The sequence below is a fragment of the Jezberella montanilacus genome (genome assembly GCF_003003055.1).
Classification (GTDB): domain Bacteria; phylum Pseudomonadota; class Gammaproteobacteria; order Burkholderiales; family Burkholderiaceae_B; genus Zwartia; species Zwartia montanilacus.
This window is the reverse complement of the sequence record NZ_PVTV01000016.1, coordinates 1-57671: the sequence shown is the minus strand read 5'-3', so window position 1 is coordinate 57671 and position 57671 is coordinate 1. Positions and strand designations below refer to the sequence as shown.

Annotated in this window: 55 protein-coding genes and 2 tRNA genes (1 of these 57 running past the window's edge); 16 read left to right on the top strand and 41 right to left on the bottom strand. The window is 51.8% G+C overall.

Annotated elements, in window-relative coordinates:
* A protein-coding gene (locus BCM14_RS12405) for a prepilin peptidase (RefSeq protein WP_106228361.1) crosses the window boundary here: on the bottom strand, positions 1–274 show its beginning. Its footprint begins 440 nt before the window's first position; the window shows 274 of its 714 coding nt (coding positions 1–274); the start codon lies at positions 272–274; the stop codon falls past the left edge of the window.
* A 39-nt stretch (positions 275–313) separates the two neighbouring features.
* Between BCM14_RS12405 and BCM14_RS12400 the strand changes: the two genes are divergently transcribed.
* Entirely contained in the window at positions 314–1138 is an 825-nt protein-coding gene (locus tag BCM14_RS12400; RefSeq protein WP_106228360.1) for a copper resistance protein NlpE N-terminal domain-containing protein, read from the top strand.
* Here the strand turns inward: BCM14_RS12400 and BCM14_RS12395 are convergent.
* The 4 genes from BCM14_RS12395 to BCM14_RS12380 all read right to left on the bottom strand — a co-directional run bounded on the left by BCM14_RS12395 (position 1135) and on the right by BCM14_RS12380 (position 3483).
* Entirely contained in the window at positions 1135–1422 is a 288-nt protein-coding gene (locus BCM14_RS12395; RefSeq protein WP_106228359.1) for a response regulator transcription factor, read from the bottom strand. The genes BCM14_RS12400 and BCM14_RS12395 overlap by 4 nt on opposite strands.
* Before the next feature lie 101 nt (positions 1423–1523).
* Complete coding sequence (gene panC / locus BCM14_RS12390) at positions 1524–2378, bottom strand: pantoate--beta-alanine ligase (RefSeq protein ID WP_106228499.1); 855 nt, start codon at positions 2376–2378, stop codon at positions 1524–1526.
* A gap of 19 nt (positions 2379–2397) precedes the next feature.
* A complete protein-coding gene (locus BCM14_RS12385; RefSeq protein WP_106228358.1) occupies positions 2398–3279 on the bottom strand; it encodes a segregation and condensation protein A in 882 nt (293 codons plus the stop codon).
* Positions 3280–3294: 15 nt separating this feature from the next.
* Positions 3295–3483 carry a DUF3460 family protein gene (locus tag BCM14_RS12380; protein ID WP_106228357.1) on the bottom strand — a complete coding sequence of 63 codons (189 nt, stop codon included), beginning with the start codon at positions 3481–3483 and terminating at the stop codon, positions 3295–3297.
* 69 nt (positions 3484–3552) lie between these two features.
* On the opposite strand from BCM14_RS12380, the gene BCM14_RS12375 reads away from it, so the two are divergent.
* Positions 3553–4998 (top strand): DHA2 family efflux MFS transporter permease subunit, encoded by a 1446-nt coding sequence (locus tag BCM14_RS12375; RefSeq protein WP_106228356.1) that lies wholly within the window; start codon positions 3553–3555, stop codon positions 4996–4998.
* Here BCM14_RS12375 and BCM14_RS12370 read toward each other — a convergent pair.
* The 5 genes from BCM14_RS12370 to BCM14_RS12350 are packed head-to-tail and all read right to left on the bottom strand — an operon-like array spanning position 4995 to position 10139.
* Positions 4995–6014 (bottom strand): Bug family tripartite tricarboxylate transporter substrate binding protein, encoded by a 1020-nt coding sequence (locus tag BCM14_RS12370; protein WP_106228355.1) that lies wholly within the window; start codon positions 6012–6014, stop codon positions 4995–4997. The genes BCM14_RS12375 and BCM14_RS12370 overlap by 4 nt on opposite strands.
* Positions 6014–6754 (bottom strand): amino acid ABC transporter ATP-binding protein, encoded by a 741-nt coding sequence (locus tag BCM14_RS12365; protein WP_106228354.1) that lies wholly within the window; start codon positions 6752–6754, stop codon positions 6014–6016. Before BCM14_RS12365 ends, BCM14_RS12370 begins: the two co-directional genes overlap by 1 nt.
* A gap of 14 nt (positions 6755–6768) precedes the next feature.
* Positions 6769–7866: an amino acid ABC transporter permease gene (locus BCM14_RS12360; RefSeq protein ID WP_375318489.1), complete on the bottom strand. Its 1098-nt coding sequence runs from the start codon at positions 7864–7866 to the stop codon at positions 6769–6771.
* Positions 7867–7877: 11 nt separating this feature from the next.
* Complete coding sequence (locus tag BCM14_RS12355) at positions 7878–9065, bottom strand: amino acid ABC transporter permease (RefSeq protein ID WP_106228352.1); 1188 nt, start codon at positions 9063–9065, stop codon at positions 7878–7880.
* Positions 9066–9122: 57 nt separating this feature from the next.
* Positions 9123–10139: an amino acid ABC transporter substrate-binding protein gene (locus BCM14_RS12350; RefSeq protein WP_106228351.1), complete on the bottom strand. Its 1017-nt coding sequence runs from the start codon at positions 10137–10139 to the stop codon at positions 9123–9125.
* 179 nt (positions 10140–10318) lie between these two features.
* On the opposite strand from BCM14_RS12350, the gene BCM14_RS12345 reads away from it, so the two are divergent.
* Positions 10319–10996: a cell division ATP-binding protein FtsE gene (locus tag BCM14_RS12345; RefSeq protein WP_106228350.1), complete on the top strand. Its 678-nt coding sequence runs from the start codon at positions 10319–10321 to the stop codon at positions 10994–10996.
* Positions 10993–11901, top strand: coding sequence for a cell division protein FtsX (locus tag BCM14_RS12340; RefSeq protein ID WP_106228349.1), 909 nt, complete (start codon positions 10993–10995; stop codon positions 11899–11901). The genes BCM14_RS12345 and BCM14_RS12340 overlap by 4 nt, the downstream gene beginning before the upstream one ends.
* 31 nt (positions 11902–11932) lie before the next feature.
* On the opposite strand, the gene BCM14_RS12335 is transcribed toward BCM14_RS12340, so the two are convergent.
* A complete protein-coding gene (locus tag BCM14_RS12335; protein ID WP_106228348.1) occupies positions 11933–15514 on the bottom strand; it encodes an indolepyruvate ferredoxin oxidoreductase family protein in 3582 nt (1193 codons plus the stop codon).
* A 77-nt stretch (positions 15515–15591) separates the two neighbouring features.
* On the opposite strand from BCM14_RS12335, the gene mutY reads away from it, so the two are divergent.
* On the top strand, positions 15592–16659 hold the full coding sequence (gene mutY, locus BCM14_RS12330) for an A/G-specific adenine glycosylase (protein ID WP_375318488.1): 1068 nt from the start codon (positions 15592–15594) through the stop codon (positions 16657–16659).
* Here mutY and rodA read toward each other — a convergent pair.
* The 5 genes from rodA to BCM14_RS12305 all read right to left on the bottom strand — a co-directional run bounded on the left by rodA (position 16649) and on the right by BCM14_RS12305 (position 22305).
* A complete protein-coding gene (rodA, locus tag BCM14_RS12325; RefSeq protein WP_106228347.1) occupies positions 16649–17785 on the bottom strand; it encodes a rod shape-determining protein RodA in 1137 nt (378 codons plus the stop codon). The genes mutY and rodA overlap by 11 nt on opposite strands.
* Entirely contained in the window at positions 17782–19632 is a 1851-nt protein-coding gene (gene mrdA / locus BCM14_RS12320) for a penicillin-binding protein 2 (protein WP_259673626.1), read from the bottom strand. Before mrdA ends, rodA begins: the two co-directional genes overlap by 4 nt.
* A 54-nt stretch (positions 19633–19686) precedes the next feature.
* The gene (gene mreD, locus BCM14_RS12315) at positions 19687–20193 is read right to left on the bottom strand and encodes a rod shape-determining protein MreD (RefSeq protein ID WP_259673598.1); all 507 of its coding nucleotides are present in this window, start codon (positions 20191–20193) and stop codon (positions 19687–19689) included.
* A gap of 55 nt (positions 20194–20248) precedes the next feature.
* Positions 20249–21196: a rod shape-determining protein MreC gene (gene mreC / locus BCM14_RS12310; protein WP_106228344.1), complete on the bottom strand. Its 948-nt coding sequence runs from the start codon at positions 21194–21196 to the stop codon at positions 20249–20251.
* Between the two features lie 65 nt (positions 21197–21261).
* Positions 21262–22305, bottom strand: coding sequence for a rod shape-determining protein (locus BCM14_RS12305; RefSeq protein ID WP_106228343.1), 1044 nt, complete (start codon positions 22303–22305; stop codon positions 21262–21264).
* A gap of 211 nt (positions 22306–22516) precedes the next feature.
* Here BCM14_RS12305 and gatC point away from each other — a divergent pair, with 211 nt between their 5' ends.
* From gatC to gatB, 3 genes are read left to right on the top strand one after another with little or no spacing between them, the layout of a single operon-like run.
* The gene (gene gatC, locus BCM14_RS12300; protein ID WP_106228342.1) at positions 22517–22825 is read left to right on the top strand and encodes an Asp-tRNA(Asn)/Glu-tRNA(Gln) amidotransferase subunit GatC; all 309 of its coding nucleotides are present in this window, start codon (positions 22517–22519) and stop codon (positions 22823–22825) included.
* 2 nt (positions 22826–22827) lie between these two features.
* A complete protein-coding gene (gene gatA / locus BCM14_RS12295; protein ID WP_106228341.1) occupies positions 22828–24363 on the top strand; it encodes an Asp-tRNA(Asn)/Glu-tRNA(Gln) amidotransferase subunit GatA in 1536 nt (511 codons plus the stop codon).
* Entirely contained in the window at positions 24360–25823 is a 1464-nt protein-coding gene (gene gatB / locus BCM14_RS12290) for an Asp-tRNA(Asn)/Glu-tRNA(Gln) amidotransferase subunit GatB (RefSeq protein ID WP_106228340.1), read from the top strand. Before gatA ends, gatB begins: the two co-directional genes overlap by 4 nt.
* 33 nt (positions 25824–25856) lie before the next feature.
* Here the strand turns inward: gatB and pyrE are convergent, their stop codons facing one another.
* A complete protein-coding gene (gene pyrE / locus BCM14_RS12285; RefSeq protein ID WP_106228339.1) occupies positions 25857–26534 on the bottom strand; it encodes an orotate phosphoribosyltransferase in 678 nt (225 codons plus the stop codon).
* 54 nt (positions 26535–26588) lie between these two features.
* Between pyrE and BCM14_RS12280 the strand changes: the two genes are divergently transcribed.
* On the top strand, positions 26589–27383 hold the full coding sequence (locus tag BCM14_RS12280; protein WP_106228338.1) for an exodeoxyribonuclease III: 795 nt from the start codon (positions 26589–26591) through the stop codon (positions 27381–27383).
* Positions 27384–27385: 2 nt separating this feature from the next.
* Here the strand turns inward: BCM14_RS12280 and BCM14_RS12275 are convergent, their stop codons facing one another.
* Genes BCM14_RS12275 through metX form a run of 3 tightly spaced genes read right to left on the bottom strand, consistent with a single transcriptional unit; the run spans position 27386 to position 30436 of the window.
* Complete coding sequence (locus tag BCM14_RS12275) at positions 27386–28663, bottom strand: muropeptide transporter (protein WP_106228337.1); 1278 nt, start codon at positions 28661–28663, stop codon at positions 27386–27388.
* Between the two features lie 4 nt (positions 28664–28667).
* Positions 28668–29276 (bottom strand): methionine biosynthesis protein MetW, encoded by a 609-nt coding sequence (metW, locus tag BCM14_RS12270; protein WP_375318487.1) that lies wholly within the window; start codon positions 29274–29276, stop codon positions 28668–28670.
* Positions 29276–30436: a homoserine O-succinyltransferase MetX gene (gene metX / locus BCM14_RS12265; RefSeq protein WP_106228335.1), complete on the bottom strand. Its 1161-nt coding sequence runs from the start codon at positions 30434–30436 to the stop codon at positions 29276–29278. Before metX ends, metW begins: the two co-directional genes overlap by 1 nt.
* 265 nt (positions 30437–30701) lie before the next feature.
* Here metX and BCM14_RS12260 point away from each other — a divergent pair, with 265 nt between their 5' ends.
* Together BCM14_RS12260 and gshA are read left to right on the top strand one after the other, a co-directional pair.
* The gene (locus BCM14_RS12260) at positions 30702–30908 is read left to right on the top strand and encodes a helix-turn-helix domain-containing protein (RefSeq protein ID WP_106228334.1); all 207 of its coding nucleotides are present in this window, start codon (positions 30702–30704) and stop codon (positions 30906–30908) included.
* An 81-nt stretch (positions 30909–30989) separates the two neighbouring features.
* Positions 30990–32564, top strand: coding sequence for a glutamate--cysteine ligase (gene gshA, locus BCM14_RS12255; protein WP_106228333.1), 1575 nt, complete (start codon positions 30990–30992; stop codon positions 32562–32564).
* Positions 32565–32566: 2 nt separating this feature from the next.
* Here gshA and BCM14_RS12250 read toward each other — a convergent pair.
* A tRNA-Arg gene (locus BCM14_RS12250) sits at positions 32567–32641 on the bottom strand.
* Positions 32642–32761: 120 nt separating this feature from the next.
* Between BCM14_RS12250 and BCM14_RS12245 the strand changes: the two genes are divergently transcribed.
* Complete coding sequence (locus BCM14_RS12245; RefSeq protein WP_106228332.1) at positions 32762–33313, top strand: c-type cytochrome; 552 nt, start codon at positions 32762–32764, stop codon at positions 33311–33313.
* A 27-nt stretch (positions 33314–33340) separates the two neighbouring features.
* Here the strand turns inward: BCM14_RS12245 and BCM14_RS12240 are convergent, their stop codons facing one another.
* The 15 genes from BCM14_RS12240 to BCM14_RS12170 form a co-directional block, all read right to left on the bottom strand.
* Positions 33341–34861 carry a 3-hydroxyacyl-CoA dehydrogenase gene (locus BCM14_RS12240; protein ID WP_106228331.1) on the bottom strand — a complete coding sequence of 507 codons (1521 nt, stop codon included), beginning with the start codon at positions 34859–34861 and terminating at the stop codon, positions 33341–33343.
* A gap of 125 nt (positions 34862–34986) precedes the next feature.
* Positions 34987–37041 carry a UvrD-helicase domain-containing protein gene (locus BCM14_RS12235; protein ID WP_375318483.1) on the bottom strand — a complete coding sequence of 685 codons (2055 nt, stop codon included), beginning with the start codon at positions 37039–37041 and terminating at the stop codon, positions 34987–34989.
* The gene (locus BCM14_RS12230) at positions 37031–39124 is read right to left on the bottom strand and encodes a primosomal protein N' (protein ID WP_106228330.1); all 2094 of its coding nucleotides are present in this window, start codon (positions 39122–39124) and stop codon (positions 37031–37033) included. The genes BCM14_RS12235 and BCM14_RS12230 overlap by 11 nt, the downstream gene beginning before the upstream one ends.
* A gap of 313 nt (positions 39125–39437) precedes the next feature.
* Complete coding sequence (gene hemE, locus BCM14_RS12225; protein WP_106228329.1) at positions 39438–40529, bottom strand: uroporphyrinogen decarboxylase; 1092 nt, start codon at positions 40527–40529, stop codon at positions 39438–39440.
* A gap of 38 nt (positions 40530–40567) precedes the next feature.
* Positions 40568–41356, bottom strand: a complete 789-nt coding sequence (locus BCM14_RS12220) for a helix-turn-helix domain-containing protein (protein WP_106228328.1) — start codon at positions 41354–41356, stop codon at positions 40568–40570.
* A gap of 196 nt (positions 41357–41552) precedes the next feature.
* Positions 41553–41978, bottom strand: coding sequence for a F0F1 ATP synthase subunit epsilon (locus BCM14_RS12215; protein ID WP_106228327.1), 426 nt, complete (start codon positions 41976–41978; stop codon positions 41553–41555).
* Positions 41979–41987: 9 nt separating this feature from the next.
* A complete protein-coding gene (gene atpD / locus BCM14_RS12210; RefSeq protein WP_106228326.1) occupies positions 41988–43388 on the bottom strand; it encodes a F0F1 ATP synthase subunit beta in 1401 nt (466 codons plus the stop codon).
* A 54-nt stretch (positions 43389–43442) separates the two neighbouring features.
* Positions 43443–44348: a F0F1 ATP synthase subunit gamma gene (atpG, locus tag BCM14_RS12205; protein WP_106228325.1), complete on the bottom strand. Its 906-nt coding sequence runs from the start codon at positions 44346–44348 to the stop codon at positions 43443–43445.
* 100 nt (positions 44349–44448) lie between these two features.
* Entirely contained in the window at positions 44449–45990 is a 1542-nt protein-coding gene (gene atpA, locus BCM14_RS12200; RefSeq protein ID WP_106228324.1) for a F0F1 ATP synthase subunit alpha, read from the bottom strand.
* A gap of 30 nt (positions 45991–46020) precedes the next feature.
* On the bottom strand, positions 46021–46572 hold the full coding sequence (locus BCM14_RS12195; RefSeq protein ID WP_106228323.1) for a F0F1 ATP synthase subunit delta: 552 nt from the start codon (positions 46570–46572) through the stop codon (positions 46021–46023).
* A 15-nt stretch (positions 46573–46587) separates the two neighbouring features.
* Positions 46588–47058: a F0F1 ATP synthase subunit B gene (locus BCM14_RS12190; RefSeq protein WP_106228322.1), complete on the bottom strand. Its 471-nt coding sequence runs from the start codon at positions 47056–47058 to the stop codon at positions 46588–46590.
* 137 nt (positions 47059–47195) lie between these two features.
* Entirely contained in the window at positions 47196–47438 is a 243-nt protein-coding gene (atpE, locus tag BCM14_RS12185) for a F0F1 ATP synthase subunit C (RefSeq protein ID WP_106228321.1), read from the bottom strand.
* Positions 47439–47536: 98 nt separating this feature from the next.
* Positions 47537–48418, bottom strand: a complete 882-nt coding sequence (atpB, locus tag BCM14_RS12180; protein ID WP_106228320.1) for a F0F1 ATP synthase subunit A — start codon at positions 48416–48418, stop codon at positions 47537–47539.
* Between the two features lie 90 nt (positions 48419–48508).
* Positions 48509–49003 carry an ATP synthase subunit I gene (locus BCM14_RS12175; RefSeq protein ID WP_106228319.1) on the bottom strand — a complete coding sequence of 165 codons (495 nt, stop codon included), beginning with the start codon at positions 49001–49003 and terminating at the stop codon, positions 48509–48511.
* 108 nt (positions 49004–49111) lie between these two features.
* On the bottom strand, positions 49112–49888 hold the full coding sequence (locus BCM14_RS12170; protein WP_106228318.1) for an enoyl-CoA hydratase: 777 nt from the start codon (positions 49886–49888) through the stop codon (positions 49112–49114).
* Between the two features lie 40 nt (positions 49889–49928).
* On the opposite strand from BCM14_RS12170, the gene BCM14_RS12165 reads away from it, so the two are divergent.
* The 3 genes from BCM14_RS12165 to ttcA are packed head-to-tail and all read left to right on the top strand — an operon-like array spanning position 49929 to position 53726.
* On the top strand, positions 49929–51740 hold the full coding sequence (locus BCM14_RS12165; RefSeq protein WP_375318486.1) for a M61 family metallopeptidase: 1812 nt from the start codon (positions 49929–49931) through the stop codon (positions 51738–51740).
* The gene (gene mnmH, locus BCM14_RS12160; protein ID WP_106228316.1) at positions 51733–52827 is read left to right on the top strand and encodes a tRNA 2-selenouridine(34) synthase MnmH; all 1095 of its coding nucleotides are present in this window, start codon (positions 51733–51735) and stop codon (positions 52825–52827) included. Before BCM14_RS12165 ends, mnmH begins: the two co-directional genes overlap by 8 nt.
* Before the next feature lie 2 nt (positions 52828–52829).
* Entirely contained in the window at positions 52830–53726 is an 897-nt protein-coding gene (gene ttcA / locus BCM14_RS12155; RefSeq protein ID WP_106228315.1) for a tRNA 2-thiocytidine(32) synthetase TtcA, read from the top strand.
* Here the strand turns inward: ttcA and grxD are convergent.
* Genes grxD through hemA form a run of 4 tightly spaced genes read right to left on the bottom strand, consistent with a single transcriptional unit; the run spans position 53716 to position 57281 of the window.
* A complete protein-coding gene (gene grxD / locus BCM14_RS12150) occupies positions 53716–54042 on the bottom strand; it encodes a Grx4 family monothiol glutaredoxin (RefSeq protein ID WP_106228314.1) in 327 nt (108 codons plus the stop codon). The genes ttcA and grxD overlap by 11 nt on opposite strands.
* A gap of 51 nt (positions 54043–54093) precedes the next feature.
* Positions 54094–54909, bottom strand: a complete 816-nt coding sequence (gene prmC, locus BCM14_RS12145; protein WP_106228313.1) for a peptide chain release factor N(5)-glutamine methyltransferase — start codon at positions 54907–54909, stop codon at positions 54094–54096.
* Positions 54909–55991 carry a peptide chain release factor 1 gene (gene prfA / locus BCM14_RS12140; protein WP_106228312.1) on the bottom strand — a complete coding sequence of 361 codons (1083 nt, stop codon included), beginning with the start codon at positions 55989–55991 and terminating at the stop codon, positions 54909–54911. The genes prmC and prfA overlap by 1 nt, the downstream gene beginning before the upstream one ends.
* Before the next feature lie 15 nt (positions 55992–56006).
* A complete protein-coding gene (hemA, locus tag BCM14_RS12135; RefSeq protein ID WP_106228311.1) occupies positions 56007–57281 on the bottom strand; it encodes a glutamyl-tRNA reductase in 1275 nt (424 codons plus the stop codon).
* Between the two features lie 107 nt (positions 57282–57388).
* Between hemA and BCM14_RS12130 the strand changes: the two genes are divergently transcribed.
* Positions 57389–57464: transfer RNA gene (locus BCM14_RS12130), tRNA-Phe, on the top strand.
* Between the two features lie 63 nt (positions 57465–57527).
* On the opposite strand, the gene BCM14_RS12125 is transcribed toward BCM14_RS12130, so the two are convergent.
* Positions 57528–57671: transposase (locus BCM14_RS12125; RefSeq protein ID WP_146129772.1), on the bottom strand; the 144-nt coding region annotated here is incomplete at its 5' end.

The following is a 57671-nucleotide window of genomic DNA, read 5'->3' as shown; positions in this document are numbered from 1 at the left end:
CAACAGCAAGCACTTGAGCCCAAGTCTGGCATATCTGACAAGCACCAAACGTAGTGAGGCAGGTCAGGAAGGCATGTGCCGCGTCATGCGAGCGCTTCACCGCGATGGTCGAGGGAACCGTCAACCGGTGCTCATGCTCACGCCAGCGCTGCTCTAGCCGTGCAACTAAACAATGACTTAGCCAGCAGCCAGACAAGGTCAAGGCTACCAGGCAAAGACTTAAAACAAAGAATCCTGCAACTGAATTCGTGTCAGCGTCGTAGAATAGGGGCATTGGATCAGTCGTTAGTTTTTAAATCAGGGATGTTTGACGATGTCAGAATGGCTTTCGGTAAAAACCAAATCAACCTATACAGGGTCGCTAATATTGCTAGGCTTAGCCAGTTTGGCCCTAACTGGGTGCGCAAATTTCATGGCAACGGGCTTTTACGACCCCCCAAAAGCCAGCTCCGCTACGGATGCAAATGCCATTGCAACCAACGCTTACGCCACCCAGAGTGTGCAGGCGCCCACCCAGTTTCAAATAGATTTGCGTCAGCCGACCGCTGAGAAACCAGCTGCTACCGCGACAACAACTCAGGCTGCAACAGTATCGGCACCACAAGTCTACAAAGCGCCACAAAAAGAGCGCGACGCCGTCGCATCCGTTGCAGTGAGCAGTACTGTCTTAAATGATGCGCCACCCCCTGAGTCCAATAGCAGTGACAAGAACACGCAAGCAGTGATTGCAACGCCCGCCTCACCGCAGTCAGAAGTTGTGCCCGAACCCACCTCATTCTCTGGCACAGTGCCATGCTTCAATCCAAACATGGGGTGCAATGCACAAAAAGTTGTTTTGAGTTTGGCACCCAATGGGCGGTGGCGCTCGCGCACTACTTTTTTGGATCAAGACAAGCAAGCCGGCAAACCAATGACTGAGCAAGGCTGTTGGCGAACCCTTTTGAGCTCACCCATCCGGATTGCCATCCTCTCGTCAACCAACACGGAGCGCGCTCAATTTGCGCTACCGTCTGACAATCTGCTGCGGGTGATTTCGGTAGACGGACAAACACCTAATCTCAACTATTCGTTGTCTCGCCAACCAGATCTTGATCCAATCAAAGAGCTCGATAAGGCCACTGCGCCAAGTTGCAACTAAAATTTGTCGGGCGATTGCTCTGTCAAGTTGGGCTTGAGTGGATTCTGCTGGTCAAGCGCGTCAGGCGGATTGGTGCACAGTTCTCTCGCGAGTTGAACTGCATTGCGAACGCCCATTTTATAGAAAATGCGAGCCCGATGCGCTTCAACGGTTCGCATGGATATGCCAAGATCAATCGCAATGACTTTATTGGATTTGCCTTCAGCGACCGGGGCGATCACATCACGTTCGCGAGCGGTAAGCACCGACCAACCGGCACCCGCAACTTCATCATATCGTTTCATACTGTCTCCGTTTGATGACGGAGTGCAGTCTGGCAGAAGAGGCACCACTCGCAAAGCTGTCAAATCTGACAGGCGGACTAACCCTAGGTACGTATTGACATCTAAACGGTTGCGCTCAGTTCAAGATTATCGATCAGCCGGGTGGTACCCAACTTGGCTGCGGCAAGCACCACAAGTGGCTCACCTGCTTTAATCTGCTCGAGCGTTGGCTTGTGCAAATCACGCTGACGACGAACGGCAATGTAATCAACCTGCCAGCCCCGTCGTGTCAAAAACTCAGTTGTATATTGCTCGAGCGAGGCAAGATCATGTTGCCCGCCGACCAATCGTTGCTGGATATCATTTAATGCGGCGTACAGTTGGGGTGCTTCACTGCGCTCATCTGAGCTTAGGTACATATTGCGGGAGGATAATGCCAGGCCATCCTCGGCACGTACCGTCTCGTGCGCCAACACCTCTACTGGCAACTGAAACTGGCGGCACATATTGCGTACTACCATCAGCTGTTGGTAGTCCTTTTTGCCAAAGACCGCGACGCGCGGACCGACGCAGGCAAATAACTTGAGAACGACCGTACTAACGCCACCAAAAAATCCGGGCCGAATTTCACCTTCGAGGATGTCGCCCAGTTCTTGTGGCGGAGAAACACGATAGTTTTGCGGTTCGGGATAAAGCTCGTTTTCATTTGGAGCAAACAGGACGTAAACATCGCGATTGCGTTCGAGCTTCTCGATATCGTTCTGTAATGTTCTTGGATAACGCTCGAAATCCTCGTTAGGACCGAACTGCAAGCGGTTAACAAAAATACTCGCCACGACCGGATCACCATGCTGACGAGCAAGCTTCATCAATGCCAAATGACCATCGTGCAAATTACCCATCGTGGGCACAAACGACACGCGCAATTGACCTCTCAGTTGATCGCGCAAATCCTCAATCGTATGAACAACCTTCAAAGTACGTCTCTCCGTCGCATCAGTTCTCGCCGCGACTCGTGTAGGCAAGCCTGACATATATGGGCGCGTAAGGCTCAGCCTGAGTAATCTCTAAAAGGGCCTCACGTGATAGTTCGAGCATGGCCAGAAAGTGCACGACCACCACTGCAACAGGTGCGCCTTCTTGTATCCGCTCTAGAAAAAGCTCGCTGAATTCCATGAACCGCGTGTTTGATAAACGCCGCAAAATGTGAGTCATATGATCACGAACCGACAACTGCTCTCTCGTAATATGGTGGTGAGCGTTTAATTTGGCTCGCTTAAGGATATCAATCCAAGCTTGCCGCAAATCGTCGACATTGACCTCTGGCAATATTTTCTCGACCTGCAAGTCGGCGAAGGCCTGCGCTCTTTCAAAATCGCGACCAAGCTGTGGCAAGGCATCAAGCTTTTGCGCGGCTAGTTTCATTTGCTCATATTCAAGCAAGCGCCGGACCAATTCGGCGCGTGGATCATCCACCTCACCGTCACCGTCTGACTTCTTAACCGGTAACAACATGCGCGACTTGATCTCGATCAACATCGCTGCCATCAACAAATACTCCGCGGCAAGTTCAAGGTTGTGAATACGGATTTGCTCAACGTATGACAGGTATTGCTGGGTAACCTCCGCCATCGGGATATCCAGCACATTGAAGTTCTGTTTACGGATCAAATACAGCAGCAGATCCAGCGGCCCTTGAAACGTCTCTAAAAATACCTCCAGTGCATCTGGCGGTATGTAGAGATCCTGAGGCATGGAAAACAGCGGCTCACCATACAGACGAGCCAGCGCGACAGCATCAACCACGTCAGGGGTTGTATCGATCTCTGGCTTAACCAACGCATCCAGACTGTTGTCTGGACCCTGTGCTGTCGTCATCAAGTAATAATCGGTTTAGTCGTTTTGATAAACGTAGGCGTTTTGAGATACCCGCGCTGCTTTATAACCCTCGGCTAGCTCAGCATCTTGAGGTTTATCCCAGAGCCTGGCGCGGCCATCCCGCTGCCGCTGCTCGAGATCCGGGTGGGCGGCTTTGTACGACTGCAAAAATTCGGTGATTTCGGAAGTATAGTTTTTCGACATGATTCGCAGTAATAGACGGGCAAAGGGTTAGACTTAGGTTAGTTTACTGTACAGAACAAAGCTTTTTAGATGCCAGCCTCTAGTAATTCAACAAAAAAAATATCGCCCCCGACTGAAAAGCAAGCGTCTGGCCACCTACTGGCCTTTATCATCGGTTGCGCATTATTTATGCAAATGCTTGATTCAACCGTGGTCGCCACCGCACTGCCTGCGATGGCCCGTGCGCTAGGAACGACTGCGGTGGAGCTGAATGTTGCCATCACGTCTTATTTATTATCCGCCGCGGTATTTGTGCCGATTAGTGGCTGGGCGGCCGACCGGTTCGGTGCCCGCCGTGTTTTTGTTGCGGCGATTGCCTTGTTCACGCTGAGTTCCGTCGGCTGCGCGATGTCCGGCACAGTTATGCAATTGATTGCAGGACGTGTGATGCAAGGCTTGGCTGGGGCCATGATGGTGCCTGTCGGCAGAATCATTCTCTTGCGCACCACCCCCAAAAGGCAATTGCTCAACCTGATGGCGTTCTTGTCGATGCCCGCCCTGCTCGGGCCCATGATGGGACCGCCACTCGGCGGCTTTTTGGTCACGTATGCGTCCTGGCATTGGATTTTTCTCATCAATATTCCCATTGGTATCGCCGGAATTGTGATGATTTTGAGATACGTCAAAGAGTTACCTTTGGATGGCCTACCCCATCGTCTAGATTGGCTGGGGTTTTTATTGAGCTCAATTTGCCTGGCGAGCCTGGTTGGGGGCTTTGAAATGCTTAGCAATGCAGACGCCTCGATCCTCCGGACACTGATTCTTGTGGCAATCGGGGTGGTGTCGGGTTTGGTTTACATCTGGCACGCAAAACGGCACGAAGAACCCATCCTTGATTTGACCTTGATGCGCATCCCAACGTTTCGTGTTGCGATGCTGGCCGGCAACCTATGCCGATTTACAGTCGGCGCGTCGCCATTTTTACTAGCCCTGCTACTACAGGTTGGTTTCGGCATGTCACCCTTATCGGCAGGCTTAATTACCTTCACCGGTGCCATAGGTGCCTTGCTGATGAAATTTGTCGCCCCGCCTATTTTGCAATACTGGGGCTACAGACGAGTACTCGTGGGAAATGCCGTATTAACCGGTGGCGCCTTAATTGCTTGTGCAGCCTTTTCTGCTGATACCCCAAAAAGCTTGATGATTGGTGCCCTACTCATTGGTGGTTTTTTTAGATCGCTACAATTCACAGCCACGAATACCCTGGCCTACGCAGACGTCCCTCAAGCAGGCATGAGTCGTGCCAGCAGCTTCGCCGCGATGGGACAACAACTAGGTATTAGTTTAGGGGTGGGGATCGCCGCTGCCAGCATCAGGATCAGCCTTTTAGTCACAGGCGACAAAACCCTGGCCGCACACGATATCGTGCCTGCGTTTTTTGTCGTAGGCGCTTTTTGCATGCTAGCTGGCTGGTCCTTCACTTCGTTACCCTTAGATGCCGGCAAATCGCTGCAAAACACAACAAAAATATCTTAATTAACTTGCGCACCCGAGATCTTCACAATCTCTTTGTACTTATCACGTTCTTGTTTAACCATCTCTGCGAATTGCGCAGTGGTCAGGCTCATTGCATCTGAACCCATCGTATTGAGCCTTTCTATTACCTCGGGATCGCGTAGCGCTTTTTCGTAAGCGCTGTGTAAGCTTTGAACAATCGGATCAGGCGTGCCTGCAGTGGTGAATACACCGAACCAGGTGCCAATATCGAAAGGTGTCACCCCAGCTTGCTCAACCGTCGGCACGGCTGGCAACATAGCTGAGCGGGCGCTCGTCGTGACCGCCAACGGCAGCACCTTCTCCTCTCGGATTAAAGCGGCCGATGCGGCCAAATTATCGAACATGAAATCCGACTGACCTGACAATAGGGCTAGTTGCGCTGGCGACGCACCTTGGTAAGGAACATGCACCACGTCGATATGCGCTCTTGCCTTGAGCAGCTCACCTGCTAGATGCCCCGCGCTGCCAGAACCCCCAGAGCCGTAATTGAGTTTGCCTGGTTGTTGAACTGCATAACGAATTAAATCCGTTAGCGTCTCAATTTTATTGCGTTGCGCGAAGTCTTTGTTGACCACCAAGACGTTCGGGACTGAAGCGACCAGCGCGACAGGTGCGAAATCTTTCACTGGGTCATAGGGAATATTGGCAAAGAGCCAAGGATTAATTGCGTGAGTAGCGACGGCACCCATCACCAGGGTATAACCATCGGGATTGGCCTTCGCAATCAGATCGGCACCAACGTTACCGCCAGCCCCGGGCTTGTTCTCAACAATAACAGGCTGCCCGAGTGGGCCGCGTATTTTTTCTGCCAGCAGTCGCGCCATGGTGTCGAGTGGCCCGCCAGGAGGATAGGGCACCACCATTCTTAGTGGTTTGACTGGCCACGGCGCATTGCTGGTCGCTTGCGCGCACACCAGTTGTGCGGAGCACGTGGTCGCGAGTAAAACAATCCCGGCACATAAGCGCCTTCGCTTGAGGTGAAACCGTGTAGGCATCAGTGCAGGATTTGGCTGAGAAACAATTTTGTACGTTCGTTTTGCGGATGATCAAAAAACGCGTCCGGCGCATTTTGTTCGATGATTTCGCCTTTATCCATAAAGATGACACGATCAGCCACTTTGCGTGCAAAGCTCATTTCATGGGTAACACACAACATGGTCATACCCGACTCTTGGGCAAGATTGACCATGACATCAAGCACCTCTTTCACCATTTCTGGATCGAGGGCAGACGTCGGTTCATCGAACAACATGATTTTAGGGGCCATGCACAGCGAGCGCGCGATCGCCACACGCTGTTGCTGGCCACCGGATAATTGCCCAGGGTACTTGTTCGCCTGGTCAGGTATCCGAACACGCTCAAGGTACTTCATTGCGTCAGCTTCAGCCTTGGCCTTGGGGGTCTTCAGTACCCAGATCGGTCCAAGCGTCAGATTTTCAAGCACGGTCAAGTGAGGAAACAAATTGAAGTGTTGAAACACCATACCTACGTCACGTCGGATCGCTTCAACATCTTTCAAGTCGTTAGTCATTTCGATCCCTTCGACCACGATGCTGCCTTGCTGATGCTCTTCCAGCCTATTAATGCAACGAATCAGGGTTGACTTACCAGAGCCCGAAGGCCCGCAAATCACAATCCGCTCACCGCGCGTCACTTCAAGATTAACGTTACGCAAAACATGAAACTTGCCATACCACTTGTTGACATCTTTCATGCTAATGATGGCATCGGCCATATTGATCTCCAGACCTATCGTTGATAGCCGGTCGCCAGACGCTTTTCCAGCGCTTGGCTATACCGCGACATCGAGTAACAAAAAATGAAATAAATCGCTGCAATAAATAAATACACTTCAACGCTAAAACCTCGCCATTCTTGGTTAACCAGTGCAGCTTTGGCGGCCAGGGTTAAGTCAAAAATACCAATGATCACAACGAGAGAAGTATCTTTAAACATAGCAATAAAAATACTCACAAGCGGCGGAATCACCACTTTCAAGGCTTGAGGCAAAATAACCAGGCGCATTTGTTGCCAATAACTCAAGCCCAGCGAATCAGCTCCTTCGTACTGCCCTTTGGGGATAGCCTGCAAGCCGGCACGAACGATCTCAGCGATATAGGCAGCCGCAAACAGAATGATGGCGACCTGCGCCCGCAGCAGCTTATCAATTGTCATCCCTGCCGGCAAAAACAACGGTAGCATCACGGAAGCCATAAATAACAGGCTGATGAGGGGCACACCTCGGATCAGTTCAATATAGCCAACACAAAGGGTTTTGATTACAGGCATTTTTGAGCGACGCCCAAGTGCAAGCAATATCCCCAAAGGGAAGGCGAAGACAATACCAAACGTCGCCAACAACAAAGTAACAGGCAAACCACCCCAAAGACTATTTTCGACATAACGCAGACCGACAACACCACCCCACATTAAAATCGCGACGGCAACCAGTACACCCAGCCAGATGGCGCCCAAAAAAGGATGCCAAAATCTGCGCCAGCCACTCAGCGCAATCACACCGATCAATAACAAGGTCGCAAGTAGCGGCCTCCATTGCTCATCATAAGGATAGGTGCTGAACAGCATCAACCGATAGTTCTGAACAACAATAGCCCAACAGGCGCCGCTGGTTTTTCTGCATTCTTGGCCACTCAAGGCGGACACATTTGCGTTAAGAACCGCCCAATCAAAAAAGGCAGGAACGGACAGCACAAGCAGCCAGAGCACCAATAGGGTCAAGACGATATTGAAAGGCGAAGACAATAAATTATTTTTCACCCAAACCCAAGGACCCAAGCTAATGCGGGTCGGTGGCACGGCAGATTGTGTTTCAGCGCGAGTATTCATAGTGCTCATCATCAACGCTCCGTCAACGCGATGCGTTTGTTGTACCAGTTCATAAACACCGAGATTGACAGACTCACGGTGAGGTAGGCGGCCATGATAATCATGATCCCTTCTATCGCCTGACCCGTCTGATTGAGCGTTGTATTGATAATAGAGACGATATCGGGATAACCAATCGCTACCGCTAACGAACTATTCTTGGTGATATTGAGATATTGGCTCGTCATGGGTGGAATGATGACTCTTAGAGCCTGAGGCAATACAACGAGTCTCAGCGACAGGCTGCGCTTCAGTCCCAGCGCATCGGATGCCTCCCATTGACCGTTGCTCACCGATTGAATGCCTGCGCGTACGACTTCAGCGATAAACGCGGCCGTGTAAACGACGAGGCCAACGAGCAATGCCGCGAATTCGGGGGTAAGTGTTAAGCCGCCAGCAAAATTAAAACCCTTCAAGGCGGGCATATCAACGATGATCGATTGCCCGCTAAGCCCCCAGCAAAGTAAGGGTAACGCGAGCACGAGAAGTAAACCAACACGCCAGACCGGGAATATTTGCCCAGTCTGCGCTTGACGGCGGGAAGCCCAGTTATTAATGAGGATCGTGACCAGCATCGCCAGACCAACGCCCACAAACAGCCAGACGAGCCCGTCACCGAGCAAGCCAGGTACCTTAATACCGCGATTAGAGATGAACACACCAGCAATCGGATGCAAGGCTTGTCTTGGGCCTGGCATATTTTCAGAGATGATCGAATACCAGAAAAACATTTGCAGTAGCAAAGGGATGTTTCGGATGATCTCGACATAAATGGCAGCAAGTTTTGCAATGAGCCAGTTTTTCGATAAGCGGGCAACCCCGATCACGGTTCCAAGCAGGGTGGCGAGCACGATGCCAAGGCCAGCCACGACGAGCGTATTCAACAGCCCAACAGCAATTGCACGCAAGTAAGTATCAGCTGGGCCGTAGGAAATGATGGATTCACCAATCGCAAATCCCGCTTCACGGGATAAGAAAGCAAACCCGGTTGAAATGTGGCTAGTCGCTAAGTTGCTTAAGGTGTTGTGAACGAGAAACCAGATACCAGTGGCGAACATCGCAATGGCAATAATCTGAAAAAGAATCGAGCGCAAGACGGGATCGCTCCAGGAAAGCTTTGCTTTCGGGCGTTTCACTGATTGAAGAGGTTGACCGGTCATGAGCAAATTAGCAAAAAAATTGGGGCGGTCAGGCCGCCCCGGTGGATCAAATATTAATTAACGAATTGGCCATGCGTACATGACACCGCCTTTTGTCCACTGCTGATTCAAACCGCGTGGCAACTTAAGCGGGCTACCGGCGCCGACTGTGCGGTCAAAACTTTCGCCATAATTACCAATCTGTTTGACGATGGTGTATGCCCATTTTTCATCAACACCCAAGTTTTTGCCCATGCCCGGTGTGGCGCCGAGAATACGCTGAACATTGGGGTTAGTGCTTTTCAACATGTCGTCAGCATTGGCTGAAGTGATGCCGTACTCTTCTGCTTCGACCCAAGCATTCAGGGACCAGCGAACAATATTGAACCACTGCTCATCACCTTGACGAACCATCGGACCGAGGGGCTCTTTTGAGAAGTCCTCAGGCAAAATAACATAGTCATCAGGATTAGGGAAAGTTGACCGAGTAGATGCCAACCCAGATTTATCTGTCGTGTAAGCATCGCAACGTCCCGCTACGAAAGCGTTAACAACTTCTTCAAGCTTTTCGATCACCACAGGTTTGAAATCAATCTTGTTGGCGCGAAACCAATCAGCCAGATTGAGCTCGGTTGTCGTGCCAGGCTGAACGCAAACCGTGGCGCCGCCGAGTTCTTTAGCGCTTTTAACGTTCAAACTTTTCTTAACAATCACACCCTGGCTATCGTAATACAGCACACCTGCACCTAATAAGCCCAGTGTCGCATCGCGCGTCAAGGTCTGGGTCGTGTTACGGGTCAGCACGTCAATTTCACCAGACTGCAAAGCGGTAAACCGCTGCTGCGCCGTCAGCGGTGTCACTTTAAATTTGCTTGCATCATTAAACATGGTTGCTGCGATCGACCGACACAGATCGATATCAAGACCCTTCCATTCGCCTTTGCTGTCAGCGGCTGAAAAACCCGCGACGCCAGTCGATACCCCACATTGGACAAAACCTTTCTTCTTGACGCTCTCAAAAGTCGCACCTGCTTGAACAACTGATGTACCAGCAACGAGCAGAGCCACCACGGCAGCTAGCTTGAAAACTTTCATTGAATATTCTCCAGAAATAATTGGGTATTTGGGGTGCAAACCCTTACACCAGTTAGCGTACAAGCACGGTTGCGAGATATTAGTCGCGTCCACTATATGAATGTATGAGGGAAATCCCTCGTTTGCAATAGCTATTTCGCGAACGGGCGTTACTATTCGTAAATAGGATTTAGCATGCCATGATCGAATTTCTGCACGTTTTCAAGTCGTACGGCCAAGAGAAAAATATTCTGGCGGACATCACTTTTCAAGTGACCGCCGGAGAATTCGTCTTCGTCGCAGGGCCCTCGGGTGCTGGTAAATCTACGCTATTAAAGCTGATTGCGGGTTTAGAGCCAGCATCCCGCGGCTCCATTCAAGTCAACGGTCAACGCTTGGACAAACTCTCCGCGCGCGCCAAACCCTACCTGCGCCGAGCCGTAGGTGTTATCTTGCAAGACACACATTTGCTTTACGATCGCAGCGCAATTGATAACGTTTTGTTACCTCTCTCGGTCACCGGATTGCCGATGAGCACTGCAAAATCACGCGCCAGAGCCGCGCTCGAGAAAGTGGGGTTGTCTCAAAAAGAACAGGCTAACCCAATCACCCTGTCTGGGGGTGAACAACAGCGCTTGGCGATTGCCCGCGCCATTGTCAACCGACCAGCGATCCTGATCGCAGACGAACCGACGGCAAACCTCGACGCTGAAACCGCGCAGCGCATCATGTCGGTCTTTCGTGACTTTAATCGAGTCGGTGTCACCACACTGATTGCTTCGCACGATGAAGCACTCATGGCTCAGCATGCCACAAGATGCCTGAGAATTACCCAGCGGCATTTTGCCGATAGCGCAAGTAGCGAGAACAGACAATGAAGAGCTGGTTGACCCAACACCGCTACGCGATCACCGTCACGTTACGACGGCTGTTGGCCCAGCCGTTTTCTTCCATAGCAAACGTCCTGGTCATCGCCTTGGCGCTGTCACTGCCGCTGATCGGTGCTAGCTTGCTCACAGCCGTTCAACCAGTCGTGCGACAAGTGTCCATCACGCCAGAGCTGACCATTTTTCTGAAACCCGAGGCGATTGCAGGCGCTGCAGAAAAAATTGCGAACCGCATCCGAAAAGAACATCCGGATTTTTCTTCCGCGCTACGCGTTGTCTCTAAAGAAAAAGCACTCGTCGCGCTGCGCGACAATCCCGCCTGGGAACAAGCGTTGAGAGTTTTGCCGGGCAACCCCTTGCCAGACGCAGTAGTCGTGACACTAGCCAATAGTGAAGACCTCGCAGCCAAAGCAAAAAGCCTGGCCAAGCAATGGGCTACTTGGGACGAGGTCGATCTCGTGCAACTAGACAGTGCTTGGGTGCAGCGTCTGGAAGCCATTTTACGTTTTGCGAAAATAGGCTTGAGCTTGCTGGGCTTAAGTGTGGCACTGGTCGTTCTGGCGACAGTATTTAATACCGTTCGTATGCAGGCGCTTTCGCAACGCGAAGAGATTGCCGTCGCGCGCTTAGTCGGGGCAACTGAGTCGTTTGTCCGCCGGCCGTTTCTCTATCTTGGTGCAGTGACCTGCGTCTTGTCTTGTTTATTAGCAATTGCTATTGCACGTGCTGCTTTAATACCACTCAATGAGGCCTTGAGTAGTTTGGCTCATAGCTACGACGCAGAGTTCTCAATGGGATTATTGCCCACCACCACCCTGATCTCAGCAGTCATCGCAGTGGCTGCACTGGGATCTGTTTCGGCAAGATGGTCTGTGAACCGGCATACACGGTTCTGATTGCAAACACTCGTCAGGTTTTTTACAGGGTTCAAGCGGCCCGTTTAACATCGTCACCAGCCACTGCCGCCCTAAACACGCCGAGTCGCTCAGCCTGTAATGCCCTCGCTTTCTCAATCGCGGCCTCTTTAACGTGCCCATAACCTCGGATCTCTTCTGGAATACTCAGCAGCGATTCTGCAGCCTGTCGTGTCGCCGGAGTGAGTTTGCTCAACACATCAGCAACGGTGTTCTCGTAGTCAACAATCAAAGCACGCTCCTGGCGACGCTCTGCCGTAAAGCCAAACACATCCAACAGGGTTCCGCGCAAAAATTTAAGCTTTGCAAGTCCTTTGAATCCCCACAGCATATAAGGGCCATAAGTCTGCTTAATCAAATGGCCGTGCTCGTCTTTTTTCGAGAACAAAGGGGGCGCCAGGTGAAACTTCAGTGACCAGTTGCCTTCAAACTGCTTGTGGACATTACTTAAAAAATCACCGTTGGTGTACAAGCGTGCAACTTCGTATTCGTCCTTGTAAGCAAGCAACTTGAAATAGTAGCGAGCCACGACTTTAGCTAACGTGTCTGTGCCACAAACCTGCTTCTCCATCGCCGCGACTTGATCAACCAGCATTACATAGCGCCGGGCATAGGCGGCATTTTGATATTGAGTCAAACGAGCAATGCGATCATCGCGCAGCCAAGCAAGCGTGGCGGGTCCCTTATGCAGTTCAACGACCGTCGCGGTCTGGGGGCTATGCTCAAGCGACGTTTCACCACCGCTAATTAATTTTAGAATTCGAGACGAGTCGTGCGCCGCACATCTGCCCACATTGAAAGCGTCGATGTTCTTCTTGATTTGAACGCCGTTGAGCTCAATGGCTTTTTCGATTGACAGGTGATGCAGCGGCAGCCAGCCCAGTTGATAAGCAAAGCCCATCATGATGGGGTTGGCGTACACCGCATCACCTAGTAGCTTGACCGCAATCTCAGACGCATCCAAGTTGCGGATTCGACCATCACCACAAGCCTTGTCGATTTCAGCTCGCAAATCGCTACTGGCCAGAGACCAGTCTGGTTGACTGATAAACGCGGCCGTCGGCGCAATATCCGAATTCAGCAGGGTATGGGTACGCCCCGACCGCATTCTCGACACTGCTTCCGGACTTGAACCAACAACAAGATCTCCCGCCAGAATCAAATCAGCGTCGCCCATTGCGATGCGTGTCGTGAGAATTTCATCAGATTTCGCAGCGATCAATGCGTGCGAATAGACTGCACCACCCTTCTGAGCCAAGCCAGCCATATCGAGTACCGACCCGCCCTTACCCTCCAAGTGCGCAGCCATACCGAGCAACTGCCCAATGGTCACCACACCGGTCCCGCCGACACCCGCCACAAAAACGCCATAAGGGCGTTCAAGGGATGGCAGTTCAGGTTCAGGGAGACCCTGATGCAGATCACCCAGACTGAGCGTTGGCGGGCGACGCAACTGACCACCTTCAACCGTCACAAAGCTAGGGCAAAATCCATTCAGACAAGAGAAATCCTTATTGCAGCTCGATTGGTTGATCACTCGCTTGCGGCCCAAATCAGTTTCGAGCGGCTCGACCGACAGACAATTGGATTTCTTCGAACAATCACCGCAGCCCTCGCAAACCGCCTCATTGATCACCACACGCTTGGCAGGATCCGGATAAGCGTTGCGCTTGCGGCGTCGCCGCTTTTCAGTCGCGCAAGTCTGATCGTAGATCAAGACCGTCGTGCCTTTGATTTCGCGCAGATCCCTCTGCACCGCATCCAACTGATCGCGGTGCTTGACGACGACGTCCTTAGGCAAGGTAACGTCCGCATACTTTTCAGGCTCATCTGTGACAATGACGACTTTTTTGGCGCCCTCCGCGGCAACCTGAAACGCAATCGCTGGCACCGTTGGCGATCCTTCAACTGGCTGTCCACCAGTCATCGCCACGGCATCATTAAACAAAATTTTGTAGGTCATCGAAGCGTTAGCTGCAATCGCCGCGCGAATCGCAAGCAAACCAGAATGGTAATAAGTGCCGTCACCGAGATTGGCAAAAACGTGTTGCTCTGTCGTGAAAGGAGCTTGCCCTAACCAGGGCATGCCTTCACCACCCATCTGAGTAAAGGTTGGTGTGTTGCGATCCATCCACACCACCATGTAATGACAACCAATGCCGGCCATTCCTCGAGAACCCTCAGGCACACGTGTCGAGGTGTTGTGAGGGCAACCAGAGCAAAACCAGGGCTTACGCTCGGCAACCACTCTTGGCTTGGCTAGCTCTCTTTCGTGAGCATCCAAAAAGTTGAGTCGACTTTCAATCCCCTGGCGCACATCGTCGGGCAGAGTGATTTTGAGCAAGCGCTGGGCAATCACACGAGCGACCATGGCTGGAGAAAACTCGTAGTGAGCAGGCAACAGCCAGTTACCTTGGGGTACGGCCCATTCGCCGCCATCCTTGTCATCAAACTTGCCCACCACACGGGGGATTTTTTTACCTCTTCCGATCCAGCTAAACAGTTCTTCTTTCACTTGATACTCAAGTACTTGGCGTTTTTCCTCAATCACTAGAATTTCGTCGAGGTTTTCGGCAAAGCGCTGCACACAAGACGATTCGAGCGGCCACACCATACCGATTTTCAACAAACGCAAGCCAATACGCCGGCAGACTTTTTCAGATAAGCCCAGATCAGCTAACGCCTGCCGTGTATCGAGATATGCCTTACCTGAGGTCATGATGCCAAAGCGGGCCTCGGCATCGGGGATTTCCCACCTTTGCTGATTCAGACCGTTTGCACGAGCGTAAGCAAGGGCTGCATACAACTTGTAATCAAGCAACCGAGCCTCTTGTGCCAGCGGTGTGTCAGGCAGACGGATATTGAGCCCATCAGACGGCATCACAAAATCATCAGGCATCACAATCCTCACCCGACCTGGATCTACTTCGACTGATGCCGAGACCTCCACAATGTCGGTGATGCATTTCAGACCTGCCCAAACGCCCGCATAACGACTCATCGCCCAACCGTGCATGCCGTAATCAAGGACTTCTTGTACGCTGGCAGGAAACAACACCGGGATCCCGCAAGCCTTGAGAATATGATCACTTTGATGAGGAAGCGTCGATGATTTAGCGGGATGATCATCCCCTGCGACGACCAGTACGCCCCCATGCTTCGCTGTCCCAGCGCCGTTGGCGTGTTTGAACACGTCCCCGCTGCGATCAACGCCAGGGCCCTTGCCGTACCACATACCAAATACACCGTCGTACTTAGCCCCCGGGAACAAGTTGACCTGCTGTGAACCCCAGATTGATGTTGCAGCCAAATCTTCGTTCAAACCCGGTTGAAACACCACATGGTGTGCGGCCAATTGCTTGGTCGCTTTCCACAGGTTTTGGTCGAGCCCGCCAAGAGGTGACCCACGATAGCCAGAGATAAAGCCCCCCGTATTAAGGCCGCTCTGAACATCTCGCAAGCGTTGATTAATCGGGAGGCGCACCAAGGCGTGAATGCCGCTCATCCAAGCGCGACCATCAGACAGGTTGTACTTGTCGTCGAGCTTGACGGCCTCTAAAGCTAGCATCTGTTCAGCGGTAAAAGGGGCATTCATTTTTTGTCACCTCCGTTGTTAGGGTTTTAACCCTCAACGGATGACAGAGCAAGCGCCGTAACAATTTGAAAAGTATGATGCAGGGTATGAAAATTGCCCCCTCGTTGATTCCGTGGCAACGGCAGCATGGCCGCCACGGCTTGCCTTGGCAGACGACGCGCGACCCTTATCGAGTGTGGTTATCAGAAATCATGTTGCAACAGACACAAGTGACGACTGTGTTGCGTTATTACGCAAAATTTCTCGAAAACTACCCTGACGTCGCTGCTCTCGCCCAAGCGTCATCGCAAGAGGTGATGTCACTTTGGGCGGGGTTGGGTTACTACGCTAGAGGTAGAAATCTGCACGCGTGCGCACAAAAAGTGATGACAGAGTGGCGCGGTCAATTTCCCAACAACGCGGCTGATCTGGTGACACTGCCCGGCATTGGTCCTTCGACTGCCGCGGCGATCGCCTCGTTCTGCTTTGCTGAGCGCGTATCGATTCTGGACGGCAACGTTAAGCGGGTCTTCGCTCGCTACTTCGCGATTGAAGGGGATACGGACCGACGGCAAATTCAGTCGCAGCTCTGGGACAAGGCAAACGCCGAAATCCCGTCCAAGGCGTATCTGACCAAAGACCCTCAGGCCATGACAGCCTACACCCAGGGTCTGATGGATTTGGGGGCCACGCTTTGTACGCGAAACAAACCACGCTGCGATTTGTGCCCTTTACAAGCTGGGTGCGTGGCCTATGCACAGGGACGGACCAGCGAGTTACCCACACCGAAAACGCGTCGCGCCTTGCCTGAAAAAAGCACCTGCATGCTAATTGTGTATAGCGAGGGGAGACTGCTACTGGAACGTCGCCCGGAAACGGGCATTTGGGGTGGCTTATGGAGCTTGCCTGAAATTGAAAATAATCAGCGAGAGGACATTGAAGGACACAGCCATTCAAACGGCTACTCAATCACACGGCAATTAACCATGGCATCGATCCAGCATGTCTTCACTCATTTCAAACTTCACATTACGCCGATTTTGATACAAGCAAAAAAATCGCACAGTGATTGGATAAACATTGCGTCAATTGAGCATTACGGGCTACCAACGCCGGTCAAAAAAATTCTTGCCGGGCTAATTGACCAAGCGGTAATTACTTCTTAACGGGCCGGTAGCGGTTGATACTCATCAGCATGCCGCAGGCGACGCCAATGGTTACTAAAGCTGTGCCACCATAACTCATCAGCGGCAAGGGGACGCCGACAACAGGCAATATCCCGGTGACCATCCCGACGTTGACAAAAACATAGATAAAAAGAACCATCGTTAACGCACCAGCTAGCAGGCGGCCAAACTGTGTCTGCGCTCTCACCGCAATCGTCAAGCCGCGGGCGATCAACAAACCATAAATCAACAGAAGGGTGACCCCGCCATACATGCCAAACTCCTCAGCAAAAACGGCAAAAATAAAGTCTGTCGTGCGCTCAGGAATAAAGTCTAAATGTGTCTGGGTGCCCTTCATATAACCTTTGCCAAAGACCCCTCCGGAACCGACTGCAATGGTTGACTGTATCGTATGAAATCCCTTGCCGAGTGGATCAGTAGTGGGATCAAGCAAGGTACAAATGCGATGCTTCTGATAATCACGGAGTACGATCCAATCGAAATCACTCTTGCACAGCACGTCTTGATAAGACACGACGGCGGTGACAGAGATGACAGCACAAACCGCTAGCGGGATCAGCAACTTAAAAGACAAACCAGCAAAGTAAATAACAAACGCACCCGCCCCAAGAACAAGAATGGCAGTACCCAAGTCGGGCTGCTTAACGATTAGCACGAAAGGAATCAGTAACAACAATATTGCCGCGATGAAATCGAAGAATCTCATCGATCCATCACGCACTTGAAAATACCAGGCCAACATAAGGGGCATGGCTATTTTCATCATTTCGGAAGGCTGAATTCTTGCCACGCCAATATTCAGCCAGCGAGTCGCTCCCTTGCTGGTATCGCCAAACAGCATAACAGCGATCAGCAGGGCAACGCCCAGCAAATAACAGGGTAAGGCGAATTTCATGAACACGGGTTGCGGGATCAGGGCAACCACCCACATCGCGGTCAACGCGACGAGAAAATTACGCAACTGGTCTGCAAAACGCCAGTCGGTCCCGCCCACCGCCGAGTGCATGACCAGCATGCCAGTCGAGGCGAGCACCAGCAGAATTAACATCATCGGCCAATCGATGGCAGTCACGAACCGAATGAAACCCGTAATTAAATACTTCATTGTGTCGTGACTCCGGCTGGCGTATGCGCCTGGGGTAACGAGCTGTTGCTCGCACGCGCCTCTTTATCGCCCAAGAGCCAGGCGTCAAAAATCTGCCTGGCAATCGGGGCTGCGACGCTTCCCCCCCACCCTGCATTTTCGACAATCACCGCGACCGCAATCTTTGGATCAGCTGCCGGGGCGTAGGACATGAAGAGCGAATGGTCGCGCAAGCGCTCGTTGACGTCGGCGCGGTACTTGCCACCTTTCAAACTATAAACCTGGGCCGTACCGGTTTTACCGGCTGCTTGATATTTCGAGCCAGCAAATGCTTGCCGGGCGGTTCCCAAGGTCGTGACGTCAGCTAGCGCACGCTTGATCACCTGTACATTCTCTTTCTTGAGAGGAATTCGATAACTGGGCTCCGACACCGTCAGCGTTCTTTCGCTGGTACGGACGTTTTCCAGGGCCTTGACCAGATGAGGTTTTATATAAACGCCATCATTAGCCAGAACGGCAGTCGCTTGGGCAAGCTGCATGAGGGTGAACGAGTTATAGCCTTGGCCAACCGCGATTGACACACTCTCGCCTGCATACCATTTTTGTTTAAGCGCGGCACGCTTCCACTCGCTTGATGGCAAGATGCCTCTCTTCTCGCCTTCGATATCAACACCGGTCAGTTGCCCAAACCCAAAGGGTTTCATGAAGTCGTGCAAATTATCAACGCCGATTTCGGGGCCAAGCGAATAAAAATATGTATCCGATGACACAACGAGTGCCCGATACATGTCGATACTGCCAAAAACCATGCCTCCGGCGTTGTGAAATTTTTGTCCTGCAAACTCGTAGTAGCCCGGATCGGCAATGACGTCAGTTGCACTTCGCTTGTTCAATTCCAGAGCGGCTAGCGCAACGAAGGGCTTATAGGTCGACCCGATTGGATAGGTCCCGTAGACAGGTCGGTTAATCAATGGGTGATCCAAGGACTCATTGAGCTGACGCCAGCTTTCCTGATCAATGCCGTCAATAAATAAATTAGGGTCGTAGGATGGTTGAGAGACAAACGCAAGGATATCCCCGGTCGCGGGTTCAATCGCCACCAGGGCTCCACGATGATCCTTGAATGCGTCTTCTGCAATGCGCTGCAGTCTCATATCAAGCGACAGAATAAGATTTTTGCCTGAGGTCGGATCTATGCGTTTAAGCGTTCGCATCGGTCGACCGCCTGCGGTCACCTCGTACTCTTGAACGCCAGTCGTACCATGCAACTGTGTTTCGTAGGTTTTTTCAATCCCCTTCTTGCCAATGAAGTCACTGCCGCGATAATTGCCTGTTAGGCCTTGATCATCAAGCTGCTGAGCGTCTGACTCGGCGATTCGGCCAATGTAACCAACCACGTGAGCCGCAGATTTGCCTTGAGGATATTCTCTTACCCAGCGCGCACGTAGCTCAACCCCGGGAAACTGAAAAGCATGGGCAGCGAACCATGACGCTTCAGTTGGATTTAAATTGTTTCGCAACACGACATTGGCGTAACGGCTGCCCTCTGTCACCCTTCGTTTGAAGCGCCGCTGCTCTGCCGGACTGACGTAAACAATCGGGGTGAGTGCGTCAAGCATTTCATTCATGTTACCGGACCGGGCGGGGACGACTTCCAGGGTGTAGCTCAAAAAGTTGCGCGCGAGGACTTCGCCATTGCGATCCATGATTTCGCCTCGTCTTGGCGGAATAGGGGCCACCCCAATACGATTGCTATCGGCACGGGCAGCAAGGCCCTCATGCCGATCAACTTGCAAAATCCAGAAGCGGATACCCAGGGCAGCGAACCCAACCAGCACACAGACCGCCGCAATGACAGTACGAAGCAAGAAGCTGTCTCGTTGGCGTTGATAAACGTGGGTGGAATCAAACAAGGCAGCACCTTAAACCGAGTTGACTTCGACGTCAGCCCGTCGGCGCTGAGGTATCAGCAACAACCAGCCCACAAAAGGCCAGCACAGCGCGGTAAACCCGGCGGATATTGCCCAGGACCATCCCGGCCAGGCACCTGCCAGCCAGGCGCAGACCATTATCCCTGCCATACTTGAAAGAACGAAAATGGGAAGCATGTGCAAACATTGCCCCCATAACTCAAAACGCAGTAGTCGACGATGCAGTGCTTCTGCACCATAGGCAATGAGCGTGTAGATCAATGCATGCTGACCAAAAGGGCCGGCATCGTGCACATCGATAAGCATGCCGAATATAAACGCGGTGGCCAAACCGATCCTGCCGGCTCCGTGGGTGCACCAAAAAGCAATGACGAGCAACAAGATATCTGGTGCGTAAGGCCAACTGCGCCAGGGCAGCATAGACAACAGCCATGCTAACCAGATGCTGCCCCACAAAAAAACCGCACTATTGAAGTGGTTGAGTGGGTCTGTGCGCACAATCTGTGGTCGGGGGACCGGTGGCCTGGTAGCCTTCGACCGCGTATTCGTCAGGTTATCGTGCTTTGGGCTTGGCACTGGGGCCCTCCGAACGATTGCTACCGGTCGCTGAAGATGGCGATCCAGCTGGACTTGTCATGGCGCCCGAGGCGATATCGTTACCCTCAATTGGCACAAGCAAGACCAAAAAGTGACGATAGCGTTCAGGATGCGATGCAGGTTGACCTTCAGCGCGGGCGAAACCTGAACTTGAATCGCGCTCAACTTTGTTAACGGTCGCCACAGATAAGCCGGGCGGAAACAAGCCCCCCACACCGCTCGTTACCATCACATCCCCTTCACGAATATCAGCATCGGAAGCGAAATAACGAACCTCTACCTTCCCGGGCGTACTCGATCCGAAAGCGATCAGTCGCAGGCCATTTCTTAGCAACTGCACAGGTATTGACACCACCTCGTCCGTTAATACGGCCGCTTCAGCGGTAAACGGGGTGACACGCACAATCTGCCCAACGACACCGCCCTCATCGATCACTGGCATGCCTGCTGCTACCCCTGCAGTGCTACCTTTGTTGAACACTAACCGATGGCTGAAGGCGTTAAATGGCTCGTAGAGAACCTCGACGACCATAGATGGTTGTTCTGCCAACTTGTCAAACACGCCCATCAATCTTTTCAGCTGACCGTTTTCAGTTGTCAACTGCGCAGCATGCGTAGCAAGTTGGGAGAGCTCAATTCTCTGTTTTTGCAGGGCTTCACTTTCGGATTTGGCCGACGCAGCGGCATCAAACCAGTCATCCACTATAACGATGGCTTGCCGAGGGAACATCACGACGCGCTGAAAAGGGTAAATCAACACCGCTACCGCTTGTCGCAAGGGGTTCAGTGTTCTCCAGTTTGCATCAATAATCAAAAACGCAAGCGCAACAACCACAAGCACGACTAGAGTGAACTCGCTGGGTAGCCCACGTCGAAACAACCTTAAATTGCTCTGTTGTTGCATAAGAGCTCAAAAATGCGTCGCCCTGCTAAAAGGTCGCCACACCCGTGGTTAAGACAGCAAAACGACTAGTCGTTAATAAAAATAGCACCTAACTTCTCGAGATGCTCAAGTGCGTCACCGCATCCGCGCACCACGCAGGTCAGAGGATCCTCAGCCACGATAACTGGCAAACCGGTCTCTTCTTGCAACAAGCGGTCAAGATCTCTGAGCAGGGCACCACCACCTGTCAGGGCGATACCCTTATCGGTGATGTCAGCGCCAAGTTCAGGTGGTGTGTTTTCAAGTGCAATCTTGACAGCTGAAACAATCTGGTTCAAAGGGTCAGTCAAAGATTCGAGGATTTCATTCGATGATACGGTAAAGCTACGCGGCACGCCTTCAGCCAGATTGCGACCTTTAACCTCGATCTCACGGACCTCAGCACCGGGGAAGGCAGAACCAATTTGCTTTTTAATCATCTCGGCTGTTGGCTCGCCGATCAGCATGCCGTAGTTACGACGGATGTAGTTGACGATTGCTTCATCAAACTTGTCACCACCGACACGGACGGATCCTTTATAGACCATCCCACCCAATGAAATGACTGCCACTTCGGTCGTGCCACCACCAATGTCAACAACCATCGATCCACTGGCATCAGACACATTAAGCCCTGCACCAATCGCGGCTGCCATGGGCTCTTCGATCAGATAAACCTGGCTTGCGCCTGCGCCAAGGGCGGACTCTCGAATGGCGCGACGCTCGACCTGGGTTGATCCGCAGGGCACACACACAATAATCCGAGGGCTTGGTGCCAGCATATTGCGCGGATGCACCATGCGGATAAATTGTTTGAGCATTTGCTCAGTGACGGTGAAATCAGCGATCACCCCGTCTTTCATCGGCCGAATCGCCTCGATGTTGCCAGGCACACGACCCAGCATCTGCTTGGCTTCGTGGCCCACTGCCTGGATAATTTTTTTGCCGCCAGGCCCGCCATCGTGCCGGATCGCAACGACTGAGGGCTCATCCAGTACGATGCCTTTGCCGCGAACATAAATCAGCGTGTTGGCTGTACCGAGATCGATCGCCATATCACTAGAGAAATAACTACGTAAAAATCCGAACATGTTTGCTCAGCCAATAAAAATAGCACTGGACTTGTGCACAAAGCACTTACCGCGGGGAATCCACCAGAATTCGAATCATAACGAACATCGGGCAAAATGCTGTAAATAGCCGCCTATCATAACTTATAATTCTCTCTCTTTGCGTGGTAATACACGGGATCAATCCCCTTTTACGCGCCCTCAACAGTCTCTTTTGACGGCATAGCTCCTCATGGCACTCACAGAACAAGAAGTGGTCAGAATCGCCCGACTCGCGCGCTTGCAACTCAGCACCGAGCAATTACAGACAGCGCGCGACGATTTAGATCAAATACTCGGTCTAATCCAAACCCTGCAATCGGTTGACACGCACGGCATAGAACCCCTGCCGCATCCACTTGCGATGGTCGCCGATCTGCCTCTGCGGCTTCGGGCTGACGAGGTGACTGAAATCTCTTCGATCGAACGTCGTGAGGCACTCATGGCTAATGCACCTGGCTCAAAACAAGGGCTTTTTCTGGTCCCCAAGGTCATTGACTAGCTATGACGACATCGTTGCATTCCTTTAAAAACCTTGCTGCACTGCAGCAGGCGTTGGCCAACAAATCAATCAGCGCAACTGAATTAGCCCAAGAATCACTTGCGAACATCAAAGCCCACTCGCACTTGAACGCGTTTTTGCACATTGATGATCAGCTAACGCTAACCCAAGCACGAATGGCTGATGACATGATTCGGGCCGGGACAGCGACCGCGCTTACCGGCATCCCAATCGCTCATAAAGACGTCTTTGTTACTCAGGGATGGCGCAGCACAGCCGGCAGCAAGATGCTCGCACAATACAAGAGCCCCTTTGATGCAACGGTCGTCGACAAGCTGCTCAAAGCTGGTTGTGTATCGCTTGGCAAACTCAATTGCGACGAGTTCGCCATGGGCTCGAGCAATGAGCATTCAGCGTTCGGGCCAACGTTAAATCCCTGGGATCACACGGCAGTGCCTGGCGGCTCATCCGGGGCCTCGGCCGCAGTCGTGGCAGCCAGACTAGTCCTGGCCTCGACCGGCACCGACACGGGCGGATCAGTTCGCCAGCCAGCAGCCCTATGCGGCGTGAGCGGCATTAAACCCACCTACGGTTGCGTCTCGCGTTACGGCATGATCGCTTATGGTTCGAGCCTGGATCAAGCAGGGCCGCTGGCAGCCAGTTCAAACGACTTAGTCGACATGCTTGACTGTATGAGCGGCTTTGACGAGCGCGATGCGACCAGCGCAGTCAGTTGCAGAGGTGAGCCCAATGCTAGCGGGCGCATTAAGGCGGACTATCGAAAAGCATCGAACGCTTTTGCTGCGAGCACTGTCAACCCTTTGCAAGGGCTGAGGATTGGTGTGCCGCGAGAATACTTCGGTGAAGGACTCGACAACGAGGTAGCCGCCCGCGTCGAAGCTGCAATCTGCCAATTCGAAGCGCTAGGGGCAACTCGTGTCAGCATTAGTCTGCCCAATACTCGTTTGTCGATCCCAGCCTACTACGTCCTTGCGCCCGCCGAGGCGTCAAGCAACCTGTCCCGCTACGATGGTGTGCGCTACGGCCATCGCAGCGAGTCATATACGGATCTTGCCGATATGACATCCAAGTCGCGAACTGAAGGTTTCGGAGCAGAAGTACAACGACGAATTCTGGTTGGCACCTATGTTTTATCTCACGGTTACTACGATGCATACTATCTGCAAGCACAGCGCTTACGCAGATTAATTGCACAGGATTTTCAAACTGCCTTGAAAACCCAGTGTGATGTCATCATGGGCCCGGTTGCCCCGACCGTGGCAAAACAGATTGGTGCAAACCAAGAAGATCCCACCGCAGATTGGTTGGCTGACATCTACACGCTGAGCGTCAACCTGGCGGGTCTGCCAGGCATGTCCATCCCTTGCGGCTTTGCGCCAGGGGCCTCAGGCAAGCCACTACCTGTGGGCCTCCAGATTATCGGGGACTACTTCGATGAGGGCCGACTACTGGCCATCGCACATCAATATCAACTGGTCACAGACTGGCATCAACGGTCGGCGGGGCATGCAGCATGACATGGGAAATCGTAATCGGTCTTGAGACCCACACCCAACTCTTGACTAACACCAAGATTTTTTCTGGCAGCAGCACACGCTTTGGCGCGCTGCCCAACACACAAGCCAATGAGGTTGACTTGGCTTTGCCTGGCTCCCTGCCCGTGATGAATCGCACGGCAGTCGATCGCGCGATCCGTTTCGGTTTAGCAGTCGGTGCGACGATTGCGCCCCGTTCAATTTTTGCTCGTAAAAACTACTTCTATCCCGATTTACCCAAAAACTACCAGATCACGCAATTTGAAATCCCGGTCGTGATCGGCGGGGCGATCAGCTTTTTTGTCGGCGACCAGGAAAAAACCATTAACTTAACGCGCGCTCATCTCGAAGAAGACGCCGGCAAGTCCTTGCATGACGACTTTGAAGGGCCACATGGCGAGCTCTCAACAGGCATCGACTTAAACCGCGCTGGCACACCCTTGCTGGAGATCGTCTCAGAGCCAGAAATGCGCTCTGCAGCCGAAGCGGTTGCGTACGCGAAAACGCTGCACAGTCTCGTGACGTGGCTTGGTATTTGCGATGGCAATATGCAAGAAGGATCATTTCGCATTGACGCCAATGTGTCGGTAAGACCGGTTGGCGAAAAAGAATTCGGTACGCGCTGCGAAGTCAAAAACGTCAACTCATTTAAGTTTCTTGAGCGAGCAATCCAATATGAAGTTCGTCGTCAAATCGAACTCATTGAGGATGGTGGCAAAGTCGTGCAGGAGACTCGCCTGTATGACTCGGACAAGGATGAAACTCGAAGCATGCGCAGCAAAGAGGATGCACACGACTATCGGTACTTCCCTGATCCTGATCTTCCGCCGTTGATCGTTGAACAGGCTTGGGTGGCTGAGATCAAAGCCAGCATGCCTGAGCTTCCAACTGCTCTGCGTCAGCGGTTTACTGATGAATACGGCTTACCCGCTATTGAGGCGGCTCAGCTTTGTTCAAGTCGGGAACTGGCTGAATATTTTGAAAAAGTGGTTTATACCCTGCCTGCCGGCCAGGCAAAAATCGCTGCTAACTGGTTGATGGGAGAGGTCTCGGCCACGTTAAATCGCGAAGAGAAAGATATTTCAGCCTGCCCAGTTTCAGCCGAGGTTTTGGGCTCCTTGCTTGCCCGCATTATCGATGGCAAGATCTCTAACAAGATCGCAAGAGAAGTATTTGCCGCACTCTGGGCGGGCGAGTTCAACGGAAACGTCGATGCCATCATTGAAGCAAAAGGCTTAACTCAGATTAACGACTCAGGTGCAATCAGCGCCATCATCGATGCGGTGATGACAGAAAACGCCAGCATCGTCGCTGAGTACCGCTCCGGCAAGCAAAAAGCCTTTAATTCACTTGTTGGTCAGGTAATGAAAGCGGCAAAAGGCAAAGCGAACCCTCAACAAGTCAACGATTTGTTGAAGAGCAAACTTGAAAGTGATTCGTGACAGGTGCTAGCGCACGGTTGACTAATAGTTGGATCAAGCTTTGATGCCGTAACGATCACGGTAAGTGGTGACCGCGTCCTGGTATTGAGCAAAATCGTGACGTTCTCGCAATAAGGCCATGATGTCATCGAGCGAAGCAATACTGATGACCGGTAAACCGTACAGATTTTGCACTTCTTGCACCGCTGAGTGAGGCGACAAGGCACCCTCTGCGCCCGCGCGTTCCATGCGATCCATCGCAATCAAAACGGCAGCAGGCTCAGCCCCGGCAGCACGAATAATATCAACTGATTCGCGCACCGAGGTACCAGCGGTAATGACATCGTCAATAATCACGACCTTACCTTGCAAGGGAGCGCCAACCAGCACACCGCCTTCGCCATGATCTTTTACCTCTTTACGATTGTAGGCAAAAGGTACATCACGGCCGCTCATGGCTGGATGGCTGGCCAGCGCGACAGCTGTCGCAGTTGCCAACGGGATCCCCTTGTAGGCTGGCCCAAACATCATGTCAAACGATACCCCTGCATTGATCAGCGCTTGCGCATAAAATTGTGCGAGGCGACCCACTGATCTGCCACGATTAAAGAGACCAGCGTTAAAAAAATAGGGGCTCGTCCGCCCGGATTTCGTCACAAAGCTACCAAACCGCAAGACACCCTCGTCGAGGGCAAACTGCACAAAGGCACGACGATCTGATCCGCTGGACATATGATTTCCGACTATAAATAGATTTGTAATTATGACATCCCACGGAGCACCAACTTGCTGCGCATCACCTCACTGAACTTAAACGGCATCCGCTCGGCCTTTAAAAAAGGCCTTGTGGACTGGTTGCCGCGCAATGGTGCCGATATCTTGTGCCTGCAAGAACTAAAAGCGCATCTGGCAGACATCGATGAGCCTCTGCAACATCCGCTCGACTACACCGGTCACTTCTGCGCAGCCGAAAAAAAAGGCTATAGCGGAGTAGGGATTTATTTGCGGGCGGCAGCGGAAAAGGTCACCACTGGGATTGACTGTGAAGAGTTTGATGCGGAAGGTCGCATCATCCGAGCAGATTGGGGTAACTTGAGTGTAGTGAGCGCATACTTACCCTCTGGCTCAAGTGGTCCCGACAGACAGGAGGCCAAATTCAGATTCTTAGCTAAATTCGGACCTTGGTTAAAAGGCTTGATGACTGAACACCAAAAAACTGGTCGAGAATTTGTTGTGTGTGGGGACTGGAACATCGCCCATAAAGAGATTGATCTGAAAAACTGGAAGTCCAATCAGAAAAATTCTGGTTTTACGCCTGAAGAGCGAGCGTGGCTAACGCATATTTTTGAGGATATGGGCTTTGTCGATGTGTTTCGACTGGTGGATCAAAGACCGGATCAATACACCTGGTGGAGTGCTCGTGGGCAAGCCTGGGCAAAAAATGTGGGGTGGCGTATTGACTATCAAATTGCCACGCCAGGCATCGCTGCGACTGCCAAAGCAGTCAATATCTACAAGGACGAAAGGTTTTCAGACCACGCCCCGCTGACGATTGATTACAACTTTGTTCTTAAACCCTAAGGCTATGACTTGGCGACGTTTTGGCCCATGTCGATCTTATCGATATCGCGACGACGCCAATACAACAACAGCAGACCCGGCAGCGCAATCACCACGGTAAAGAGAAAGAAATGCGGCCATCCTGCATATTCGACAATGGGTGGCGTGAGCGGCCCAGCCAAATAAGTGCGACCGACAGCCGACAGAGCTGACAGCAAAGCAAACTGCGTTGCCGAAAACTCACGTTTGCACAAGCCCATCAGCAGGGCGACAAAAGCTGCAGTGCCCATGCCCCCGCACAGATTTTCAATCCCGATACCAGCCGCCATTAGCCATACCTGATGGGGTCCGACAGAAATCACCCAAAAGCCCAAGTTCGACACGGCCTGCAATAAACCAAAGAGAAATAGCGATCGATAGAGCCCCAACCGGGCCATGAGCGAACCACCCGCAAGGGCTCCAAGGATCGTTGCGGCCAAACCTAAAAGTTTATTGACCGTACCAACTTCAGTTGCGGTGTAGCCTGCTTCTCTTAATAAAAAAGTCGTGGATAGCGCGCCGGCAAACGCGTCGCCAAGTTTGTACAAAACTATCAACGTTAAAACGGTGATTGCCTCAGGACGACTAAAAAATTCTTTTAGTGGTTCGATCACTGCATCGGCAAGAGAAATGGGGGGCTTTGAGATTACGTCAGGTTCTGGCGCTAGGAAAGTTCCAAACGATGCAATGAACATGATGAGGCCCATACAGACGTACATCCCTCCCCACCCCAGCCAGTTGTCCGCGAGGATAAGCGCGAGTCCCCCAGAGACCAGCATCGCCAGTCGATAGCCTAGTACGGATAGGGCCGCCCCCGCGCCTCGTTCATTTTTGTGCAACACATCGCTGCGGTAAGCGTCAATGGCAATATCCTGGGTAGCCGAGCAGAACGCCACAAAAACTGCCAAAGCCGCTAAGCCGGATAAATTATTTTGCGGCTCAAGCGTACCCATCGCCATCAAAGCCAGTGCCAGCGTCCACTGCATAGCGAGCATCCAGCCACGACGACGGCCAAGCCAAGGGGCGGCGAAGCGATCGACCAAGGGCGACCAGAGAAACTTTAGCGTGTACGCCGTGCCCACCAAGGTGAGCAGACCGATATCCTGCAATGACACATTTTGCTGTGTCGCCCAGGCTTGCAAGGTCCCACCTGTTAGTGCGAGTGGCAATCCACTGGCAAAACCAACCAGCAACAAGGGCGCTACCCGTCGGCTGAAATACACCCGATTGTCCGAGGGGCGTTTGCTGCCGGTTGAATCCATCGCCTCAAGTCCCGGCAGTGATGTGATAGACCGCCAGCGTACTGCGCCAACCCGCAAGAAACTTTACCTCTCGCTCTTCTTTAAACGTCGACCGGGCAATGATAGTAAAGCCGAGCTTGGCTGCTAGCCGTTCGAAATCTTTCAATGTGCAAAGGTGGATATTAGGCGTGTCGTACCAGTCATAAGGCATCTGGCCTGTGACTGGCATGCGCCCGCCAAGAATAGACCAGCCGTGGGGCCAGTAACCAAAATTAGGGAAAGAAACAATCCCGCGACGAGCCACTCGCATCATCTCACGCAAAATATGCTCGGTGTTGTGCATCGACTGCAAAGTCTGAGACAGCACGACCGTATCAAATTGCTGATCATCGAACATGGCCAGGCCATCTTCAAGGTTTTGCTGAACCACATGCACACCGCGCTTGACACATGCCAGGACACTTTGGTCATTGATTTCAACGCCAACCGCTTTGACACCTTTTTGTTCTTGCAAATATGAAAGTAGCGTGCCATCGCCACAGCCTAAATCCAGCACCCGAGTCGACGCCTCGATCAAAGCGGAAATCTTCAGTAAATCACTGCGCAAGTTAACGGAGAGATTGGCAGTCGTCATCATGCCTCCCTGTTCAGTGACTGGTTGATCCGATCAAAATACGCCTGAACGACTTGATGATAGCGAGCGTCGTCCAACAAAAACGCGTCATGTCCGTGCGGCGCATCGATCTCTGCATATGTTGCAGTTTGATCGTTTTGCAACAAAGCTTTAACGATCTCGCGCGATCGCGCAGGCGGAAATCGCCAGTCTGTTGTGAACGATACCAACAAAAAATCCGCTGTCGCGGTTGACAACGCGCGGGCCAAGTCGCCGCCTGTCTTGCGTGCTGGATCAAAATAATCCAACGCTCGCGTAATCAATAAATACGTGTTGGCATCGAAGTAACGAGAAAACTTCTCACCCTGATAACGCAAATAGGACTCAACCTCAAACTCGACGCCATAGCCGTAGTGAAATTCCCCATCCGGGGCTGGTTCGCGCTGAGTACGCCCGAACTTCTCTGCCATGTCATCATCTGTCAAATAAGTGATGTGTCCAATCATGCGAGCGACAGACAGGCCATGGCGCGGCACCGTCTGATGGGCATAATAATCACCGCCATGAAACTCCGGGTCAGTGATGATTGCTCGTCTCGCCACCTCGTTAAAGCCGATGTTCTGGGCAGAAAGACGAGGTGTGCTGGCAATCACGACGCAATGAGCGACTCGCTCTGGACAAGTGATTGCCCAACTCAAGGCTTGCATCCCTCCAAGCGACCCGCCCATCACCGCAGCAAAACGCTTAATCCCCATACGATCTGCTACGCGCGCTTGAGCCGCGACCCAGTCTTCAACCGTCACAACCGGGAAAGCGGCCCCCCAGGGGGTGCCGGTCTCAACCCGGACGGAAGCGGGCCCCGTTGACCCAAAGCAAGAGCCTAAATTGTTGATGCCGATGACAAAAAAATGATTAGTGTCGACAGGTTTGCCTGGCCCAACCATGTTGTCCCACCAGCCAATATCGTCGGGGTTTTCCGCCGAAATGCCTGCGACATGATGAGAGGCATTCAGCGCATGGCAAATCAACACTGCGTTACTGGCATCGGCATTGAGGGAGCCGTAAGTCTCAACGGCGAGTGTGTAGGCGTTAATCGTTTGACCACTCGCGAGAAGCAGTGGCTCGTCAAACTGAAAAAATTGTGTGTTGACCACACCGACCGAATCGGACGAATTAATCATCGATAACTCTTTAGCTGGATTTATGTGGCGCCCGCAAGCGGATCAGGCAAATCGGCGCGTATATTCAAATAATTTTAGCATTGAGCTTTACCGTGCGCAGCTAATGACTGGTTCCAATTACAACGCCTAACAAATGTGACGTTGTTAGAAACAAATAACAGGGATTTTGCGCATTCTCAAGGAGCGCGATTATGGTCACACTAGGCAAGTTTCCGCCTTGGCCTGCAACGTACGTCCACTGTATTTAAATAGGAGCATCTCTCGCATGACTACTCAACAACTTTCTGATCGAGAGCGACAATGTCTCCAGTGGATAGCAAAAGGTAAAACAAGTTGGGAGACAGCCGCCATCCTGCAAGTGAGTGAAAGGACCGTGAATTTTCATGTGGGCAATGCCTGTCGCAAACTAAATGTATACAAACGGCAGGCTGGCGTGTCGCTGGCGATACAGCAAGGCCTGCTCGACTCGTAATACAAGCGTGATATCGGGCTATTACTATCGACTTTGGTATATCACTTAAAATGAACTGGATTATTCAAGAAAGGATTGTCTGTGAGTGTCACTTTGTCCCAACGCCTGGAGATTCTCAGGCAAAAGCCCGATATGCTTGGCAAATCCCTCAGAGGGATTGAAAAGGAGGGTCTTCGCGTCAATTCCGAAGGTCGACTCTCGACGCGGGCGCATCCGAAATCACTCGGCTCTGCACTCACACACCCTCGAATAACAACCGATTACTCCGAAGCGTTACTTGAACTGATCTCTGGCACGCACACTCGTATCGATGATTTGCTCGCCGAAATGGCCGAACTTCAAACCGTCATTGCCTGCTCGCTGAACGATGAAATGATGTGGAACCACTCCATGCCTGCCCACCTACCGGCCGAGATTGACATCCCGATCGCTTGGTATGGCACGTCTAATACCGGCATGCTCAAACATGTATACCGGCGAGGGTTGGCTGAGCGCTATGGCAAAACCATGCAGTGCATCGCTGGCCTGCACTACAACTTCTCTTTCGATGAGCAGTTTTGGCAAATCATTGATGTTCCTGGCATTTCTGCCCAAGACAAGCGATCTGCCGGTTATATGGCCTTAATCAGAAACTTCACGCGCTACAGTTGGCTGCTGATGTACTTGTTTGGTGCATCGCCTGCCGTCTCGAAAGATTTCCTTCGCGGTCGTGATAAGGGCCTGGACCAGCTGGATGCGGATACGCTTTTTTTACCCTACGCCACCAGCTTGCGAATGAGCGACTTAGGCTATCAAAACAAGGCTCAAGCCACACTCAAGCCGTGCTACAACGATCTCAACAGCTTTCTGCTGAGCATGCATAAGGCGGTTACCACTCCGTGGCCCCCATATAACGAGATCGGTACTCATCGCAATGGCGAATGGATACAGCTCAACACGAATGTGTTGCAGATTGAAAATGAGTTTTATTCGAGCATTCGGCCCAAGCGCGCAACTGGCCCATGCGAGCGACCAATAACGGCTTTAGCCGACAGAGGTATCCAATATGTCGAAATTCGCTGCTTGGATATCGACTACAAAGAGGCCACTGGCATCTCAAGCGATACCGCTCACTTTGTGGATGCCTTTATCTTATTTTGCGCGACACAGGATAGTCCTTACTTTGGCGATGATGGTTTTTGCGCTGAAAGCGCTGACAACTTTGCCAAAACAGTCAAATACGGCCGACAGCCCGGGTTGATACTTAAACGCGATGGCGCGGATATCAGCCTGAAGGATTGGGCGAACCACTTGCTGAGTCAAATCGGGGAGTGCGCCAACTTGTTTGGGGATTGCCTCGCGGATCCCTCTTATGTAAAAGCGATCTCCTCACAACAGCAAAAAGTAGCCGACCCCGAGTCAACGCCATCTGCGCAATTGCTTAGCAGTTTGCAACAGAAAGAAATGTCTTTTCATGATTTTGTGGTTGATCTGAGCAAGCAACAGGCAGCCGTGCTTCAGGCGAAAGGCTTGACCTTTGAACAAGGAAAACAAGCCGACGCACAAGCGATGGAATCGATTCTTACGCAAGAGAGGATCGAAAACGCTGACTCAGAGACGTTTGACGACTACGTCAAACAATTTCACGAGGCACTCAAAGCACCGACTTTCGCTTAAGGTGGTGCGTCCGACAGGAATCGAACCTGTATCAAGAGCTTCGGAAACTCTCATTCTATCCATTGAACTACGGGCGCTACGCACAACATTATAGCTGTTTGATCTGTCAACCCATTGAGCTTTGCCCTTTAGGCGACATATCCCGCTATAATCGCCACCGCACCGTCAAACCTTTCTGAGACTCGCAGGATTTGGTCATGAGCAACAGCCAAGAACATCACGAAACACACACTGAAGAGCACGGCTCTTTGATCAAGACTCCCAAGCAGCTAATTACTGCTGTGGTTTTGGCCTTTATTCTCCCGCTTATTATTATTTTGTTGCTGGTCAACTTTGTCACCTCTGCTGATAAAACCGCCGCTGGCTCAGCCTCACTGGGTGAAGAAGCTGTAAATCACCGGATCGCACCAGTTGCAATGCTTGATCTGGTGGATGCTACCGGCCCGAAAGTATTCAAGACTGGTGAGCAAGTCTACAAGGCTGTCTGTTCAAGCTGTCACGTCGCTGGCTTGGCCGGGGCTCCAAAAACAGGTGACAAAGCCGCTTGGGCACCTCGCATTGCCACTGGCGTGGTAATGCTTACCGCTAACGCTATCAAAGGCAAGGGTGCTATGCCTGCCAAAGGCGGCAACCCAGCCCTGGATGATTATGAAATCGCTCGTGCGGTGGTTTTCATGGCCAATGGCTCTGGTGCTGACTTTAAAGAGCCAGAAGCGCCTGCGGTACCCGCAGACGCTGCCAAAAAATAAACAGCAAGCGCAGTTGAAATCCAGTGTCTAACTGGATTTCTGCAACAAAGACATCCCGAGTTGCACACGACGTTGCAACCAAAGGCTAGGACGGTAACGGGGATCTCCTGTTACCGCCTGGATGTTTTTGAGAATCTCCATAATATTCGCAGCTCCAAGCGAATCACCCAGAGATAAAGGGCCTTGCGGGTAACCCAAGCCCAGCTTCACGGCATTATCAATATCTGCAGGGGTAGCAATATCCTGTTGCGCGATGTCACAAGCGATATTGACAATCATCGCGACAATTCGCTGAGCAACAAACCCGGGCGAATCATCAATGACGCTGACCCGTATAGCATCCGACGCCAGCAGAGCATGAGCGCGAGTTACCCAGTCTTTGCCGGTTGCTGGTGAAACCATCACTGTGCGACGACGGGTCTGTTCAAAACCATTGAACGTATCTAATCCGACGGTGCGCACGGGATCCAGACCCTGTTCAACAATGGCAGTTGAAACATCCTGTCCGTATGGCGTGACAATAATCAAAGCATCCCCATCGGGCTGTAGGCCCGTCTGCAGCTTTGCGCCCAAGGTCTTGAGCAGTTCGGTCGCTCGCGTGCTTCCTATGCCATGAACAGGGCTCACCCACACTTTGACTGGTTGATCCAGAACAGGGGGGGCTGCTTCTGGCTCTGTCTGTTTGAAACCATCGACATATTCGTAATAACCACGCTGCGTCTTACGTCCTAACAGACCACCCGCCACCCGAACCGTTGTAATCGGTGATGGCTTAAAGCGAGGCTCATCGAAAAACTGTCGATAGATAGACTCCATGACTGGGTGGGACACGTCAAGTCCAGTCAAATCCATCAGTTCGAACGGCCCCATTTTGAGGCCCACTTGCTCTCGCATAATAGCGTCGACTGTTTCGAAGTTCGTGACGGACTCTTGCACCACCTTCAACCCCTCGGGACCAAGACCTCGCCCGGCGTGATTGACAATAAAGCCCGGCATATCTTTGCACCGCACTGGCGTATGGCCCATGGTGTGCGCAAGATCCATCAAAACATCACCAACCGCGGGATCACTGCGCAAACCGTCAATCACCTCAACTACTTTCATCAAGGGGACCGGATTGAAGAAGTGATAGCCCACGACACGAGCTGGGTGAGCACAAACTGACGCAATGGCGGTCACTGACAAAGAAGAGGTGTTAGAAGCCAGAATACAATCCGGACGCACAACAGCTTCAAGTTCGCGAAAGAACTGCTGCTTAATATCGAGGCGTTCGACAATCGCCTCAATCACCAGGTCGCAATCAGCCAGCTCTGATAACGAAACGGCAGAAATCAAATTAGTCTGCGCCGCCTGAGCTTTTTCGGGGCTGATCTTGCCTTTGCTGGCTAAGGTATCCCAGGTTTTAGCTAACGCTTCGCGTGCAGAGGCGACAACGGCGGGTTGTGTATCGAATAAACGCACTTGAAATCCAGCCTGAGCTGCAATTTGAGCGATACCTCGACCCATTGCACCGGCGCCCGCGACACCAATGATTTGAATTTGCTTCATTTAATTAGTCCCTTGTCTTTAATGACTAAACTCGGTTTTTGAATTTTTTTTTACTTAGAGCTTGAGTATACCGAGGCCAGCTAGGCGATGTTCTGACTGATCGTAAGGGTAGGCCCGAAGGCCTACTATTTTTTATTGAGTAAAGACTTGAGCATATCCAGTCGAGCTCGTGGATTCAAGCTCTCAGTAGCCGCTTGATTGAGGGCCGTGGGGTCCGATAGTCCCATTTCTGCAATAAAGCGCGATGGATCTCGGCTAACATCTTCACGTGCCCGCCTTCGCTTTTTACACCAGCTCAAGTGCAAACTTCGCTGTGCTCGCGTGATGCCAACGTACATGAGACGGCGCTCCTCCTGGACTCGCTCAACTAAGATATCCGCGGCGCGCGCAGCGTCTACATCTTCATCCTCACGGCCCATGTGCGGCAGCAGCCCTTCCTCAACACCAAGCAGGTAAACGTGCGGATACTCCAGGCCTTTAGACGCATGTAGCGTAGATAATTTCACCGCATCCGGGTCTTTATCGTCGCTTCGTTCAAGCATTGTGATCAGGGCAACATGCTGCACAAGATCGAACAAACTCATGTGATCTTCCTCTGATTTCCTTTTTAACCAGTTAATCAGTTCGAGTACATTTTGCCAACGAGACTGCGCAGGCTTTTCGTCGAAGTTATCGTATAGATAACGCTCGTAGTCAATGGTTTGGATAAGGTCGTCCAGCAACACATCAGCAGCTTCGACTGGCCTGACTGCTTGCCCGACAGTAAGCTTGCCCGCCCGATATTGAATCCGATTGATGAACTCACCGAACGTGCGCAGCGGTTCGAGCTGTCGCTGATTGAGCTTAGCTTCAAGCCCTATCTCAAAAGAAGCCTCAAAAAGAGAGATACCGCGCATCCCCGCATATTGTCCAAGCGTTTGTAAGGTTGCCTGACCAATCCCGCGCTTGGGCGTCGTGGCAGCCCGGATAAAGGCCGGATCGTCGGCATCGTTCGCAATCAGACGCAGATAAGACAAAATATCTCTAACTTCTGCCTTGTCAAAAAAACTCTGACCGCCTGAGACTGTGTAGGGGATGCGCAGATTACGCATGGCTTGTTCAACAACGCGAGCCTGATGATTGCCGCGATAAAGGATAGCAAAGTCTCTCCACTCGGCCTGTTTCTCGAAACGAGCGGCAGAAACTTTCATTGCAACGCTCTCCGCCTCTGTCTGCTCGTCATCCATCCCGACGACGCTGATGGCCTCACCTGTGCCGTGCTCGGACCAGAGTTTCTTTTCGAATAATTTTGGATTATGGGAAATCACCTGATTCGCTGCAGCCAGAATTCTTTGACTAGATCGATAGTTTTGCTCAAGCTTGATTACCCGAATCGCTGGATAATCTTTAGTTAGGTTGGCAAGGTTCTCGATGGTTGCGCCTCGCCAGGCATAGATAGCCTGATCATCGTCACCCACTGCGGTGAACATGGCGCGAGGCCCAGTTAGCCATTGCACCAGTCGATATTGGCACACGTTGGTGTCTTGATACTCATCGACCAGAAGATATCTGACACGTGCTTGCCATTTTTCACGTACCTCTGGATTGAGTGAAAAGATTTGAGCGGGTAGCGCGATGAGATCATCAAAGTCAACCGCCTGATAGGCCGATAAGGTTGCGTTGTAACTACGATAGACACGCGCTGCTTCTAGCTCATTTGGGGTTGCCGCAAGCTTGGCCGCTTCGTCCGGGTCAGTTAAACCGTTCTTCCAGAGCGATATCGTTTGTTGCACGCCGCGTATACGACCTTTATCGGTCGTTGCGAGCAGATCCTGAACAATCGCCAGGGCATCGTCAGAGTCCAGAATCGAGAATTGTTGCTTTAGTCCCGCATGCGCGGCTTCTTCTCGCAAGATCCGCACGCCCAACGAATGAAAAGTACTGATTGTCACCCCCTTGGTTACTGCTGGATCCATCATGGATTTAACACGCTCGTCCATTTCACGAGCTGCCTTGTTCGTAAACGTCAGCGCCACAATGCCACGAGCCTGATAGCCACAATCACGAATCAGATAGCCTATTTTTTGTGTGATGACACGAGTCTTGCCAGATCCCGCACCAGCGAGCACCAAAGTCGGACCGTCAAGGTAGAGCACAGCTTCTCGCTGAGCGGCATTCAAATGCGAGAGGTCAGATTTCAAGCGGATCAACCTCGAGTTGCCAATGCACCTTGCGCGCCTCAGGCAGCGTTGAAAGATGCGGTAAGAAGTGTTTTAGTAAAGCCTGAAGGGATGGGCGGTGCGTTCCTTCTATGAGTAATTGTGCTCTGCACACGTTATCCACTCGGACGATGCGCAACGGGACCGGATCATAGAGTGTGATGCGGTTGTCACCAAAATTTTCTTGTGTCCAATCCACAGCCGTTTGCCTTGATGCTTCTAAGAATGCGATTGCTAGGTTCAGATCGTCTGCTTCTGCACTTAACAGCGCCTGATGAGAGAACGGTGGCAAGAGGGCAGCCTTGCGTTCGCGCATGGTGAAGCGGGCAAAGCCGGCATAGTCGTGCTTGATTAGCGCTTGGTACACAGGTTGATCGGGATAGCCTGTTTGAATAATGACTTCCCCATGCCCAGTGTGCCTTCCAGCTCTACCAGACACTTGCATTAGCTGAGCGAAAAGGCGCTCTGGCGCCCTGAAATCTTGAGAAAACAGCATTGCATCCGCATTCAATACTCCCACCAAGCCCAGGTTGGCGAAATCATGTCCTTTTGCAACCATTTGGGTGCCAACCAGAATATCGACCTCGCCTGCGTGCACGCTATCGAAGAGCGCTTGCGCGCTACCTTTTTTTCGGGTGCTATCGGCATCGATACGGACTACGCGCGCTGGCGAAAATAATTGAGATAGGTGTTCCTCAATCCGCTGGGTACCTCTGCCCATTGGTTGCATATCTTGGTCGCCACAGTCGGGGCATGAGGAGGGCACACGCTGCTGAAGGCCGCAATGATGGCAGTGCAACTGGTGACGCCCGGCAGCAGCGCGATGCAAAACCGTGAAGGTCGTACAGCGACTACATTTGCTTACCCAGCCGCATGAATTGCAATGTAGCGCTGGTGCATACCCGCGGCGGTTGAGAAAAATAAGCACTTGCTCGCCATTTTCCAAGCGATCCCTCATCGCTTGGATCAAATGGGGTGAAAGGCCGTGATCCATTTTCAGCCTGCGCGTATCGACTAGCCGAACGGTCGGCAACGTAACTGCCCGCGCACGCTCTGTAAGATCCAGTCTCTGGTAATGTTTTTGCTCTGCATGAGCCCAGGATTCTAACGAGGGTGTGGCCGACCCCAGCACGACGGGAATATTCAAATCACTTCCACGCCAGACAGCAAGATCCCTTGCTGAATAACGCAGACCGTCCTGCTGTTTATAGGATGAATCATGTTCTTCGTCGACCACAATCAAACCAAGGTCACTGATTGGAGCAAAGATGGCTAATCGCGTACCTAAGACAACTCTCGCCTCTCCCCGCTGCACCCGGAGCCAGGCATTAAGGCGTTCACCATCGGATAAGGCACTGTGAAGAACTGCCACGCCATTTGGACCAGCCACTGGCTCGAGCCGCTGCCTGAGAGATTGCTCGAACTGCGGGGTCAAATTGATTTCAGGTACAAGCAAGAGCACCCTGAGTCCTCGCTTGAGAATGTCCGCCGCCGCATGCAGGTAAACCTCGGTTTTCCCGCTTCCCGTCACGCCAAAAAGAAGAAAGCACTTAAAACTAGTTGCAGCCGTGACTGCCTCCAGAGCTGACTGTTGCTCCTTGTTTAAGATCGGTGCCGTCGACACGACGCTGTCCACGCGTTTCAGTGTTTTTCGGGCGTCTAGCCTCGCCACTGGACCACCGCTGGAGCGCTTACCGTGGTAGGCGGCAATGCGCCGCAACGGGGCAGGCAACGCCGGTAACACGACTTCACCCAACGGTCTTTGATAGTAATCCGCGGCAAACTCTGCAAATCTTAGCCAGTCCAAGCTTAATGGCTCTGTGTCCTCCAGGACTTGTTCGATTGGCTTGATTAACTTGACGTCGTATCCTGGTTGCTCTGGGTTGGCGATCACGATTCCGATGAGCTTGCGGCGGCCAAAACTGACGATCACGCGTGTTCCAACTGGTACGGCACTTGTCCACCGATAATCAAACGGCCCCGTAAGTGGGATGTCTAAAATGACACGAATCCAATGCGGCGTCGCAGTATTTTTCAAGGAGGCTTCGGGTTCAATTTCGGCCATGAAGTTAATGTGATTTCTCGGAGTGAGTGCTAAATACTAACGTGGCTTAAAATTCGGAGGGTTAAAACCTAGCCTGTGGATAACTTTGGGGACAAATGTGACTTTTGTCTGGTTTCACATCGTGTCAAGAGATTAGTGTCACTGTCATTAATATGAAATTAATAATATTAGTTATTTATTTCAATAGGTTATCGTGATTTTCTATCAATTAACTTATCCAACATAGGGATTTCCCTAAAAGAGGACTATTTGTGAACAACTTACTAGTCGGATGCACCAAATTGCTCAGTCGGCGCATTGCCCTAGCTTCGTTTTAGGTCTTTTTTGCTGTTGACACATGAAAATCGGCACTATATCTATGCACCTCATCAACCAGCCAAGTAACAGCCTCTGGTGGTGTGTATTGGGATATACCGTGACCTAGATTAAATACATGGCCACCTGCGCTCGTCGCACCAAAGGAATCAATGACTCGTCTGACCTCACTGCGGATCGCAGTCTCGCTTCCAAAGAGGGTCATGGGATCTAAATTGCCTTGCAACGCTACTCGATCGCCGACAAGGCGTCTTGCCGCTGCTAGATTGACCGTCCAATCTAGCCCGACGGCATCACAGCCACTATCCGTAATCTGGCTCAACCACTGCCCACCGCCTTTGGTAAACACGATAACCGGTACTTTGCGGCCCTCGCGCTCTCTGACGAGCAGATCAATGACGAGCCGCGTGTAGGCAAGAGAAAATTGCTGAAACAACCCGTCCGCCAACACGCCACCCCAACTATCAAAAATCATGACAGCTTGAGCGCCTGCGTTTATTTGAGCATTTAGATAAACTGCCGTCGTCTCGGCGTTAATTTGAAGAATACGGTGCAGCAGATCAGGGCGGCTATAGAGCATGGTTTTAATCAGCTGATAATCGTCGCTTCCCTTGCCCTCGACCATGTAACAGGCAAGCGTGAAGGGACTGCCTGCAAAACCAATCAAGGGGACGCTGCCATTGAGGTTTTGTCGAATAGTACTAACTGCATCGAAAACGTATTTGAGCTTGTTTAGGTCGGGTACAGCCAGTTTGTTGACATCGTCCTCGTGGCGGATTGGGTGAGCAAACCTGGGGCCCTCGCCTTGGGCAAAGGACAACCCTAGACCCATGGCATCGGGTACTGTCAGAATGTCTGAAAAAAGGATGGCCGCATCGAGATCGTAACGCTGTAGCGGTTGCAACGTGACTTCGCAAGCATAGTCGGGGCTCGTCGCTAGTCCCATGAAACTGCCTGCACGGGATCGGGTGGCGTTGTATTCGGGCAGATAACGTCCAGCTTGTCGCATCAGCCAGACGGGCGTATACGGAACAGGATCGCGATTCAATGCTCGAAGAAACACATCATTTTTTAGCGCAACGGAGGGCACGAAGATCCTTTGTTCAGACTGGAAAGCGACCCCGTATTCTACTCTTCTGCGGAATGAGGACGGTAGTCACTTGCATCAATCTCATGCTTGCGCATGAGTGCCCAAAATGCACGTCGATGCTTGTTTGAAAATCGCGCCGCCATAGCAATATTGCCTCTGTGCTTAGTCAAGGCGCGAGTAATATAAATGCGTTCGAACTCATCAACAACAAGGGATTTAGCGTTGCGAAAAGACTCGTGACGGCTCTGATGGCCTTTGATAATCTTGGTTACACCGGCGTACCCGGCAAGCAGTCTCTGGCCCGCACTCTGCGGCCTCGAAGGATGACAAATGAAGCCAAAGTTCGGATCTGGCTCTCTGAAGGATATTGGTTTGGGCATTCGTGCTGCCAAAGTCAACAGTCTGGCCCGAAATTCTTCGGGGCAGATTGGCAAACGAACAAAATCTGCCATGCCCAGATCCATCAGATCCTGCATCGCGGCCGATTTCAGCTTATAGAACACACCCATCAACGGCGTGAAGGGCCCTCGCGGAATACTAGCCAGGGTGAGTCGAGACCAGGCCAGTGTTGCGTGCGATACGGGCACTACACATACGTCATATCTGCGAAGTGCTACGCCTTGCTGTGCTAACGCGTTGGTGGGCAGGTGGACGGGCGAGTCTGGCATCAGATTCGCTGGCGGCTCTGTGTGGACGGCTTGTTGTTCCCAGTCAAGGCCGTGTATGGTGATGCGGTTCATTGCTGCTGCAGCTTCTTGCAGCACACCCGGCATCCAGTTGGCGTGGGCGTTGAGGTTGAGTACAGCACAATCTATCAGTTGACGCATGCTTGCTATCCCTGTGTTGGAAGAACGTCAAGACTAGGGCGAAAGCGTCAAGATATGTATTCGGAATCAACGCAACAGGACAACCACGTAGCGGATACAGGACTTTGAAAGTCTAAAAAAAAACACGCCATCTCTGGCGTGCTTTTTTCGCAAACAGATTCGAATCAGCGCTGCAACCTGATCGAACTAAGACGAATTAATGAGAGTGCTTTTGCTCTAAGTAGCGACGAGCCGCACTGGCTTGTGCAGCAAGCATTTCCAACTCGGCTTCAACAACTGCTATCGTGGCCTTGTCAGTCGCCTTGCGCAATGATTCTTCTGCATGCTGACGAGCAGCCAATGCTTTCGCTTCATCAAGGTCTTCACCACGAATGGCCGTGTCAGATAAGACCGTGACATGGCCAGGCTGGACCTCAAGCAGACCACCAGCGACAAAAATCAATTCTACCGAGCCGTTTTCATTGGTGATGCGAACGGTACCCGGACGGATACGCGAAATGAGGGGCGTATGGCCAGGCAAAATACCTAGCTCGCCTGACTCACCTGGCAGAGCAACAAACTTGGCTTCGCCAGAGAAGAGAGATTTCTCTGCACTGACGACATCCACTTTCAAGAGGGCCATAGGGATTCCTTATTGGATTTTCTTGGCTTTCTCGAAGGCTTCATCGATGGAACCAACCATGTAGAAAGCCTGCTCAGGCAGAGCGTCACACTCGCCTGACACGATCATCTTAAAGCCACGCAAGGTCTCTGACAATGGCACGTACTTACCAGGCGAGCCGGTAAACACTTCAGCGACGTGGAAAGGCTGTGACAAGAAACGCTGGATTTTGCGAGCACGTGAAACAGACAACTTGTCTTCTGGAGACAATTCATCCATACCCAAGATCGCAATAATATCGCGGAGTTCTTTGTAGCGCTGCAAGGTCTGCTGAACGCCGCGGGCAACGTTGTAATGCTCTTCACCCACGACATGTGGATCAAGCTGACGGCTCGTTGAGTCCAGTGGATCAACTGCAGGATAGATACCCAAGGCAGCGATATCACGAGACAACACAACAGTTGAATCCAAATGTTGGAAAGTCGTTGCTGGTGATGGATCAGTCAAGTCATCAGCAGGCACGTAGACAGCCTGGATTGATGTAATGGAGCCGGTCTTGGTTGAGGTAATGCGCTCTTGCAACACGCCCATTTCTTCAGCCAGTGTAGGTTGATAACCCACTGCTGAAGGCATACGACCCAGAAGAGCTGACACTTCAGTACCAGCCAGGGTGTAACGGTAAATGTTGTCAACGAAGAAGAGAATGTCACGACCTTCATCACGGAATTTCTCGGCCATTGTCAAACCAGTCAGTGCTACGCGCAGACGGTTGCCTGGAGGTTCGTTCATTTGGCCGAACACCATCGCCACTTTGTCAAGCACGTTGGACTCTTCCATCTCGTGGTAGAAGTCGTTACCCTCACGAGTACGCTCACCCACACCAGCGAACACTGACAAACCGCTGTGCTGCTTAGCGATGTTGTTGATGAGCTCCATCATGTTCACGGTTTTGCCCACGCCTGCACCGCCGAACAAACCAACCTTACCGCCTTTTGCAAACGGGCAAACCAGGTCAATCACCTTAATACCGGTTTCAAGCAACTCGACCGAAGGTGATAGCTCGTCAAACTTAGGGGCGGGTTGGTGAATGGCGCGCAACTCATCGCTAGCGATTGGCCCAGCTTCGTCGATCGGGCGACCCAGGACGTCCATAATACGACCGAGTGTGCCGGTTCCGACTGGAACCGAAATCGGCGCGCCAGTTTTAGCGACGCTCATGCCACGACGTAAACCGTCGCTTGAACCCAACGCAATCGTGCGGACAACGCCGTCGCCAAGCTGTTGTTGGACTTCAAAGGTGAGGCCTTTTTCTGCGAACGCCGATGTCTCGTCCGTCAGTTTGAGGGCTTCATAAATATTGGGCATTTGATCGCGGGGAAACTGAATATCCACCACGGCGCCGATGCACTGAACGATGCTTCCGTTGCTCATGTCTGTTCCTTAAATATAACTAACTGATGGGATACCTTACAGTCGTCTAACCAATTAGACGGCTGCGGCTCCCCCCACGATTTCTGAAATTTCCTTGGTAATAGCAGCCTGACGAGTCTTGTTATAGACAAGTTGAAGGTCACCAATCACTTTCTTGGCATTGTCGGACGCAGCCTTCATCGCCACCATCCGTGCAGATTGCTCTGACGCCATACTTTCTGCAACGCTCTGGTAAACCAAGCCTTCTACGTAACGCTGCAACAACTCGTCAATAACAATTTTTGCATCGGGCTCGTACAAGTAATCCCAACCATGGTCTGGTTGCGATTTCTCTGTTTCAGTGGCACTTTCAGTTGCGACCACATAGGGATCGGCCAACTTGCCAGGCAGCGGCAATAACCGGATGAATACTGGCTCTTGCTTCATGGTGTTGACGAAACGATTCGTCGCCAGGTAAAGCGCATCTATCTTGCCCTCTAGGTAAGCATCAAGCTGCACTTTAATCGCACCAACCAGACGATCAAGTGATGCAACATCCCCCAGCTGAGTTTCTTGTGAAACCACTTTGGCATCAATTCGGGTCAAGGTACCCAGGCCTTTGTTACCAAAAGCCGTGAACTGGCTGCCAATGCCCTTCTCAGTGAATTCACGAAGGCGGGCCAGCACCAAACGCATCACGTTTGTATTCAGACCACCGCATAAACCTTTGTCTGACGTAACAACCATTACGCCGGCATTTTTGAGCTCGCGCTCGGTCAGAAAAGGATGGTGATAGTCCGGCGTGGCTTCCATCAGATGACGCGCCATTGAGAGGACTTTTTCGGCATAGGGACGACCGGCTCGCATGCGATCCTGCGCTTTACGCATTTTCGATGCAGCCACCATCTCCATGGCCTTGGTGATCTTGCGCGTATTTTGTACGCTCTTGATCTTGGTTCGGATTTCCTTAATTCCTGCCATTTCGCTTCCTGTGTCAGACCTGTCGTGCAGGGATCAGACCATCTGCTTTGCCATCACCTAGAACCAACTTTGATTCAAGGTGATCGCCATAGCGGGTTCCTTAATAGCTACCGTGCTTTTTAAACTCTTGCAGGGCAGCAACCAGTTCAACTTCATCGTCTTTTGACAGTTCTTTCGAGCTCTCGACGCGCTGGATAAAGTCGGCATGCTTAGCTTTGAGATGGTCTTTAAGGCCCTTCTCAAAAGCCAACACTTGCGACACGTCAACATCATCCAGATAAGCGTTATTGACTGCGTATAGAATCACACCGAGCTCCCAAACTTGGAGAGGCTGGTACTGAGGTTGCTTGAGCAGCTCGACCACGCGCTTACCGCGCTCTAGCTGACGACGGGTCGCGTCATCAAGGTCAGAGGCGAACTGAGCAAAGGCTGCCAGTTCACGATACTGGGCCAAGTCGGTACGAATGCCACCTGACAGCTTCTTGATGATCTTAGTTTGAGCCGCACCACCCACGCGAGATACCGAAATACCTGCGTTGATCGCTGGACGCACACCGGCGTTAAACAGGTCGGTCTCAAGGAATATCTGGCCATCTGTAATCGAAATCACGTTAGTCGGCACAAAGGCTGAAACGTCACCAGCTTGTGTTTCGATAATTGGCAAGGCGGTCAACGAACCGGTCTTGCCTTTAACCGCACCGTTGGTGAACTTCTCTACGTAAGCCTCGTTAACACGAGCAGCACGCTCGAGCAGGCGTGAGTGCAGATAAAACACATCGCCAGGATAAGCTTCGCGGCCTGGTGGGCGACGCAATAGCAATGACACTTGGCGATAAGCAATCGCTTGCTTGGTCAAATCGTCATAAACAATCAGTGCATCTTCACCGCGATCGCGGAAGTATTCACCCATTGTGCAACCAGCGTAAGCAGACAAGTACTGCATGGCAGCCGAGTCGGATGCGGTAGCCGCGACGATCACGGTGTATTCCATCGCGCCAAACTCTTCGAGCTTGCGCAACACGTTATTAATCGTCGACGCTTTTTGACCAATTGCGACATAAACGCACTTAACGCCTTTGCCTTTCTGGTTAATGATGGCATCCACTGCAACTGCAGTCTTACCAGTCTGGCGGTCACCAATGATCAGTTCGCGTTGACCGCGACCGATAGGCACCATCGAATCGATGGATTTCAAGCCAGTTTGCAAAGGCTGCGACACGGATTGACGAGCAATCACGCCAGGCGCAACCTTTTCGATAATGTCGGTTTCTTTAGCGTTGATTGGACCTTTACCGTCGATCGGCACGCCCAAGGCGTTGACGACACGGCCAAGCAACTCGGGGCCAACCGGCACTTCTAAGATGCGGCCGGTTGCCTTAACCGGGTCGCCTTCAGAGATGCTGGTGTAATCACCCAGAATCACAGCACCAACCGAATCACGCTCAAGGTTCAATGCCAAACCGAAAACGTTGTTAGGAAACTCAAGCATCTCGCCTTGCATCACGTCTGACAAACCGTGAATACGGGTAATACCGTCTGTCACCGACACGACGGTACCTTGAGTACGAATATCAGACGACGTACCAAGACCTTCGATCTGGTTCTTGAGTAGTTCGCTGATCTCTGATGGATTAAGTTGCATGTTCAGACTCCTGAAATCTTTTGACCGGCGTTATGCGGCCAGCTTATCGCGCATGCGCTGAAGCTGAGCTTGCACGGATGTGTCGAGTACTTGATCACCCACTACAACACGGACACCACCGATCAAGGCAGAGTCAATGATGACGTGGGGCTTGAGCTTCAGGCCAAACTTTGGTTCTAACAGTTTGATCAAATCGGCCACTTGCTCATCAGACATCGGGAAGGCGCTGGAAATCACTGCCTCAGCAATGCCATCCGCCTTATCTTTCAGCGCGCGAAACTGCGCTGATATTTGTGGCAGAAGCGACAAACGGTCGTTTGAAACAAGCAGCTCAATAAAATTTTGAATTGCCTGATCAACTTTAGACTTAGTTAAACCAAAACTGACGCCGAGAAGAATGCCACCTCGTTTGGCATCCTCAATGCGAGGATCGCCCAAGGAGGCCTTGACATCAGGCGTCTCAGCTATGTCTGCCAGCACCTGGACCTGTTGGGCCCAAGCTTGGAGCTTCGCCTTATCATGATTCGCCGCTGCGAAAAGTGCTTCGGCGTACGGGCGGGCAACGGTGGAGAGTTCTGCCATTTTGGTCCCGAAAAATTAAAGCTCAGCTTTAAGTTGCGCGAGCAACTCAGCATGCGCACTTGCGTTAACTTCACGCTTCAGGATCTGCTCGGCGCCTTTTACCGCCAGATCAGCAACGTCGTTACGCAAAGCATCGCGGGCGCGTTGCACTTCCTGTGCAGCGTCCTGTTTTGCTTGAGCAACAATCCTTGCCCTTTCAGCTTCAGCTTCAGCACGAGCTTGCTCGACAATTTGAGCACCGTGCTTTTCAGCATCGGTAATTCGAGTGTGCAGCTCGGATTTAGCAGATGCCTCCATCAGACCGATACGCGCCTGTGCCTGGGCTAAATCAGCCTTGCCTTTTTCGGCAGCTGCTAAGCCATCAGCAATTTTGTGACGTCGTTCGTCGATTGCCTTTATCAGGGGTGGCCAGATGAATTTCATCGTGACCCAGCCCAAAATAAAGAACACGATCATCTGGAAAAAGATCGTCGCGTTCAGATTCACGGTCGCTTCCCTTTCACATCATGGGCCTTTCCAGCGTTTATGCAGCCAGAAAGGCACCTATCTAAAAACCACCGGACTGCCGAAGCAAGTCTGTGGCACGATTGTCGGCCCAATCAGGCCGACTTAAGCTGTCTGACTTAGGCGCCGAACGGGTTCGCAAAGGCGAACAACATGGCAATACCCACACCAATCAAGAACGCGGCATCAATCAGGCCAGCCAACAGAAACATCTTGGTCTGCAAGGCATTCATTAATTCTGGTTGACGTGCAGAAGCTTCGAGGTACTTACCACCCATCATGGCGATACCGATACACGCACCGAGTGAACCGAGACCGATAATCAAACCGCAAGCAAGAGCAACGAGAGCGACGTTGGACATGACAACTCCTTGTTTAGTATCTAAAGAAACAGAAAATGAAAAATAAAACCACTACACATATATTCAGCGAATGCCAGGACTGAACCCAGCACCCCGAATCAGTGACCTTCGTGAGCCTGACCTACATAAACCAAGGTCAGCATCATAAAAATAAATGCTTGCAACAAAATGATCATGATATGAAACAGTGCCCACACTGAGCCCGCCAAGATCTGACCAATACCCAAGCCGATACTCATTGCATTAAAGCCTGTCCATGCGCCGCCCAGCAAGGCGATCAACATAAACACAAGCTCACCCGCAAACATATTACCGAACAGCCGCATACCCAGGGAGACCGACTTGGCCGCGTACTCGATCAAATTGAGCAGAAAGTTGACCGGTGCCAAAATAACAGCGGCAATGCCGTGACCGTGAAATGGGGCAGTGAAGAGTTCTTTAACAAAACCGAGTGGATGCTTGATTTTCATCCCATAAAACAGCATCAGCAACAGGACGCCCAACGACATACCCAGTGGAATATTCAAATCAGCTGTCGGCAGGATACGGTGGAAGTAAAACGGATCGCCGTGATGATGCCCCAAGCCAAACAGGTGAAAAAGCGTACCTGGCAAATCAACAGGTACCAGATCCAGTGTATTTAATAACGCAATCCAGACAAAAACCGTCAAAGCCAAAGGCGCCACAAATTTTCGTGTTGCTTCGCTTGGAACAATGCTTCGCGCCTGAGTGTCAACCATCTCGACCAGCATTTCAACGGCGCCCTGGAAGCGGCCTGGTACGCCAGCAGTCACGGCACGTACCACCAGCCACATTACAAACAGGAACAGCAATCCCATCGCGCTCGACCAGAATATCGAGTCGTAGTTGATCACTGAAAAATCGGCGATGATTTTTTGCTTCTCGCCGATGTTATTGAAATGCACTAAGTGATGCTGGATATACTCAGCTTGGGGAGACACTTCGCCGGAAGCAGACATATTTCACTCAAAAAAAACTGGCCAAGGACAAAACCCGAAACATCAGGCACTCGTGACTTATCGTGCGCAGAACTTCACCCACTTCACTCACTAACGCTTGATACCCTCAACGCACATAATTAAAAAATATGACTTAAGTGTTGCTATCAGTGCGATCACCACATACAGCCAATTAATACGATCACCACCAAACCGCCCCACCAAAAACAACAGCACCAAGGCACTCAACACTTTTGCAAACTCACCGACAAAGAATACAAAGAAATCTGTACCCTTTGCGCCGTAAGTACCTAGCAACAAGCGCAATGCAAACAAGGTGTTGGGCAAAAAATACGATGCAAAGCCAGCCAATGCAGACAAACCCGCGCTGTAGCCGCCTATGGCAACGGATAAACCAACAACCAAAAAACCCACAACGGCTTGGCTCAAGATCACCTTTATCAAGTCTCGCCTGGCCCGACCGTCGATTTGACGCTTTACTTCAACTGGCAAATCTAGTGGTGCTTCAGATACGCGATCTATGTAACCAAAAAGACCCTGAGTTAAAGCAGGTGGCTGCTCGGATTTGTGTTCTGGCAGCGTCATTAGGGTTTTATCCAATCGACTATCGGAAAGCCACAGGAGTATAGCGGATTTTTTCACTACACCGCAAACTACGCGTGTGCACCACTACTCTCCGTGGCGGTTTAACGGTTACTGATGGCGAAACACAGGCTTACGCTTTTCGACAAAAGCCGCCATCCCTTCTTTTTGATCATCGGTGCCAAATAGCGCATGAAAGTTCCTGCGCTCGAACAAGATCCCCTCGGCCAGGCCTGACTCATAGGCACGATTGATACTCTCTTTAGCCATAATGGCGGAGGGCAGGGACATGCCTGCAATGATTGTCGCCGCTTCAATCGCTTCGTCAAGCATCTTGTCGGCAGCGACGACCCTCGAGACCAGCCCTGAACGCTCGGCTTCAGCCGCATCCATCATTCTGCCGGTCAGACACAGATCCATTGCCTTTGCTTTGCCTACCGCGCGTGGCAAGCGCTGGGTGCCGCCTGCGCCGGGGATGACGCCTAGTTTAATTTCAGGCTGTCCAAACTTGGCCGTATCAGCCGCGATAATGAAATCGCACATCATCGCCAATTCGCAGCCACCGCCCAAAGCATAGCCGGCCACAGCGGCAATAACAGGTTTACGCACTCGCTTGATGGTTTCCCAGTTGCGGGTAATGTACTCATTTTTGTAGACATCCATGAAAGACCAGTCTTTCATAGCACCGATATCGGCGCCCGCCGCGAATGCTTTTTCACTACCTGTGATCACAATCGCGCCGATCTCATCAGTGGCTTCAAAGGCCAGCAGCGCAGCACCAAGTTGATCCATTAAGTCGTTATTTAAAGCATTAAGGGCTTTGGGTCGATTTAAGGTGATCAAGCCCACACGGCCACGGGTCTCACTAAGAATTAGCGCTTCGCTCATTGTCTGCTCCAACAGTTATTAGAAAAATGTGAAATAAGATATCGAAATGAAACTTAAACCCATACTTTACAACTTAGTGCCTTTCGACCCTGCGGGACATCACTTCAAGGTGACGATGACCATAGCGGATCCAGATCCTAAAGGCCAGATCGTTTCGCTACCTGCCTGGATTCCCGGTAGCTATCTTATTCGCGACTTTGCCCGTCAAATCGAAACCATCACCGCAAAATGTCGAAGTGCCAAAGTGCCGCTCACCAAGACTGATAATCATACTTGGCGCGCTGCGCCTTGCACGGGATCTCTCGTCATCAGTATTGTTGTCTATGCCTGGGATTTATCGGTTCGCGGCGCGCATCTTGACGAAGCGCATGGCTTTGTCAACGGCACCAGCGTTTTTTTATGCGCTAAAGGGAAAGAAGCTAACCCCTGCCTGCTCACAATCGAGGGCTTACCCAATCGTGGGGGTGCCTGGAGGGTTTACACCAGCTTACCCCCTGTTCTTTCGCTGAATGCAGAGAAGTCGCGACTCGTATCGCGCTCAGAACCAGCACATTATCGAGCCAATAACTACGACGAGCTAGTCGATCATCCCATTGAAATGGGGCGACCTCAAGTGGCCCGCTTCAAGGCTTGTGGCGCCGAGCACGAAATGGTCTTTACAGGCCTCATTCCTAACCTCGACATCAAGCGGATCACCCAGGATGTCAAAAAGATCTGCGAAGCGCAAATACGTTTTTTTGAGCCAGAGACTGGTCTGGCTCCGTTTTTAGACAGCGCCCTGAAGTATGTATTTCTAACGACTGTGGTTGGTGACGGCTATGGTGGCCTTGAACATCGTGCCTCCACTGCGCTGATTGCCGCACGCAAAGATCTGCCGGTAATTGGCCAAGCAAAAGCTCCTGCTGGCTATGCGACCTTTCTGGGCTTAGTCAGCCACGAATATTTTCACACCTGGAACGTCAAACGAATAAAGCCGGCCGCGTTTGCCCCTTACAACTTCGCCCGCGAAAATCACACAAGCCTGCTTTGGTTATTTGAGGGCTTTACGTCTTACTACGACGAATTATTCTTGCTGCGAAGCGGCATCGTCGACAAAAAAGACTACCTGACCGCGCTGGGCAAACAAATAAGCACCGTCTGGGCGACGCCCGGTCGCCACAAGCAATCCGTTGCACAAAGCTCATTTGATGCATGGACTCGTTATTACAAGCAGGATGAAAACTCTGCTAACGCCATTGTTAGTTATTACTCAAAAGGCGCGCTGATTGCTTTAGGCCTGGATTTAAAAATTCGCCAAGACAGCGCCGAACGGTTCAGTCTCGATGATGTGATGCGGGCCTTATGGCAACAGTTTGGCAAGAACTTCTATCGCGCGGTGGGTCAAGGTATCGCCGAAAAAGCCTTTGTCAAACTGGTTCGCGAAACCACAGGCGTGGAGGTGTCCGACGAGATCAGTCGCTGGGTTGATGGCACAGATGACGTTGAACTGAACAAGCTGTTTGCCCGGCAAGGGATTGAATTGATTTGGCAAAACTCGACCACTTTGCCAACGATGAATGTACGCGTTCGAAAGCAAGGAGATCAGTTGATTCTGGCTCAAGTACTTGAGCACGGCGCAGCGCATCGCGGAGGCCTGTCAGCGCTTGATGCGCTCGTTGCGATTGATGGGTTGAAAGTGGAGCCGAATCAGGCATCATTTGATCAGCTACTCTCAGCCTATCAGCCTGGCGATCGTGTTGAGGTGCATGTCTTCCGTCGTGACGAGCTTAGGCAATTTACCGTTGAACTAGCGCCACCGCCTCTGAGCGACTGCGTACTGAAAGTGGCTGCGGAGGCATCCTCGCGTGCGTGAAGATAGCGAAGATTTCAAAAGTATCCTGCTCGGTAACTTGCCACTGCTTGATGTTCGCGCACCGGTTGAATTCGAGCAAGGTGCCTTCCCCAATGCAGTCAATATCCCACTGATGAATGATGAGGAGCGCCAACAGGTAGGACTTCGTTACAAACAGGCTGGCCAGGACCACGCAATCAAGCTTGGACACCAACTTGTGACAGGTGCAACAAAAGACGAGCGAGTAGCTCAATGGCTGGCATTCGCCCGGTCGAACCCCACAGGTTATTTGTACTGCTTTCGAGGCGGGCTGCGATCGAGGATTTCGCAACAATGGCTTAAAGAGGCCGGTCTTGATTACCCTCGCATCATTGGTGGCTATAAAGCGCTGCGCGGGTTTCTAATCGAGTCACTACAGCAAACCGTTGCAAGTTCTCACTTCACCTTGGTTGCGGGCCTAACGGGAAGTGGCAAAACACAAATCATTCACGCACTCAGCGCGGTCGTTGATCTTGAGAAGCTAGCTCACCACCGTGGCTCAAGTTTTGGGAAGCATGCAACCGAACAACCAGTTCAAATCAACTTTGATAACAATCTCTCGATCGCTTTGCTCAGACTGAGCGCCCAAGGTGTGACACGGATCGCAGTCGAGGACGAATCCCGTTTGATTGGTAAGTGCGCTTTACCCATCCCCATGCGAGATGCCATGAGCGCGAGCGCACTGGTGTGGGTAGCTGAATCGATCGACGCGCGCACCGGCCGTATCCTGCATGATTATGTTGAAGATCTCGGTGCACAATTTGTTCGGCTACTTGGCGCGGAGCACGGCTTTGAAGCGTTCTCGGTACGATTGCTTGAAAGTCTCAAGAACTTGTACAAACGTCTGGGCGGAGAGCGTCATACAAGACTAGAATCAGCCATGAAGGACGCACTTCGCATCCAACACGCAACTGGTGAAATTGACGCACACCGTCTTTGGATAAAACCGTTGCTGACTGAATACTACGATCCCATGTATGTGCATCAACGAGAAAGTAAGTCGTCAAGAATTATTTTTGAAGGCGATTTAAACGAAGTGATTGAACACTTTAAGCGCCTGGGCTATTGAATATGACCGTCACCGCTGAAAAAGAACGACTAGAGCAAAATAAGCTTGCTAAACGCCTGACTCGTGAGGTTGGTCGCGCCATCGCTGACTACAACATGATCGAAGCAGGCGATCGCGTGATGGTCTGTGTGTCAGGCGGAAAAGACTCCTTTGGCATGCTGGATATTTTGCTCACTCTGAGAGAGCGCGCACCGGTCGATTTCGACATCGTCGCGGTAAATCTTGATCAGAAGCAACCGGGGTTCCCGGCAGAGGTGCTGCCAGAGTACTTACGCGCACGTCACATACCGTTTCATATTGAAACCCGAGATACCTACTCTATTGTGAAACGCTTGATTCCCGAGGGCAAGACCACATGTTCCTTGTGTTCACGACTCCGGCGAGGCAATCTGTACCGGGTTGCCAAAGAGCTCGGCGCGACAAAAATTGCCTTGGGCCATCATCGCGATGATATCTTGGCAACTTTTTTTCTGAATCTGTTTTACGGCGCAAAGCTAAAAGCCATGCCGCCAAAATTGATCTCTGACGATGGATGCAACATCGTCATCCGCCCGCTCGCCTATGTGCCGGAAACCGATCTGATCGCATACTCTCAGTGGAAAAAATTCCCCATCATCCCTTGCGATTTATGTGGGTCTCAAGAAAACCTCAAACGCCAGGAGGTATCGCGCATGCTGGCGGATTGGGATAAAAAATATCCAGGCAGAGCCTGGAATATTTTCAAATCACTGTCGAATATTGCCCCATCGCACTTAATGGATAGCAACCTGTTTGACTTCACAGGTTTGAAACCAGATGGTAGCGCCAAGGCTGACGGCGATACGGCATTCGATCCGCCTGAGTTGCACCTCACAGCGCCGAGCGAACATTCAGTCTCGTTCGCTTCGCTTAAACGGTAGCGCCTGCCTGCTCTAGCGCTTGTTTCAGCTCGCCGGCCTGATCCATCTCTGTCATGATGTCAGAACCGCCAATGAACTCGCCCTTGATGTAGAGCTGAGGGATGGTTGGCCATTGCGAAAATGTCTTGATGCCCTGACGAACTTCTTCGTCTTCAAGGACATTAACGGTCACAAGTTTGGTGACACCACTCTCTTTCAGCATTTGAATGGCTTTAGCTGAAAAACCGCATTGAGGTGCTTGTGCTGTGCCTTTCATGAACAGCACGACTGGGTGCCCTTCAACGGTTTCGCGAATAAAAGTTTGAACGTCGCTCATGATTTACCTAAAAAATAGAAGTTGTTACATTTAAACAGTCTAAATTCAATGTTAGTACAAACAGCCGCCTGTGACACGGGGCTGACCAGCCAAATCGTGGTGAGTTTTTATTGCGTCAAAACCCGCCAAACCTAATAAATCCTGAACCGTGCTCGCCTGTTCATAGCCGTGCTCAAGCCACAATTGCCCACCAGAGGTCAAATACTGCACTGCGCCGCTAATGATGGTTTTGATATGACTCAAGCCGTCCCCGTCGTCTGTTAGCGCATGCCGAGGCTCAAATCTGAGATCGCCTTGCAGCAGATGCTCGTCATTACTTGCAATATACGGCGGGTTGGACACAATCACATCAAATCGCCCCTCTGGCGGTAGGGCTTCATACCAATCGCCCTGCCACCATTGAATCTTTGCGCCAAGCGTCATTGCGTTGGCCTGAGCGATCGCCAGGGCGTCTGCGCTGAAATCTGTCGCCGTCACACGAACATTGGGCCGCGCGAGCGCAATGGAAATAGCGATGGCACCACTCCCTGTGCCTAAATCCAGCAGAGACGAGGCTTGAACGACCTCAACGGCTACCAACCCCAGTTCTACCAGAAGCTCCGTATCGGGGCGCGGAATGAGCACATCTGATGAGACTTGCAACATATGCCCTCTGAATTCACGCTGCCCTACGAGATGTGCCATCGGGTGGCCTTGGCGCCTCTTGGCAGCTAAAGACAAAAACGCTGCAGTCACTTCCGGAGACAAGGGATCCGTGTCGTGCGCAAGTAACCACGATCTGGGCTGTTTTAGGACGAACTCAAGCAACATCCGACCCTCTAGTCTTGGCAAGCCAGACATCTGCAGCAATGTCTGGACGGTTTGCATCAGATATCGTCTCCTAGGGCGGCCAGCAGCTCAGCCTGATGTTCTGCGATCAACGCGTTGGTCAACTCGTTGAGATCACCTTCCATGATGGCACCTAACTTATAAAGCGTCAGATTGATCCGATGATCAGTCATGCGCCCTTGAGGGAAGTTATAGGTGCGGATTCGCTCTGAGCGATCACCAGATCCAACCAAACTTTTACGCTGGGCAGCTTCTTTATCTTGCCGCTCACGGGTGACTTTATCTTTTAACCTTGCGGCTAAAACCTGCATGGCCTTGTCTTTATTACGATGCTGCGAGCGGTCGTCCTGACATTCGACGACCAGGCCTGTCGGCAGGTGAGTGATACGAACAGCAGAATCGGTCTTATTAATGTGCTGACCACCTGCACCGCTTGCCCGAAAGGTATCAATGCGCAATTCGCTCGGGTTGATCACGATATCAGTCGCTTCGTCGGCCTCTGGCATGACGGCCACAGTGCACGCAGAGGTGTGAATACGCCCCTGAGCTTCGGTCGCTGGCACTCGTTGCACACGATGGGCGCCTGACTCGAACTTGAGCCTACCGTACGCGCCCTCGCCGTCGAGACGGACGATCACTTCTTTATAGCCACCAAGTTCTGACGGGCTTTCTGACATGAGTTCGACTTTCCAGCCATTTTGCTCGGCAAAGCGGCTGTACATGCGCAGCAAATCGCCTGAAAACAACGCGCTCTCATCCCCGCCCGTGCCAGCTCGAATCTCTAAGAAGACGCTTCGGCCATCGTCGGGGTCTTTGGGGAGCAGCTGCAATTGCAGTTCGGCTTCGAGTTTTTCGATTCGCTGTTTGCAATCTTCGATTTCATCCAACGCCATGGTTTTCATGTCTGGATCATCCAGCATTTCTTTGGCGCCTTGCAGGTCAGCTTCGGCAGTTTCGAACAGTTCGAACGCTCTGACGACAGGCTCAATCTCAGATCGCTCACGTGACAATTTACGAAATTGACCCATGTCACCTGCCGAATCTGGCTCGGATAACATCGCGTCAATATCGATCAAACGACGAGAAATGTGCTCGAGACGAGCACGCATAGATGCTTTCATAGAGGAGTAGCGCCGCTAACGGCGGCCTTTACCAAGAGGGAACAGACGAGGAAGCCAAGACAGCAGTTGTTGTCGATCAGCGTCTTCACTTTGATGCAAGGCAGCGAGTGTGCCATGCAGGTATTTTTGTGTGAGCCCGTGAGCCAGTTGTTCTAGCACCGCGTCGGGTGATTCACCTTTAGCAAGCAATCGTTTAGCACGGTCGAGTTCGGCTGTTTGAACCAACTGAGCCGATGCTTGCAGATCACGAATAATTGGCACGTTCGCCCGTTGCTGCATCCAGTGCATAAAGTTGAGCACTCGACTGTCAATAATCGCTTCTGCTTGAAACACAGCAGCCTGGCGTGCTTCATTGCCCGACTGAACAACAGCCCCCAAGTCATCCACCGAATACAGATAGACATCATCTAACCTGGCTACCTCAGGCTCAATATCACGCGGTACCGCAAGGTCGACCATCACAATTGGTTTGCGACGACGCAGCTTAGTGGCACGCTCGACCATCCCAAGCCCGAGGATTGGCAAGGTGCTGGCGGTACAGGATACGACAACGTCGAACTCGGCCAGACGGTCAGGTACCTCTGAGAGTTTCATGGTTGATGCGGCAAAGCGCGCAGCCAAAAGCTCTGCTCGCTCTGCGGTTCGATTGGCGACGACGATCTTTAACGGTTCACGGGCCGCAAAATGGGTCGCGCAAAGTTCGATCATTTCGCCTGCACCAATAAACAGGACTCGAGACTCCTTAAGATCACCAAACACGCGCTCGGCGAGCTTTACTGCGGCGGCGGCCATCGACACGGACTGAGCACCAATCGCGGTGGTTGACCGAACTTCTTTAGCCACCGAAAAAGTGCGCTGAAACATTTGATGCAACAAGGTGCCGAGTGCACCCGCTTCGTCAGCTGTGCGAACAGCGTCTTTCATCTGCCCCAAGATCTGGGGTTCGCCCAGCACCATCGAGTCTAATCCGCTAGCAACCCGAAAAGCATGGCGCACTGCACGGTCTTTATTGAGCAAATAAATGTGGGGTTTTAGATCACCGGCCTCGATCTGATTAAAACTAGCCATCCAGGCGGGCAACTGCTCTGCCACGTGCGGCTCAGCCGCACAGTAAACTTCGGTGCGGTTACAGGTCGACAAGATCGCTGCTTCTTTGACCGCCCCGCCAAAGGCTTCTCTCAGCGCACTTAACGCGGGCCTAACTAAGTCTTCGGGCATAGAAACCCGCTCGCGAACCGAGACCGGTGCAGAGACATGATTTAACCCAAGAGCAAGAACGTCGACCGTCATAACAAGCCAGTTGATCAAGTTAGTTCGCTATTATAGGTCGCATTGCCCAGTCGCCGCACACTCAATGCAAGTGCCCTAGATTTCATGTACACTTACGCCCTTCATGTGGCCTGGTAGCTCAGTCGGTAGAGCAGAGGATTGAAAATCCTTGTGTCGGTGGTTCGATTCCGCCCCGGGCCACCATCTGATTTCGGGCTCTACCCCATTAACGGGGGATGAGCAGTATTCATTAAACAACAGCACTCATCAAACACGGCTAAATACGCCGTTCCAACCGCAGTGGGCCAAGACCCTCAGCCGGTAATTTTCAAAATTTCTAAATCCGTATGCCCTTCGGGACATCATTTCCATTTTAGTGTGGAATCCTTCGGTGATCCCGTTTGATTGTGA

Excerpts from the sequence above, each read along its gene's own strand:
- BCM14_RS12400 (WP_106228360.1), top strand. The coding sequence starts at position 314 with ATGTCAGAATGGCTTTCGGTAAAAACCAAATCAACCTATACAGGGTCG.
- BCM14_RS12395 (WP_106228359.1), bottom strand. The coding sequence starts at position 1,422 with ATGAAACGATATGATGAAGTTGCGGGTGCCGGTTGGTCGGTGCTTACC.
- BCM14_RS12385 (WP_106228358.1), bottom strand. The coding sequence starts at position 3,279 with ATGACGACAGCACAGGGTCCAGACAACAGTCTGGATGCGTTGGTTAAG.
- BCM14_RS12380 (WP_106228357.1), bottom strand. The coding sequence starts at position 3,483 with ATGTCGAAAAACTATACTTCCGAAATCACCGAATTTTTGCAGTCGTAC.
- BCM14_RS12375 (WP_106228356.1), top strand. The coding sequence starts at position 3,553 with ATGCCAGCCTCTAGTAATTCAACAAAAAAAATATCGCCCCCGACTGAA.
- BCM14_RS12370 (WP_106228355.1), bottom strand. The coding sequence starts at position 6,014 with ATGCCTACACGGTTTCACCTCAAGCGAAGGCGCTTATGTGCCGGGATT.
- BCM14_RS12365 (WP_106228354.1), bottom strand. The coding sequence starts at position 6,754 with ATGGCCGATGCCATCATTAGCATGAAAGATGTCAACAAGTGGTATGGC.
- BCM14_RS12360 (WP_375318489.1), bottom strand. The coding sequence starts at position 7,866 with ATGAATACTCGCGCTGAAACACAATCTGCCGTGCCACCGACCCGCATT.
- BCM14_RS12355 (WP_106228352.1), bottom strand. The coding sequence starts at position 9,065 with ATGACCGGTCAACCTCTTCAATCAGTGAAACGCCCGAAAGCAAAGCTT.
- BCM14_RS12350 (WP_106228351.1), bottom strand. The coding sequence starts at position 10,139 with ATGAAAGTTTTCAAGCTAGCTGCCGTGGTGGCTCTGCTCGTTGCTGGT.
- BCM14_RS12345 (WP_106228350.1), top strand. The coding sequence starts at position 10,319 with ATGATCGAATTTCTGCACGTTTTCAAGTCGTACGGCCAAGAGAAAAAT.
- BCM14_RS12340 (WP_106228349.1), top strand. The coding sequence starts at position 10,993 with ATGAAGAGCTGGTTGACCCAACACCGCTACGCGATCACCGTCACGTTA.
- BCM14_RS12335 (WP_106228348.1), bottom strand. The coding sequence starts at position 15,514 with ATGAATGCCCCTTTTACCGCTGAACAGATGCTAGCTTTAGAGGCCGTC.
- mutY (WP_375318488.1), top strand. The coding sequence starts at position 15,592 with ATGCAGGGTATGAAAATTGCCCCCTCGTTGATTCCGTGGCAACGGCAG.
- rodA (WP_106228347.1), bottom strand. The coding sequence starts at position 17,785 with ATGAAGTATTTAATTACGGGTTTCATTCGGTTCGTGACTGCCATCGAT.
- mreC (WP_106228344.1), bottom strand. The coding sequence starts at position 21,196 with ATGCAACAACAGAGCAATTTAAGGTTGTTTCGACGTGGGCTACCCAGC.
- BCM14_RS12305 (WP_106228343.1), bottom strand. The coding sequence starts at position 22,305 with ATGTTCGGATTTTTACGTAGTTATTTCTCTAGTGATATGGCGATCGAT.
- gatC (WP_106228342.1), top strand. The coding sequence starts at position 22,517 with ATGGCACTCACAGAACAAGAAGTGGTCAGAATCGCCCGACTCGCGCGC.
- gatA (WP_106228341.1), top strand. The coding sequence starts at position 22,828 with ATGACGACATCGTTGCATTCCTTTAAAAACCTTGCTGCACTGCAGCAG.
- gatB (WP_106228340.1), top strand. The coding sequence starts at position 24,360 with ATGACATGGGAAATCGTAATCGGTCTTGAGACCCACACCCAACTCTTG.
- pyrE (WP_106228339.1), bottom strand. The coding sequence starts at position 26,534 with ATGTCCAGCGGATCAGATCGTCGTGCCTTTGTGCAGTTTGCCCTCGAC.
- BCM14_RS12275 (WP_106228337.1), bottom strand. The coding sequence starts at position 28,663 with ATGGATTCAACCGGCAGCAAACGCCCCTCGGACAATCGGGTGTATTTC.
- metW (WP_375318487.1), bottom strand. The coding sequence starts at position 29,276 with ATGACGACTGCCAATCTCTCCGTTAACTTGCGCAGTGATTTACTGAAG.
- metX (WP_106228335.1), bottom strand. The coding sequence starts at position 30,436 with ATGATTAATTCGTCCGATTCGGTCGGTGTGGTCAACACACAATTTTTT.
- BCM14_RS12260 (WP_106228334.1), top strand. The coding sequence starts at position 30,702 with ATGACTACTCAACAACTTTCTGATCGAGAGCGACAATGTCTCCAGTGG.
- BCM14_RS12245 (WP_106228332.1), top strand. The coding sequence starts at position 32,762 with ATGAGCAACAGCCAAGAACATCACGAAACACACACTGAAGAGCACGGC.
- BCM14_RS12240 (WP_106228331.1), bottom strand. The coding sequence starts at position 34,861 with ATGAAGCAAATTCAAATCATTGGTGTCGCGGGCGCCGGTGCAATGGGT.
- BCM14_RS12230 (WP_106228330.1), bottom strand. The coding sequence starts at position 39,124 with ATGGCCGAAATTGAACCCGAAGCCTCCTTGAAAAATACTGCGACGCCG.
- BCM14_RS12220 (WP_106228328.1), bottom strand. The coding sequence starts at position 41,356 with ATGCGTCAACTGATAGATTGTGCTGTACTCAACCTCAACGCCCACGCC.
- BCM14_RS12215 (WP_106228327.1), bottom strand. The coding sequence starts at position 41,978 with ATGGCCCTCTTGAAAGTGGATGTCGTCAGTGCAGAGAAATCTCTCTTC.
- atpD (WP_106228326.1), bottom strand. The coding sequence starts at position 43,388 with ATGAGCAACGGAAGCATCGTTCAGTGCATCGGCGCCGTGGTGGATATT.
- atpG (WP_106228325.1), bottom strand. The coding sequence starts at position 44,348 with ATGGCAGGAATTAAGGAAATCCGAACCAAGATCAAGAGCGTACAAAAT.
- atpA (WP_106228324.1), bottom strand. The coding sequence starts at position 45,990 with ATGCAACTTAATCCATCAGAGATCAGCGAACTACTCAAGAACCAGATC.
- BCM14_RS12195 (WP_106228323.1), bottom strand. The coding sequence starts at position 46,572 with ATGGCAGAACTCTCCACCGTTGCCCGCCCGTACGCCGAAGCACTTTTC.
- atpE (WP_106228321.1), bottom strand. The coding sequence starts at position 47,438 with ATGTCCAACGTCGCTCTCGTTGCTCTTGCTTGCGGTTTGATTATCGGT.
- atpB (WP_106228320.1), bottom strand. The coding sequence starts at position 48,418 with ATGTCTGCTTCCGGCGAAGTGTCTCCCCAAGCTGAGTATATCCAGCAT.
- BCM14_RS12175 (WP_106228319.1), bottom strand. The coding sequence starts at position 49,003 with ATGACGCTGCCAGAACACAAATCCGAGCAGCCACCTGCTTTAACTCAG.
- BCM14_RS12170 (WP_106228318.1), bottom strand. The coding sequence starts at position 49,888 with ATGAGCGAAGCGCTAATTCTTAGTGAGACCCGTGGCCGTGTGGGCTTG.
- ttcA (WP_106228315.1), top strand. The coding sequence starts at position 52,830 with ATGACCGTCACCGCTGAAAAAGAACGACTAGAGCAAAATAAGCTTGCT.
- grxD (WP_106228314.1), bottom strand. The coding sequence starts at position 54,042 with ATGAGCGACGTTCAAACTTTTATTCGCGAAACCGTTGAAGGGCACCCA.
- prmC (WP_106228313.1), bottom strand. The coding sequence starts at position 54,909 with ATGCAAACCGTCCAGACATTGCTGCAGATGTCTGGCTTGCCAAGACTA.
- prfA (WP_106228312.1), bottom strand. The coding sequence starts at position 55,991 with ATGAAAGCATCTATGCGTGCTCGTCTCGAGCACATTTCTCGTCGTTTG.
- hemA (WP_106228311.1), bottom strand. The coding sequence starts at position 57,281 with ATGACGGTCGACGTTCTTGCTCTTGGGTTAAATCATGTCTCTGCACCG.